Annotated in this window: 56 protein-coding genes (2 of these 56 cut by a window edge); 28 read left to right on the top strand and 28 right to left on the bottom strand. The window is 61.3% G+C overall.

Going from position 1 to position 57,187, the window contains the following annotated elements; translation table 11 throughout:
- The 6 genes from ACYP01_RS03660 to ACYP01_RS03635 form a co-directional block, all read right to left on the bottom strand.
- Positions 1–172, bottom strand: partial view of a peptidase associated/transthyretin-like domain-containing protein gene (locus ACYP01_RS03660; protein WP_459678697.1) — the beginning only. Its footprint begins 821 nt before the window's first position; the window shows 172 of its 993 coding nt (coding positions 1–172); it begins with the start codon at positions 170–172; the stop codon falls past the left edge of the window.
- Positions 173–238: 66 nt separating this feature from the next.
- Positions 239–1,165 carry a PaaI family thioesterase gene (locus ACYP01_RS03655; protein ID WP_459678695.1) on the bottom strand — a complete coding sequence of 309 codons (927 nt, stop codon included), beginning with the start codon at positions 1,163–1,165 and terminating at the stop codon, positions 239–241.
- Between the two features lie 44 nt (positions 1,166–1,209).
- On the bottom strand, positions 1,210–1,992 hold the full coding sequence (locus tag ACYP01_RS03650) for a pirin family protein (protein ID WP_003940511.1): 783 nt from the start codon (positions 1,990–1,992) through the stop codon (positions 1,210–1,212).
- Between the two features lie 115 nt (positions 1,993–2,107).
- On the bottom strand, positions 2,108–2,854 hold the full coding sequence (locus ACYP01_RS03645) for a pirin family protein (protein WP_003939960.1): 747 nt from the start codon (positions 2,852–2,854) through the stop codon (positions 2,108–2,110).
- Position 2,855: 1 nt separating this feature from the next.
- A complete protein-coding gene (locus tag ACYP01_RS03640; RefSeq protein WP_007731415.1) occupies positions 2,856–3,821 on the bottom strand; it encodes a pirin family protein in 966 nt (321 codons plus the stop codon).
- Positions 3,822–3,935: 114 nt separating this feature from the next.
- Positions 3,936–4,658 (bottom strand): IclR family transcriptional regulator, encoded by a 723-nt coding sequence (locus ACYP01_RS03635; protein ID WP_003939719.1) that lies wholly within the window; start codon positions 4,656–4,658, stop codon positions 3,936–3,938.
- Between the two features lie 138 nt (positions 4,659–4,796).
- Here ACYP01_RS03635 and ACYP01_RS03630 point away from each other — a divergent pair, with 138 nt between their 5' ends.
- From ACYP01_RS03630 to ACYP01_RS03605, 6 genes are all read left to right on the top strand, one after another.
- Positions 4,797–5,246 (top strand): nuclear transport factor 2 family protein, encoded by a 450-nt coding sequence (locus ACYP01_RS03630; RefSeq protein ID WP_007731417.1) that lies wholly within the window; start codon positions 4,797–4,799, stop codon positions 5,244–5,246.
- Between the two features lie 49 nt (positions 5,247–5,295).
- Positions 5,296–6,132 carry an SDR family NAD(P)-dependent oxidoreductase gene (locus tag ACYP01_RS03625; protein WP_459678691.1) on the top strand — a complete coding sequence of 279 codons (837 nt, stop codon included), beginning with the start codon at positions 5,296–5,298 and terminating at the stop codon, positions 6,130–6,132.
- Positions 6,125–6,907 carry an SDR family NAD(P)-dependent oxidoreductase gene (locus ACYP01_RS03620; protein WP_459678689.1) on the top strand — a complete coding sequence of 261 codons (783 nt, stop codon included), beginning with the start codon at positions 6,125–6,127 and terminating at the stop codon, positions 6,905–6,907. Before ACYP01_RS03625 ends, ACYP01_RS03620 begins: the two co-directional genes overlap by 8 nt.
- Complete coding sequence (locus ACYP01_RS03615; protein ID WP_459678687.1) at positions 6,904–8,361, top strand: FAD-dependent oxidoreductase; 1,458 nt, start codon at positions 6,904–6,906, stop codon at positions 8,359–8,361. Before ACYP01_RS03620 ends, ACYP01_RS03615 begins: the two co-directional genes overlap by 4 nt.
- A 76-nt stretch (positions 8,362–8,437) precedes the next feature.
- Positions 8,438–9,751 (top strand): MFS transporter, encoded by a 1,314-nt coding sequence (locus ACYP01_RS03610; protein ID WP_007731424.1) that lies wholly within the window; start codon positions 8,438–8,440, stop codon positions 9,749–9,751.
- Positions 9,752–9,777: 26 nt separating this feature from the next.
- Complete coding sequence (locus ACYP01_RS03605) at positions 9,778–10,266, top strand: nuclear transport factor 2 family protein (protein ID WP_030535188.1); 489 nt, start codon at positions 9,778–9,780, stop codon at positions 10,264–10,266.
- 68 nt (positions 10,267–10,334) lie between these two features.
- Here the strand turns inward: ACYP01_RS03605 and ACYP01_RS03600 are convergent, their stop codons facing one another.
- Complete coding sequence (locus ACYP01_RS03600) at positions 10,335–11,975, bottom strand: ABC-F family ATP-binding cassette domain-containing protein (RefSeq protein ID WP_387387772.1); 1,641 nt, start codon at positions 11,973–11,975, stop codon at positions 10,335–10,337.
- A 208-nt stretch (positions 11,976–12,183) separates the two neighbouring features.
- On the bottom strand, positions 12,184–12,741 hold the full coding sequence (locus tag ACYP01_RS03595; RefSeq protein ID WP_003940110.1) for a TetR/AcrR family transcriptional regulator: 558 nt from the start codon (positions 12,739–12,741) through the stop codon (positions 12,184–12,186).
- Between the two features lie 51 nt (positions 12,742–12,792).
- Here ACYP01_RS03595 and ACYP01_RS03590 point away from each other — a divergent pair, with 51 nt between their 5' ends.
- The 8 genes from ACYP01_RS03590 (at position 12,793) to ACYP01_RS03555 (ending at position 20,540) form a co-directional block, all read left to right on the top strand.
- A complete protein-coding gene (locus tag ACYP01_RS03590) occupies positions 12,793–13,752 on the top strand; it encodes a DMT family transporter (RefSeq protein ID WP_003940520.1) in 960 nt (319 codons plus the stop codon).
- Complete coding sequence (locus tag ACYP01_RS03585) at positions 13,749–15,344, top strand: amidohydrolase (protein WP_459678683.1); 1,596 nt, start codon at positions 13,749–13,751, stop codon at positions 15,342–15,344. Before ACYP01_RS03590 ends, ACYP01_RS03585 begins: the two co-directional genes overlap by 4 nt.
- Before the next feature lie 516 nt (positions 15,345–15,860).
- Positions 15,861–16,403: an alternate-type signal peptide domain-containing protein gene (locus ACYP01_RS03580; protein ID WP_007731432.1), complete on the top strand. Its 543-nt coding sequence runs from the start codon at positions 15,861–15,863 to the stop codon at positions 16,401–16,403.
- 3 nt (positions 16,404–16,406) lie between these two features.
- Positions 16,407–16,961 (top strand): hypothetical protein, encoded by a 555-nt coding sequence (locus ACYP01_RS03575; protein ID WP_007731434.1) that lies wholly within the window; start codon positions 16,407–16,409, stop codon positions 16,959–16,961.
- Positions 16,958–17,593, top strand: coding sequence for a signal peptidase I (locus tag ACYP01_RS03570; RefSeq protein ID WP_459678681.1), 636 nt, complete (start codon positions 16,958–16,960; stop codon positions 17,591–17,593). Before ACYP01_RS03575 ends, ACYP01_RS03570 begins: the two co-directional genes overlap by 4 nt.
- A complete protein-coding gene (locus ACYP01_RS03565; protein ID WP_459678679.1) occupies positions 17,586–18,182 on the top strand; it encodes a SipW-dependent-type signal peptide-containing protein in 597 nt (198 codons plus the stop codon). The genes ACYP01_RS03570 and ACYP01_RS03565 overlap by 8 nt, the downstream gene beginning before the upstream one ends.
- 82 nt (positions 18,183–18,264) lie before the next feature.
- On the top strand, positions 18,265–19,881 hold the full coding sequence (locus ACYP01_RS03560) for a signal peptidase I (protein WP_459678678.1): 1,617 nt from the start codon (positions 18,265–18,267) through the stop codon (positions 19,879–19,881).
- Between the two features lie 41 nt (positions 19,882–19,922).
- Positions 19,923–20,540, top strand: coding sequence for an alternate-type signal peptide domain-containing protein (locus tag ACYP01_RS03555; RefSeq protein WP_459678676.1), 618 nt, complete (start codon positions 19,923–19,925; stop codon positions 20,538–20,540).
- A gap of 98 nt (positions 20,541–20,638) precedes the next feature.
- Here the strand turns inward: ACYP01_RS03555 and ACYP01_RS03550 are convergent, their stop codons facing one another.
- The gene (locus ACYP01_RS03550) at positions 20,639–21,346 is read right to left on the bottom strand and encodes a hypothetical protein (protein WP_459678674.1); all 708 of its coding nucleotides are present in this window, start codon (positions 21,344–21,346) and stop codon (positions 20,639–20,641) included.
- A gap of 354 nt (positions 21,347–21,700) precedes the next feature.
- Here ACYP01_RS03550 and ACYP01_RS03545 point away from each other — a divergent pair, with 354 nt between their 5' ends.
- Positions 21,701–22,984 (top strand): hypothetical protein, encoded by a 1,284-nt coding sequence (locus ACYP01_RS03545; protein WP_459678672.1) that lies wholly within the window; start codon positions 21,701–21,703, stop codon positions 22,982–22,984.
- Positions 22,984–24,369 carry a lipase family protein gene (locus tag ACYP01_RS03540; RefSeq protein WP_447000803.1) on the top strand — a complete coding sequence of 462 codons (1,386 nt, stop codon included), beginning with the start codon at positions 22,984–22,986 and terminating at the stop codon, positions 24,367–24,369. The genes ACYP01_RS03545 and ACYP01_RS03540 overlap by 1 nt, the downstream gene beginning before the upstream one ends.
- A gap of 5 nt (positions 24,370–24,374) precedes the next feature.
- Here ACYP01_RS03540 and ACYP01_RS03535 read toward each other — a convergent pair whose 3' ends face one another.
- Together ACYP01_RS03535 and ACYP01_RS03530 are read right to left on the bottom strand one after the other, a co-directional pair.
- Entirely contained in the window at positions 24,375–24,743 is a 369-nt protein-coding gene (locus tag ACYP01_RS03535) for a limonene-1,2-epoxide hydrolase family protein (RefSeq protein WP_058226212.1), read from the bottom strand.
- The gene (locus tag ACYP01_RS03530) at positions 24,740–25,981 is read right to left on the bottom strand and encodes a cytochrome P450 (RefSeq protein ID WP_459678671.1); all 1,242 of its coding nucleotides are present in this window, start codon (positions 25,979–25,981) and stop codon (positions 24,740–24,742) included. The genes ACYP01_RS03535 and ACYP01_RS03530 overlap by 4 nt, the downstream gene beginning before the upstream one ends.
- A 185-nt stretch (positions 25,982–26,166) precedes the next feature.
- Between ACYP01_RS03530 and ACYP01_RS03525 the strand changes: the two genes are divergently transcribed.
- A complete protein-coding gene (locus tag ACYP01_RS03525; RefSeq protein ID WP_003940253.1) occupies positions 26,167–26,721 on the top strand; it encodes a TetR/AcrR family transcriptional regulator in 555 nt (184 codons plus the stop codon).
- Between the two features lie 10 nt (positions 26,722–26,731).
- On the opposite strand, the gene ACYP01_RS03520 is transcribed toward ACYP01_RS03525, so the two are convergent.
- Complete coding sequence (locus tag ACYP01_RS03520) at positions 26,732–27,685, bottom strand: TauD/TfdA dioxygenase family protein (protein WP_081305339.1); 954 nt, start codon at positions 27,683–27,685, stop codon at positions 26,732–26,734.
- 186 nt (positions 27,686–27,871) lie between these two features.
- On the opposite strand from ACYP01_RS03520, the gene ACYP01_RS03515 reads away from it, so the two are divergent.
- Complete coding sequence (locus tag ACYP01_RS03515; protein WP_003940386.1) at positions 27,872–29,317, top strand: aldehyde dehydrogenase; 1,446 nt, start codon at positions 27,872–27,874, stop codon at positions 29,315–29,317.
- A gap of 65 nt (positions 29,318–29,382) precedes the next feature.
- Here the strand turns inward: ACYP01_RS03515 and ACYP01_RS03510 are convergent, their stop codons facing one another.
- Entirely contained in the window at positions 29,383–30,540 is a 1,158-nt protein-coding gene (locus tag ACYP01_RS03510; RefSeq protein WP_054827919.1) for an acyl-CoA dehydrogenase family protein, read from the bottom strand.
- A gap of 200 nt (positions 30,541–30,740) precedes the next feature.
- Here ACYP01_RS03510 and ACYP01_RS03505 point away from each other — a divergent pair, with 200 nt between their 5' ends.
- From ACYP01_RS03505 to ACYP01_RS03485, 5 genes are all read left to right on the top strand, one after another.
- Entirely contained in the window at positions 30,741–31,889 is a 1,149-nt protein-coding gene (locus tag ACYP01_RS03505; RefSeq protein WP_180279585.1) for a TetR/AcrR family transcriptional regulator, read from the top strand.
- A gap of 111 nt (positions 31,890–32,000) precedes the next feature.
- Entirely contained in the window at positions 32,001–33,128 is a 1,128-nt protein-coding gene (locus tag ACYP01_RS03500) for an acyl-CoA dehydrogenase family protein (RefSeq protein ID WP_099697564.1), read from the top strand.
- Positions 33,125–34,195 (top strand): acyl-CoA dehydrogenase, encoded by a 1,071-nt coding sequence (locus ACYP01_RS03495; RefSeq protein ID WP_003940543.1) that lies wholly within the window; start codon positions 33,125–33,127, stop codon positions 34,193–34,195. Before ACYP01_RS03500 ends, ACYP01_RS03495 begins: the two co-directional genes overlap by 4 nt.
- Positions 34,192–34,959, top strand: a complete 768-nt coding sequence (locus tag ACYP01_RS03490; RefSeq protein ID WP_003940516.1) for an enoyl-CoA hydratase/isomerase family protein — start codon at positions 34,192–34,194, stop codon at positions 34,957–34,959. Before ACYP01_RS03495 ends, ACYP01_RS03490 begins: the two co-directional genes overlap by 4 nt.
- A gap of 28 nt (positions 34,960–34,987) precedes the next feature.
- Positions 34,988–35,635, top strand: coding sequence for a GntR family transcriptional regulator (locus ACYP01_RS03485; RefSeq protein ID WP_459678669.1), 648 nt, complete (start codon positions 34,988–34,990; stop codon positions 35,633–35,635).
- An 84-nt stretch (positions 35,636–35,719) separates the two neighbouring features.
- On the opposite strand, the gene ACYP01_RS03480 is transcribed toward ACYP01_RS03485, so the two are convergent.
- The 11 genes from ACYP01_RS03480 to ACYP01_RS03430 form a co-directional block, all read right to left on the bottom strand.
- The gene (locus ACYP01_RS03480) at positions 35,720–37,420 is read right to left on the bottom strand and encodes a class I adenylate-forming enzyme family protein (RefSeq protein ID WP_459678668.1); all 1,701 of its coding nucleotides are present in this window, start codon (positions 37,418–37,420) and stop codon (positions 35,720–35,722) included.
- A 1-nt stretch (position 37,421) separates the two neighbouring features.
- The gene (locus ACYP01_RS03475) at positions 37,422–38,588 is read right to left on the bottom strand and encodes a thiolase family protein (RefSeq protein ID WP_459678666.1); all 1,167 of its coding nucleotides are present in this window, start codon (positions 38,586–38,588) and stop codon (positions 37,422–37,424) included.
- A gap of 49 nt (positions 38,589–38,637) precedes the next feature.
- Entirely contained in the window at positions 38,638–39,795 is a 1,158-nt protein-coding gene (locus tag ACYP01_RS03470) for an acyl-CoA dehydrogenase family protein (protein ID WP_054825171.1), read from the bottom strand.
- Between the two features lie 24 nt (positions 39,796–39,819).
- Positions 39,820–40,200: a MaoC/PaaZ C-terminal domain-containing protein gene (locus tag ACYP01_RS03465; RefSeq protein WP_459678664.1), complete on the bottom strand. Its 381-nt coding sequence runs from the start codon at positions 40,198–40,200 to the stop codon at positions 39,820–39,822.
- Position 40,201: 1 nt separating this feature from the next.
- Positions 40,202–41,389: a lipid-transfer protein gene (locus ACYP01_RS03460; RefSeq protein WP_065455237.1), complete on the bottom strand. Its 1,188-nt coding sequence runs from the start codon at positions 41,387–41,389 to the stop codon at positions 40,202–40,204.
- Between the two features lie 30 nt (positions 41,390–41,419).
- Positions 41,420–42,223: an SDR family NAD(P)-dependent oxidoreductase gene (locus tag ACYP01_RS03455; protein ID WP_003940160.1), complete on the bottom strand. Its 804-nt coding sequence runs from the start codon at positions 42,221–42,223 to the stop codon at positions 41,420–41,422.
- A 19-nt stretch (positions 42,224–42,242) separates the two neighbouring features.
- On the bottom strand, positions 42,243–43,370 hold the full coding sequence (locus ACYP01_RS03450) for a CaiB/BaiF CoA transferase family protein (protein ID WP_099697573.1): 1,128 nt from the start codon (positions 43,368–43,370) through the stop codon (positions 42,243–42,245).
- A gap of 30 nt (positions 43,371–43,400) precedes the next feature.
- Positions 43,401–44,204, bottom strand: coding sequence for an SDR family NAD(P)-dependent oxidoreductase (locus ACYP01_RS03445; protein ID WP_003939967.1), 804 nt, complete (start codon positions 44,202–44,204; stop codon positions 43,401–43,403).
- Between the two features lie 37 nt (positions 44,205–44,241).
- Entirely contained in the window at positions 44,242–44,694 is a 453-nt protein-coding gene (locus tag ACYP01_RS03440; protein WP_003940513.1) for a MaoC family dehydratase N-terminal domain-containing protein, read from the bottom strand.
- 162 nt (positions 44,695–44,856) lie between these two features.
- The gene (locus ACYP01_RS03435) at positions 44,857–46,389 is read right to left on the bottom strand and encodes an acyl-CoA synthetase (RefSeq protein ID WP_459678663.1); all 1,533 of its coding nucleotides are present in this window, start codon (positions 46,387–46,389) and stop codon (positions 44,857–44,859) included.
- 35 nt (positions 46,390–46,424) lie between these two features.
- A complete protein-coding gene (locus ACYP01_RS03430; protein WP_378531829.1) occupies positions 46,425–47,591 on the bottom strand; it encodes a thiolase family protein in 1,167 nt (388 codons plus the stop codon).
- A 221-nt stretch (positions 47,592–47,812) separates the two neighbouring features.
- Here ACYP01_RS03430 and ACYP01_RS03425 point away from each other — a divergent pair, with 221 nt between their 5' ends.
- From ACYP01_RS03425 to ACYP01_RS03405, 5 genes are all read left to right on the top strand, one after another.
- A complete protein-coding gene (locus ACYP01_RS03425; protein WP_459678662.1) occupies positions 47,813–49,252 on the top strand; it encodes an MFS transporter in 1,440 nt (479 codons plus the stop codon).
- Positions 49,253–49,262: 10 nt separating this feature from the next.
- Positions 49,263–50,144 carry an acyl-CoA thioesterase gene (locus tag ACYP01_RS03420; RefSeq protein ID WP_459678661.1) on the top strand — a complete coding sequence of 294 codons (882 nt, stop codon included), beginning with the start codon at positions 49,263–49,265 and terminating at the stop codon, positions 50,142–50,144.
- A 42-nt stretch (positions 50,145–50,186) separates the two neighbouring features.
- Complete coding sequence (locus ACYP01_RS03415; RefSeq protein WP_459678660.1) at positions 50,187–51,881, top strand: class I adenylate-forming enzyme family protein; 1,695 nt, start codon at positions 50,187–50,189, stop codon at positions 51,879–51,881.
- 67 nt (positions 51,882–51,948) lie between these two features.
- Positions 51,949–52,986, top strand: a complete 1,038-nt coding sequence (locus tag ACYP01_RS03410) for a phosphatidylinositol-specific phospholipase C domain-containing protein (RefSeq protein WP_459678659.1) — start codon at positions 51,949–51,951, stop codon at positions 52,984–52,986.
- 75 nt (positions 52,987–53,061) lie between these two features.
- On the top strand, positions 53,062–53,838 hold the full coding sequence (locus ACYP01_RS03405) for a trans-aconitate 2-methyltransferase (protein WP_459678658.1): 777 nt from the start codon (positions 53,062–53,064) through the stop codon (positions 53,836–53,838).
- Between the two features lie 27 nt (positions 53,839–53,865).
- Here ACYP01_RS03405 and ACYP01_RS03400 read toward each other — a convergent pair whose 3' ends face one another.
- The 4 genes in view from ACYP01_RS03400 to ACYP01_RS03385 are tightly spaced (at most 2 nt apart) and all read right to left on the bottom strand, a layout consistent with a single transcriptional unit that may run on beyond the window.
- Positions 53,866–54,861: a glycine betaine ABC transporter substrate-binding protein gene (locus ACYP01_RS03400; RefSeq protein WP_003939988.1), complete on the bottom strand. Its 996-nt coding sequence runs from the start codon at positions 54,859–54,861 to the stop codon at positions 53,866–53,868.
- Positions 54,858–55,676, bottom strand: a complete 819-nt coding sequence (locus ACYP01_RS03395) for an ABC transporter permease (protein ID WP_003939758.1) — start codon at positions 55,674–55,676, stop codon at positions 54,858–54,860. The genes ACYP01_RS03400 and ACYP01_RS03395 overlap by 4 nt, the downstream gene beginning before the upstream one ends.
- Positions 55,677–55,678: 2 nt before the next feature.
- Complete coding sequence (locus ACYP01_RS03390) at positions 55,679–56,890, bottom strand: ATP-binding cassette domain-containing protein (RefSeq protein WP_007731456.1); 1,212 nt, start codon at positions 56,888–56,890, stop codon at positions 55,679–55,681.
- On the bottom strand, positions 56,887–57,187 hold the 3' end of the coding sequence (locus ACYP01_RS03385) for an ABC transporter permease (RefSeq protein WP_459678657.1). 347 nt of this gene lie beyond the right edge of the window; 301 of the gene's 648 nt are visible here — the last part of the coding sequence; its start codon lies beyond the right edge, outside the window — the gene reads right to left on this strand; its stop codon occupies positions 56,887–56,889. Before ACYP01_RS03385 ends, ACYP01_RS03390 begins: the two co-directional genes overlap by 4 nt.

The raw sequence follows: 57,187 nt of genomic DNA, 5'->3' as shown, positions 1-57,187 counted from the left end.
CGGAAGCGCCGGAAGTGGTTGTCGTCGACGCAGCCGCGGCCGAAGTCGTCGTGGCGGTGCCACTGTTACCGGAACAGGCTGCGATGAGCCCGCCGAGACTGATGGTTCCGCCGAGAGCGAGGGCCCGTCGACGGCTCACGCGCAGCCTGCTCGCTTCGATGTCTTTGTTCACGCCGCTGTACCTCCATTGTGTGGGCTGTTGTCTCAATGGTGGACGGGCGACCTGGTGCGGAACTGGTTATCCGCTGTGAACTTGCTGGGAGAGCATCTGAATGCTCGAAGTGGCCCGCACATAGACCTGTCCGCCGGCGTCGACGATGCGAGTTTCGATCAGCGCGAGCCTGCGCCCGGCACGAATCACGGAGGCCTCGGCGCGCAAGACCGGCCCGCCGATGTCGGGTGAGCGCAGGAAGTCGATCCTGTGGTCGAGGACGCGATAGTCCTGGTCGACGCTGGTCAGGGTCTGGGCAGACAGGCCAGTGATGGCGTCGACTGCCGAGATGAGGACACCGCCCTGAACGGCGCCCAACGGGTTGGCCATCCAGTCCACGGGTGCGAACTCGCCGACGACGGAACCCGGGGTCACGTCGACGACAGCAAGATCGAGGAGTCCGGCGAGTGGACCGCGTTCGAGTCTGCCGTCGCGGATTCCTTCGACGACGTCGGACCCGGACAACCCGCTCAGGTTGCTTGTCTTCTCCGGCGTCGGGACGGGCAGCGGCTCGCCCTCCACGTAGTCGTCGATTCCCACGACGGGGGGACGCGAGACCACCATGGCGCGACCGGCCATCACTGCCAGAAGGGTGCCGTTCTCGTCGCGAAGTTGCCCGGATGCGAGTCCGACGCCGTCGTCGAGATGCACGAGTGTTCCGGTGGCACCGACGTCCGCGACGTCGGGGATGTCGGCGCCCGCACTGACCGTGACCTGCGCGAGCACGGACTGATGGCCCGAGGTCAGTCCCGAGTACACCGCGCCACCCATGGCACCGTCGATCATGACGCCGATGGAACCGAGCACGGTCTTGCCACGGTGATCGTGGAATCGCTCGCCGACGGCCTGCGCGAAGGCCAGGTCCCCGGGCTCGACCGAAACGGCGCGCACACCCATCAATGTGTTGAGTGGGTCAAGCTTCTTGACGGGCGCGGCGGAGTTGTCGATGCTCATCCGTCGAGTATCTCCAGCGCGCCGAGTCCTGCCGAGACCGGGTCTCAACCACCGATACGTGAATGCATCTCCCAGACGAGGACTTCGGCCCCGGCGTCGGAGGTCAGCTGCTGGCCACCCGAATCGCTCAACCGGACAGCATCGCCCTCGTACAGTGTGCCGACGCCCTCCATCTCGGCAGTGCCCTGCGCGACGAAGACGTGCAGGAACCGTGCGCCCGGAAGATTCACGGAGGTGCCGGGCAGAATGCGTGCGACATGCATGGCGGCGTTCTTGTTGTTGATGCGAATCGCCGAATGATCCTTGTAGCGCTCCATTCCGGAGGCAACCGGGATCAGACCGCCGCGCAGCAGTTCGTCGTCGATCTCGAGCTGTTCGTAACCGGGGGTCAGTCCACCTTCGTCCGGTACCACCCACATCTGGATGAAATGCACGGGGTCGGAATGCTGTTCGCCGCCGATACGCCACGAATCGTTCTTCTCACTGTGCATGATTCCGGTACCGGCGCTCATACGCTGGGCGAGTCCCGGATAGATGACGCCGGTGTGGCCGATGGAATCCTGGTGCACGAGCGAACCGCGAAGCACCCAGGTCACGATTTCCATGTCCTTGTGCGGATGGGTGTCGAAACCGGTTCCCGCCAGTACGGTGTCGTCGTTGTTGACGAGCAGCAATCCGTGATGAGTGTTGTCCGGATCGTAGTGCTGTCCGAACGAGAACGAATGTTTCGAATCCAGCCAGGAGACGCGGGATTTCAAGCGATCGCCGGAGCGGTGCACATCGATGTGCGGTGTCGTCCGTGGGGCCTGTGCTCGACCAGATGCCATGGCTCCTCCTTCTGTACCACCGGGATCCACCACAATCGGGATCCGCCACTACCGGCATCCACCCTACGACGAACCTGCTGTGTAGTCCGAACATTGGGCGTACTCGGTGGTGTCGTCAGTTCGTCGACGCGTGCATCTCCCACACGAGTATCTCCGCATCGCCGATTCCCTCGACTCGTTGACCGCCAGTATCCTTGAGTCGCAACGAATCTCCCGGACCGAGCAATCCGACTCCCTCGACGTCGACAGTGCCCCCGGCGATGAAGCCGTGCACGTACGGCGCATCCGGGAGAGATACCGACCCACCGGTCTCGAGGCGAGCAACATGCAGTGCCGCATGTTTGTTGTGCAAGCTGATCGCGCTGTGATCGCGATGCGCGGGCATCCCCGACGCCAGGGTGATCAGGCCACCGCCGTCGAGTTCGGAGTTGATGTCGAGTTCCTGATAGCTCGGAGTCACTCCGGATTCGTCCGGGGGTATCCACATCTGGACGAGGTGAACGGGCTCGGTGACACGCGAGCCGTCGGCCCGGAAGCGATCGTTGCGCTCGGAGTGCAGGATTCCGGTACCGGCGCTCATTCTCTGCGCGAGTCCGCGATGGATGACCCCGGAGTGCCCAGCGGAATCCTGGTGAACCAGAGATCCGCTGAGCACCCACGTCACGATCTCGGTGTCGCGGTGCTGATGAGTGTCGAAACCGTAGTCGGCTTCGATGATGTCGTCGTTGTTCACCAACAGAAGTCCGTGCGCGTACGCGGCGTGATCGAAGTTTCCGGCGAAGGGGAAACTGTGACGCGCCGTGAGCCAGCCGTAGTTGAGATGCGCACGTTCGTCAGCTCGCTGGACAACTACCGACGACATGTCAGCTCAGCGTCTCGTGTGCCGCCGGGATGGATCCCAGGCGTCCGGCCTGGAAGTCCTCGAAGGCCTGCATGACCTCGGACTTGGTGTTCATGACGAACGGCCCGGCCATCGCGATGGGCTCACGAATCGGTTTGCCGCCGAGGATGAATACCTCGAGAGATTCGGTCCGTGAATCCTGGCGATCGGAAGCGGCGACGGTGATGGAGTCACCGCGTCCGAAGACAGCTGTCTGTCCGACACGAATGGGCCGACGCTCGGCCCCGACCGTGCCTTCGCCGGCGAGGACGTAGACGATCGCGTTGAACTCGGGGTTCCACGGAAGCGTCAGGCTCGCACCCGGGGCCACAGTCGTGTGGGAGAGCGCGATCGGTGTGTACGTCGAACCAGGTCCGGCGTGGCCGGCGATGTCTCCGGCGATGACGCGTACCAAGGCTCCGCCGTCCGGCGAGGAAAGCAGGGCCACCTTGTTACCGGTGATGTCCTGGTACCGCGGAGATGCCATCTTGTTGTCGCGAGGCAGGTTGACCCACAGTTGGACGCCGTGGAAAAGGCCGCCGCTGAGGACGAGGTGCTCCGGCGGAGTTTCGATGTGGAGGATGCCGCCACCCGCGGTCATCCACTGGGTGTCGCCGCCGCCGATAATGCCACCGCCACCGTTGGAGTCCTGGTGCTCCATGATGCCGTCGATCATGTAGGTCACGGTTTCGAAGCCGCGGTGCGGGTGCCACGGTGTGCCCTTGGGTTCTCCGGGTGCGTAGTTGACCTCGCCCATCTGGTCCATGTGGATGAAGGGATCGAGGGCGGAGAGGTCGATGCCGGCGAAGGCGCGGTGAACGGGAAAGCCTTCACCTTCGTATCCGACCGGTGCGGTGGTGATGCTCTTGACGGGGCGGTCGACTGCTGACTCTGCCGGCTCGTCGAGACGGGGCAGGGCCAAGATGTTCTCGACTGTCACAGCAGGCATGTCGTACTCCTTGTATCCGTGAAGCTGATGTCAGGTAGTTGATTGTTCAACTATCTCATTCGGAGTCAACAAAGTCGAGCCCCGGGTATTCCCGGGGCTCGACTGGTGTTCGGATCAGCGCAACATGCTGCCGAGGGTTTTTGCCGCTGCCATGACCTCGGCGCCCAGCGCTGCTTGGTCCTCGGAGTCGAAGACGGAAATTCCGAGGCTGGAGATGGCGTCGCGGCGTCGGCCGGGGATCACCGCCGAGATTCCCAGGACGGACGGGATGACCTCGCCGACGGTCACTGCGTAGCCGCGTGCGCGTGCCGCCGTCACTTCCTCTCGTTCCCCGCTCGTCGGCGGGAGTGAGGCAAGGATGGAAAGCCCGGCGGAGCCGCGGTCGATCGGATCGACCTGCCCTGGATGAAACGCGACGTGAACCTTGGCGCTGCGTGGTTCGACCACCATCAGCGCGCGCACTTCGGTATCGCTCTCGCGGACCACCAGGTGCGCTGTCGCCTCGGTGGCCTCGGCAAGTTCTTGAAGTATCGGGCGAGCGAGAGTGCGCAAATCCTGTTCCACCGGTTCGGCGAGGGTGACCAGGCCGGCGCCGAGAGTGACGCGCTTGAAGGAGTCCTTGCGGCACAGGTGATGAGCCTCGAGCGTGCGGATCAACCGATGTGCGACAGTCCGGTGGACTCCCACTCCGTCGGCAATGTCCGTGACTGACAAGCCGTGCGGATAGGACGTCAGGAGTTCCAGGATCTCGAGTCCGTGATGCAGCGTTTTCGACATGCTGGAGTCCACTTGAACTGCACTTTTGCGCGGTCGGTGTTCCTCGCTCAGCTCTGACATCAAATCCCTTTCTTGACGTTTGTGAGGTATGCCACCTACGCTTTGAACATATCGCACAGTGTGTGCGATTATCGCACACTTTACGGAGCTGCACAACCTTCGGGTGGATGCAGCACAGCGTGTTCGGAGAGAACCTTCATGAGCAACTACAGCGTCGTGGCAACGGAGGATGTTGCCGCAATCCACCAGCTGTACGGCCACCAGAGTCATTGCATAGACTCTGGGCGCCAGCAGGATTGGGCGCAGACATTCACCGATGGCGGTGAGTTTCATTCCCCCAGTTATCCGGAACCTGTGGTCGGTTTCGACGACCTTGCGGCTTTTGCTGCTCGCTTCTTCGCTGCGGCGGAAGCTGCCGACGAGGTGCATCGCCACGTTCTGACCAATCTCGTCGTCGAGGCGGTGGACGAGAGTGCTCTCACAGTGCACGGGTACCTGCAGATCGTTGCCACCGCTCGCGGCGGAGACTCGCGACTGGTGCGGATGACAACTGTCACAGATCACGTGGTTCGGGTCGGTGAGGAGTGGAAGATCGCCCGCCGCACCGTCTCCCGCGACGACGCGCCCCGAGCGTCCGAACAAGCTTGAAGTACCGAAATGTTTCTTGCACAACAATATTCAGTAGGAGAAGTACATCATGACCGAAAGCTCTGACCAGACGAACCCGGGCCGTACCGTTGTGACGCAGATGTCGGCGGTGTACCCGGAGTTGGCAGGCAAGGTCGCAGTGGTGACCGGCGCGGCTCAGGGTATGGGTGCGACGTTCGCCGAAGGACTGGCAACGCGCGGCGTACATGTCGTCGGCGCCGACATCAACGAAGAGCAGATGCTCGCCACGGCCGCACGAATCAACACGGACCTCGAATCGAATGCACTGGCGGACAAGGCGGGTCGCGTCGTCGGAGCTCGGGTCGACGTCACCAAGCCCGACGAGCATGAATTGCTTGCGCAGTTGGCGTTGAAGGAGTTCGGCCGGGTCGATTTCTGGATCAACAATGCGGGTATCTTCCCGTTTGCGCTGGCCGAGGAGATCACCCCGGAGCAGATCGGCGCAACGCTGAGTGTCAATGTCGAGGGAGTGCTCTACGGTGCTCAGGCGGCGGCACGTCACCTCGGTCCCGGCGGCGCCATCGTCAACATGTCTTCGGTGTCTGCGCTGCGTGTGCGGAAGGGGAGAGGCGCATACTGCACGTCGAAAGCTGCCGTTGCGCACCTCACGGAGTCTCTCGCAGTGGAGTTCGGCGACAAGGGTATTCGGGTCAACTCCATCGCACCCGGCTACATCGACACGGCGATGACGAAGTGGGTCCAGGAAGATCCGATCGCGCTCGCGAACGCACTCGACGCGGTACCACTGCATCGTCTGGGCTCGCCCGAAGAGGTCTTCGGCCCGCTGCTGTTCCTGCTCTCGGACAGCGCGCGTTACGTCACCGGGCACAGCATTGCGGTGGACGGTGGTTCGCGGCATGTCTGAGTCCACGACATATCCCGGCGTCGTTCTCGTTACCGGCGGTGCTGCCGGGATGGGGGCGCATCACGCGCGCACTCTCGCCGCGCGCGGTTCGCATGTCTGCATTGCCGATGTTTCGGATTCATCCGGCGTGGTCGACGACATCGTCGCCGCAGGCGGATCGGCATCCGCTCATCTTCTCGACGTCACCGATGCCGAGGCCTGGGACCGGGTTGTCGACGAAATTCGCACCACCCGTGGGGAACTCGGCGGACTGGTCAACAATGCCGGTATCTCGCGTCGGCTCGAATTCATGGACACGCCGAACGACATCTGGGAGCTGACCATGAAGATCAACCTCTTCGGCCCGTTCTACGGTATGAAGGCGGTGGCGCCGCTGATGCGCGAGAGTGGTGGCGGATCGATCGTCAACATCTCGTCCATCGCCGGTCAGATCGGATACTTCTCTCCGGCTTACTCGTCGAGCAAGTGGGGTCTGACCGGTCTGTCGAAGTCGGCCGCAGGTAACTTCGCGCAGTGGGGGATTCGCGTCAACTCGGTGCACCCGGGACTGGTCGGTACGGCGCTGCTCGGCGGCGCGAACGACTTCGTCGCCGCGTCACTGAAGTCGGTTCCCTTCGGACGCATGGGAACTCTCGACGAGATCACCGAAGCAGTGCTGTTCCTGCTCTCGAACAGTTCGACCTACACCACCGGTACGGAACTCACTGTCGACGGCGGGTTGGTGTCGAACGGTCTTTACCACCGCATCATCGCGGAGACTGGAGAACTTTCATGACCGAGCACTGGGACGTCGTTGTCATCGGTGGCGGCGGAGCAGGTCTCGCCGCTGCGGTGTCGGCAGCTGAAGAAGGCGCATCCGTTCTGCTGTTCGAATCCGAAACCGAACTCGGTGGATCCACCGCGCTGTCGGCCGGCATCTTCACGGCCGCCGGAACGAGCGTGCAGGCCGGCCTCGGAGTCGACGACTCGGCAGAGAAGTTCTTCCAGCACTACATGGACCTCAACCAGTGGATGCTCTCACCCGGATTGATTCGTGCGTTCTGCGAAAACGCCGGTCCGACACTGGAATGGCTCATCGGACTCGGCGTCGAGATTCCCGCGGCGATCTCGGGCAACGCTCACCAGCCGGGACTCGCCCAAGCCGGCGTCGAGGACGTCTGGCGCGGCCACGTGCCCAAGGATCAGGGATACGGACTGATTCAGGTGCTGGACAAGGCTCGTCGTAAGCACGGGATCGAGGTCATCTTCGGAACACGGGTGCAGAAGCTGATCGAGGAAGACGGTCGGGTTGTCGGCGTTGTCGCCGACGACATCGAGGTGCCTGCGGGCGCCGTCGTTGTTGCTTCCGGTGGATTCGCGCAAGATCCGGGTTTGGTGGAACGCCACTTCCCTGACGCGAACAAGGCCGGAGAGGCCTTGTTCGTCGTCGCAGCCGAGGGGAGCCGCGGAGACCATCTTCGTTTTGCCGAAGACCTCGGTGCTTCCCTGGCGGGCGACGGCTGGGGTCTGATGCTGCCCACCGTCTACTTCCAGCGATTCCACCACTGGCAGGCCGGCTTTCCGCCGAAGTCGCGGATCTACGTCAACCAGGACGGCCGTCGTTTCATGGACGAGGACAGCTCGTACGCGGTCTCGACCGGCATCATCGACCATCAGGGTGGATACGGTTGGATGATCTTCGACGAGAACGCTCGCGTGAATCTGGCTCCAGGATATGCGGATTGGAATCCCGAACGCATCGAGGAAGAAGTTGCCGCCGGTGGCACGGTTCGTGCGGACACGATCGAAGACCTCGCAGTGGCTACGGGTGTTCCGGTTGCGACTTTGACGCAAACCCTGCGTCGATGGAACGAGCAACTGCCCAGCGGCCACGACGACGACTTCCTCCGCCATCGCACGTTGCGGAACAAGGGCGCCGTCGGCAACCCGGATCCTATTGCGACAGCACCGTTCTATGCCGCGAAAATCCTTCCGGCAGAGCTCGTATGCACGCATGCGGGAATGGAGATCGACACCGATGCGGCCGTACTCGGGCGCACCGGAGTACCAATCGAGGGTCTGTACGCGGCCGGTGAGGCCGGCGCGGGAATCCTCGGACTGAGATACGTGGGCGGTGGCAATGCAGTTGCCAACGCTTTGACCATGGGCCGCGTAGCGGGACGTAATGCGGCGAACTACACCAGGACCAGCGCTGAGCGCGCACCGGTCCATTCCATCGCGCACTCCTGACGTCCGACGTCTGCGCGGCACCGAATCCAGTCAGTATCCAATCCAGGCAGGGAACAACATGTCAGAGAATGAGACCATGGCGAGAGCCGAATCCACCGAGGGCAGCAGCGTGGCAACCGAACGACAGTCGACGACGAAGGTAATTCGCGCGGCCATCGTCGGTACCGTCGTCGAGTACTACGACTTCGGTATCTACGGATACATGGCCACGACGATCGCCGCGCTGTTCTTCGTTTCCCATGACCCGAACGCAGCACTGCTCGGTACCTTTGCAGCATTCGCCGTGGCCTTCTTCCTACGCGTGCCAGGCGGCATCTTCTTCGGCCACATCGGCGACAAGTACGGCCGCAAGAACGCGCTGTCCTGGACCATCCTCCTGATGGTTCTGGCGACAGCCGGAATGGGCCTGCTGCCGACTTACGCCACGTTGGGTGTGTGGGCGACGTCCATCCTGGTTCTGGCTCGTTGCCTGCAGGGCTTCGCGGCCGGCGGTGAACTCGGCGGCGCCAACGCGTTCGTCTCCGAGTCCGCTCCCAAACGGTGGCGTGCGACGCAGACCTCGATGGTCAATACCGGCACCTACCTGGGTTCGCTGGCAGCTTCGCTCATGGCCCTCGGCCTGACGTCGGTGTTCTCGCAAGAGCAGATCCTCGAATGGGCTTGGCGTATCCCGTTCCTGCTCAGCCTGCTGATCGGTGGCATCGGTATCTGGATCCGCAGCCAGATGGAAGACACTCCTCAGTTCGAAGAACTGCAGGACAAGGGCGAGACCAAGAAGCTTCCCATCCGTGAGTTGCTCAGCACCTCCGGTGGCAGCGTCGTCAAGATCATCCTGCTGGGCGCACTCATCACCGGCGGTTACTACATCGCCTCGGTGTATGCCGCGACATACCTGCAGACCACCGGCGGTCATTCGTCGCGCGTTGCTTTCCTTTCCACTTCTCTTGCACTGGTTCTCGGCGTCATCACGTTGCCGATCTCGGGATACATGGCAGACAAGTACGGGCGTCGGCCGGTGCTGTTCGCCGGTAGTGCCGCCGCAGTGGTTCTCGGAATCCCGATGTTCATGATGATGGCCGGTTCTGGCATCTGGCAGGCGGTTGTCGGTCAGTCAGTGCTCTTCATCTGCGTTTCCGTTGTCAACGGTGCTTCGTACGTGACCTATGTCGAAATGCTGAAAGCATCTGTGCGGTACAGCGGTCTGGCATTGGGTAACAACGTCACCAACATGTTCCTCGGTGGCACCGCGCCTTTCATCGCCACCTATCTCATCAGCCTGACCGGTAACTCTCTCGCTCCGGCTGGATACTTCGTCTTCTGTGCGGTGATCACCCTCGTCACGGTCTTCTTCATCAAGGAGACCAAGGGTGTTGAACTGCAGGTTGATTGATCATCGGGTAGAACAGGAGCCTGACCGTGTCCCTCGCTGACAAGCAAGAAATCACCGAAGTTCTGTATCGCTACGCTCGGGCCGTCGATCGGAAGGATTTCGACAGCGTGGCCCTCTGCTACTTCGACGACGCGATAGACAACCACGGTGGTTACATCGGAACCGTCGACGGGCTGATCGAAGACATGAAGCTCAGACACAAGACGATCGACTCGTCGATTCACTGCATTTCCAACATACTGATCGACGTCAACGGCGATGTCGCTCAGTGCGAGTCGTACTGTTTGTGCTTTCTGCGGCAAGAGCGTTCCGGTACGGATACGGTGCAGACGCTTGCGACGATCAAATGCCGTTACGTCGACAGGTTCGAAAGGCGCCATGGTGAATGGCGAATCGCCGATCGGATTGTCGTGTTCGACGAATCCCGTGAAGACGTGATCGAGAACATCCTGTCCACGGACTGGGTGACGCAACGTCGATCCTTCGACGATCCGGTGTACACCAGGACGCCTTGACCAGTAGTGCAGACGAAGGCCTTCACACACGATGTGTGTGAAGGCCTTTCGCCTGTTCACTTCTCGTGTCAGCCCACTGCGTCCGGTGCGGCTACCTCGGTCAAACGGCCGTCCGAGAGCCTGAGCCAGCGTTCGACTTTGACCTCGGCCAGGAATCTCTCGTCGTGGCTGACCACCACGAACGCCCCCTGATATGCATTCAGGGCACTTTCGAGTTGAGCAACGCTCACCAAGTCGAGGTTGTTGGTCGGCTCGTCGAGAAGAAGCAGCTGCGGGGCCGGATCGGCGAAGAGAACGCACGCCAATGTAGCCCGCAGTCGTTCACCGCCCGAGAGTGCAGCGACGGGAAGATGAGCACCCGCACCCCGAAAGAGGAAGCGCGCCAAGATGTTCATGCGTTCCGGTGCCGGTAGGCCTGGAGCAGACAAGGCAAAGTTCTCTGCGACGGTGCGTGCGGGGTCGAGTAGGTCGAGCCTCTGCGACAGGTATGCCACTCGACCGTCGGCTCGCGTGATCTCACCGGAAGTCGGCGCCACATCCCCGTTGACGATGCGTAGCAACGTCGACTTTCCGACGCCGTTCGGCCCGGTCAACGCGATACGCTCCGGTCCTCGAATGGCCAGGTCGATTCCGGAGTCGGCGAAGATCGCATGATCACCGAACGCGAATTGCATTCGCTCACCGAGGAACACCGTCCGGCCGGCGGGTACATGTGTGCCAGGCAATTCGAGAGAAATCGTCTGGTCGTCTCGAAGAGCGCGGCCCGCTTTGTCGAGTCGGTCCTTCGCCGCGTCGACCCGGGCGAGGTGCGTCTCGTTGGCCTTGCCTGCCGACTCCTGAGCATTGCGCTTCATGGTCCCCGCAAAGATCTTGGGCAAGCCCGCGTTCCCGAGATTGCGGGCAGCGTTACTTGCGCGTCGCGAAGCACGTTCTCGGGCCTGCTGCAGTTCGCGCTTCTCGCGCTTGACCTCTTGCTCGGCGTTGCGGATGTTCTTCTCCGCCACTTCGCGAGCCGAGCGTGCCGCGGCTTCGTAGTCGGTGAAATTGCCACCGTAGAAGCTGATCTCGCCGCTGTGAAGTTCGGCGATGCGGTCCATGCGGTCGAGTAGTCCTCGATCGTGACTGACCACCAACAGACAACCACTCCAGTCGTCGAGAACGTCGTAAAGCCTGCGGCGCGCGTCCAGGTCGAGGTTGTTGGTGGGTTCGTCGAGGAGAAGGACATCGGGGCGTCGCAGGAGTTGCGCCGCCAGTCCGAGCGAGACGACCTGCCCGCCGCTCAGAGTGTCGAGGCGACGATCGAACGTCATGTCGGCCAAACCGAGTCGACCGAGTTGGGCTCGCGTTCGTTCCTCGATATCCCAGTCGGACCCGATTGTCGTGAAGTGTTCTTCTCGTGTGTCCCCGGATTCGACTGCGTCCAACGCAGCGAGCGTCGGGGCGATGCCCAAGACCTCGGCAATGGTCAGATCGCCCGTCAGTGGCAGGTCCTGCGGAAGGTATCCGAGAACGCCGTCGACGGACACACTGCCGGCGCGCGGCCGCAACTGGCCGGCGATCAATCTGAGCAGAGTGCTTTTCCCGACGCCGTTCTGGGCCACCAGCCCGGTTCGGCCGCCGGGCACGGTGAATGACAATTCGTCGAAGACCGGAGTGTCGTCCGGCCAGGCAAAAGACAGATTCGAGCAAACGATGTAGGTATCGGACATGAATAGACCTCAGGTGTTGTGCGGGCGCGGCAACGCTGCTCCGCAAGGAGTCGGGTAAGTGAACGACAACATGGCCACGACGGCAGCGCTCCGAGGCGTCTGCCGGTGGCCGTCATGCCCGGTTTTATCCGGAGATGTCGAGTTCACCAACCATGTCTGATCCTTTTTGGTCTGTGTTGTTTCATCCGACGATAACAGGAGCCGGTATCTACATACGAGCAATACCGGCGCAGAGAAGTTCGACCAGTCGTCGATACACCCGATCCGGGTCGGTGCCGGCCGGTTGTCCCTCTACCGATTCGAGGATGCAGAAGCCGTGCAGCGCACTGCGAAGAGACCACGCCGCCTGCTCCGAATCATCCGGGCTCAGACCGTATCCCGCGATCACCTTGTTGATGACGTCGACCACCTCGCCGACGGCGGAGACCAGATCGGGATGCGGAGCAGTGGGGTAGCGGTCGGTGATGGCGTAGAGCCCGGGGTGTACTCGGACGAACGCACGCCATGCGTCCGCGAGCGCCATGACGGCGTCGTCGCGCGAGAGACCGACCGCGGCGGCACGCAGTTGTTCGGCGAGAAGGTTGCGTGCGAGGAGGCTGAGTTGATGGTGGACGTCGTCGACCCCGTCGACGTGTTTGTACAGCGCTGACTGCCGGACGTCGAGGGTCTCGGCGAGTTGACTCAGTACCAGAGCGTCGGCGCCTTTGCTGTCGACCAGATCGGCTGCGGCAGCGATCACGCGTTCACGGGTAACCGGAGTTCTCATGCACGCATCTTCCCTGTATGACAGGCTTCGCGTCGGTGATACATTATCACCATGAGTGATGAAGTATCGCCACGCGAGCTGTCCGGCGATCAACTACGCCGTCGTGACCTGCGCGTAGTCGTCACCGGTGCATGCATCCTCGGGTTGACCTCGGTGCTCTACGAACTCTCAGGAGTGTCTCCGTCGACGGGTGCATTCTTTCGGTGTCTCTATGCGCTCATCCCTCTCGGCATGCTCGTGCTCGTTCAGCGTCGTCGGTCACCCCGGCCTTCGATCTCGGCGCCCTGGATCGTGAAGTCTCTACTTGCCGGCGCGTTCCTCGGAATCGATCTGGTGCTCTGGCACGAGTCGATTCATTCGATCGGGGCAGGTCTTTCGACTGTGATCCTGAATTTGCAGGTGCTGTTCGTCGCAATCCTCGGCTACGTTGTCCTGCGCCAACGGATCGGCCGGGAACTGGTCGCCAGCCTTCCGTTGCTCTTCGTCGGAGTTGCTCTGGTAGCCGGGACGAGCACAACACTCACCGGGTCGAATCCTGCTGTCGGAGTGTCGTTTGCCGTGATCGCCGCAGGCGCGTACGCGGTCTACATCTTCCTCATGGGTCTGGCTACTCGGGCGGCGGGCAGAACGGCGTTGCCGATGTTCGTCTCGACGGGAGCCACTGCCCTCACGGCAGGTGCATACGGCCTCGTGAGTGGAACTTTGGATCTGACACCGTCACTCGTAGCTCAAGGTTGGCTTGTGCTGCTCGCGTTGGTATCTCAGGTGATCGGGTGGCTGCTGGTAGCCAGCGCCAGTCAGCGTCTGCCTGCCAGTGCAGTCGCCGCCAGCCTCGTGTTGCAATCGGCGTCAGCACTGTTGTTCGGCGCGGTGATGCTTGCGCAGACCCCAACTCTCGTCCAACTTGCAGGTGCCGGAATGATTTTGGCCGGAGTGGTTGTGGCGACGCGGATACCCGCGAAGAAATCCTCGACGACTGTTGTCGGAAAACGAATGGAGACGAGTGTATGACCACGGCGGCTGACCACATCTACATCAACGGCGACATCAGGGCCATGGACGGTGCGGTCGGCGACAACGCGACCGCTTTGGCAGTCAAGGACGGCAGATTTGTCGCCCTCGGAACCGACGCCGAGATCGCGGCGCTGACCGATTCCGAAACCTCCGTTGTCGATCTCGCCGGAGCGGTGGTTGTTCCGGGGTTCATCGAGACGCACCTCCATCCGATGATGTGGGGTTTGATGCTCAGTGGGGTCGACGCAACGACGAATACGTGCCCGACCATCGAGAAGTTGATCACGGCGTTGGCCGCGCGGGCCGCGATCACACCAGTTGGCGAGCCCATCGAAGCGTGGGGCTTCGACGACAGCCTCGTGGCGGAAGATCGAGGCCTGACCGTAGCTGATCTGGACAAAGCTTCCACCGAGCATCCGATCCTGGTGCGGCACTTGTCTGCTCACGGAATCTATGTCAACTCGGTCGCACTGGAGAAGGCCGGAATCGATGCCACCACGGTCGATCCGGAAGGTGGTGTCATCGTTCGGGACAGCGACGGTGTACCCACCGGTGAACTGTGCGAGGTTCCGGCAATGTCTCTGGTGCACGGACTTGTTCCGGATATGAACCCGGATGCGTCCAAGATCGCGATGCTGCGGGCGCAGGAAGTCATGGCGTCGGTGGGCGTGACGAGTTTCCACGACATGTACGTCACGGCCGAGATGTACGAGGCGTACCGGCAACTCGACGCCGATGGTGACTTGAGGCTGCGTGCGCGCCTCTATCTCGGCCACGGGGTTCACGATCAGTTGGGTGAACTCGCCGATCCGACCGAGCGAGTTCGTGTGGGCGGCGTCAAACTCATTTCGGACGGGTCGATTCAGTTGCACACCGCTGCGCTGACCGAGCCGTACCACGATCTGGGCGGATGCCGCTGCGGCGGAATGGCAATCCCGGCAGGCGCGCTCGGGGCACTCGTCGAGGAACATCACGCTGCCGGCCGGCAAGTTGCGATTCATACGAACGGTGATCAGGCCATCGATTTTGCATTGGACGCAATTGCAGCGGCACGGACAGCGCACCCGGACATCGAAGTTTCGCATCGACTCGAGCACGTTCAGACGTTGCGGGAAGATCAGATCGCGCGGATGGTCGAACTCGGGGTGGTGGCGTCGATCTTCGTGAACCACGTCTACTACTGGGGTGACCGGCACCGCGATCGTTTTCTCGGACCGGGTCGCGGCGAGCGGATCAGCCCCGTGGCGTCGGTCGTGGCGGCGGGGCTTGCCTACGCGCTGCATTGCGACTGCCCTGTCACTCCAGTGAACCCGCTCTTCACGATGAACACCGCCGTACATCGTGTTACGCGAGAAGGTCACGTTCTGGGTGCGGAGCAACGGGTTTCCGCGTCCGAGGCGCTGGCCGGTTACACAAGCGCAGCCGCTCGTCTCACCGGTGAGTCATCGGACAAAGGTCGGATAGCGGTGGGACTTTTGGCGGATTTTGTTGTGCTCGACGGAGATCCGCTGCGCAGCGATTCGACAGACTTGAATGAACTGTCGGTCCTGCGCACGGTTGTCGGAGGTGAGACCGTCTTCGAGGTGTAGGGCCTCCGCCTTAGTTTGTTGCTCGATTGTCGCTGCTTTCAAAGCGGAGGCAACCGAACGATCCCCAAAACAAACCAAAAGTTTGTAGAACTTGTTTCAGGTGAATTTCCGACTGTATGGACCATCCGGACGAAGGTTACTTCAGCAAACGGGTTGCAACAAAGTGCTGCGTCTTTTAAATGATCCAGGTGAGAGGCGATTCTGTAGTCAAGTTCAGGTTTCAACAAGCTTCTGGACATTCGACCAGCTTTTCGCCAAAAATTCCTGATACGTGTGGTAAAAATCTAAACGACGCAAGCGGACGTCGACAGCACGAGAGAGGAATGACCCGTTCGCGAGAACGGCTCGCAATCTTTCCGCAACACGCTCTCGCTCTGCACTTACCGCTACGACCCCTCACTGACCACGGATGAACGAAACCCTCTGCCCGTACCAGGGCGCACATGACTGGATCCGACCAGCTTTCTCACCCTGCAAGCTCCCCGCCACGGGGACCAGACGAAAAGAGTGTTCTCCATGAACAAGGCAACCAAGGGCGCAGTCGCGGCCGGTGCAGCAGCACTTCTCCTCGCCGGTGGCGCGGGAACCATGGCGGCGTGGAACGCAAACGCACCGATGACCGGCGGAACGATCACCGCAGGTCATCTGACTCTCAGCGCTGATCCCTCTGCTCTGCCGAGTTGGACCGTCACCAATGGGGCAACAACGGAAACCAATGTCGACATCGCGAGCTATCGCGTTTCTCCCGGTGACAAGATCACCTACACAGGCAAGGTAAAGGTCGGTATCGACGGTAAGAATCTCAAGGCTCAAGTGGTTGCCGACACGACCACGATTACCGGCTCGTTGGCTACTGCCCTGACAACCACGACCTCAACCACCCTCGCGGGGCAGCCGCTCACTCAGCTGACTGAAGCCAACGACGGCACGACAGTTGACGTTGTGGTGACCTTCGACTTCCCTAAGGGCACAGTGTTGCCTGACAACACAGCCAACAACGCCAGCCAGGACCAGACGGCAAGCTTGGCGAACTTCAACGTCAAGCTTGAACAGGTCTAAGGCTTGCGTAAGCACTACCGTTGGTGGGCAACTGCCGCCGCGCTGGTCATCGGACTGATCTTCGTATCGGTGCAACAGACCAGCGCGCGGTGGACGGCCGCTGAAACACTGTCCGGTGGCACGATCCAGTCCGGGATCCTCGACCTGACGGTGGGCAGTGCCGGGAGCGGCCAGAGCAGTTACGACTTCACTGCTCTGGGCGCCACCGGTATGTTCCCCAACGCATATGCACAGGCTCCGTTGACAGTTCACAACTCCGGTAGCGTTCCACTCAATTACCGGATCCAGAACGTCACGCAGTCTTCCGCTGATGTTCCGCTCGCGTTGGTAGTGACGCCAGTGACTACCGAAGCCGGTTGCCCTGCCCAGGGCGCAGCTGCCGGCACCGCGATCTACGACGGTCCCATGGTCGGCGCTCAGGTACCGACAGCTTCGGGATGGCGCACGGTTGCTGCCGGCAGTACCGAAATCTTGTGCCTGCGTGGCACTGTCGGTCCTGACGTCGCATCGGGTGTTTCCACGAGCGTGCATTTCTCGTTCGAAGCGGAGTCGGTATGACGCACGCAGTGAAGGGTTCTGATCAGAGAACCGGGGCCTGGTGGTGGATCCGCAACATCGTCTCGTGGGTTCTGCTGCTGGGTATTCTGGCGATTCTGTTGTCGACGGTCGTTGTTCCACGTTTGACGGGGTCGACGCCCTTCACTGTGTTGACGGGTTCGATGCAACCCACCTATCCACCCGGCACCCTCATCGTGGTGAAACCGCAGGACGCTGCCCGATTGCAGGCAGGCGATGCGATCACCTACCAGATCGAGTCCGGGAAGCCCGACGTGGTTACGCACCGCATCATCATGGTGCGACTCAACTCCGCCGGTGATCTCACCTTCGTCACGCAAGGCGATGCAAATCCGATAGCAGATCAGAATCCCGTTGTACCGGAGCAGATTCGCGGCAAGGTGTGGTACAGCGTGCCGTATATCGGATACGTGTACAACGCCATCACGGGGCAGATGCGCTCGGTGATGCTGACGGTTGTCGTCGGCGCACTGTCGATCTATGCCGTGTTCATGTTCGTCGGATCGGTCCGTGACCGTACCCGGCGACGATCTGCGTCTGCAGACCCCCAACCTTCCGAACCGAGTGCGTCGGCGCCTCGAGTTGAGCAGCAAGAAAGGCACAGCCATGTCTAAGCACGAGGAGCAGAAGGCGCCCGCCTCGCTCGGTACACGTCTGGTTCGGGGCGCAACCAGTGGCCGCGCACGCGCGATCATGTCGGTGGGAATTGTTCTGGGCCTCGGTGCCGTTGGCACTCTTGCTGCGTGGACTGACAACGCTACAGCGACTTCCGGCGTATTCAGCACCGGTTCGATCGAGATGAAGCTCAACGGTGACCCGGGAGATCCGACTGCTTACGGCTTCACCGCGTTGACCAAGACGGGCATGATGCCCGGCGACAGTGTCACGGCAACTCTGCCTGTACAGAACACTGGCGCGACACAGTTCAAATACACCATGGCAGCAACCGCAACAGGCGAGGCCGCGCTTGCCCCGTTTATGAAGGTGACTGTTCTCGATCAGAGTTGCACAACCCCGATTGCCGGCCCGGTCGGCTTGTCGACGACTGCCGCGACTCCGATCATCACAACAGGACGTCAGTTGGCTGCGAATACAGGTTCTGAGACGCTGTGCTTCAAGGTTGCGCTCGATACGGGAGTGCTTTCGGCACAACAGAACAAGTCGATCAATGTTTCATTCCAGTTCGCGGCGACGACAGCCTGAGGTGACCATGTCTGATCACACAACTCCCGGCAGTTCGAGATCGGCACGTGCCGGTCGCGAACTCGCGCTGACAATAGGGGCGGTGGCTGGACTCATCTGTGTTCTCGCCGCCGCGGCATCGATGCTGTTCGGCATCAAGCCGCTCGTCTTTCGTTCGGGTTCGATGTCTCCCGAAATCACCACTGGCTCCTTGGCATTGGCCCGAACCGTGCCCGCCACCGACCTCTCAGTGGGCGACGTCGTAAGCGTCGTCAACGGACAGGGCACGCGCATCACACACCGCGTGTACGAACTTGACCAGCAGGCTGGTAACTCCGTCACGGTGACTCTCAAGGGTGACGCAAATGCCAAGCCAGACGTGGAGCCCTACTTCATCACCGAAGCCGACCGCATTTTCTTCAGCGTCGGGGGCCTGGGCTACGCAATTGCTTGGCTCTCCAGCCCACTCGCGATCTTCCTCGGCGGAGCGTTGGTCGGCGGATTGGTGATCATTGCCTTCCGGCCCAACTCTCGCCGCAAGGATTCGGATGACGGTCCGAGTGGAGGAGTTGGCAGTGTGGACACGGAAGCCGCTGCAACGATGGAGTTTCCGATGGTTTCTTCGAGCAGCGGGACAGGCGGACATCGCTCGGCGTTCTCGCTCCGAAAGCTTGCGGTTCTCGGTGTTTCGGCATTTGCACTGATCGGTGTTACGCAGGTGAGCGGCACCGCAGCGGCTTTCACAGACACTGCCGTCGCAACGAGTGGTGCCATTACCGTGAGCGGGAAGATCAATCCCGCAACGAGCAGCGTCAGTTGCACGACAAACGGCATAGGTGGCTCTCAATCGTCCACTGTTAAGTGGAGTCACATAGGTCCCCAATATCGCTACGAGGCGCGGTACTACAACGGAAACTCGTTGATGAAAACATGGGGATACGATCCCGGTGTCGGTGCCGCAGTAGGAACCCAGGTCTCATCCACTATCTACTACACAGATGCTGGTTACAGCGTTTTCAACTCATACACGTACACGCTTCGCATCTACACGATCAACCGAATCACGGGCGAATCGTCAACGGACTGGCGAGGGTGGAACCTACGCCAACCTGCGTCTCAGACAAGCATCTATTGCCAAGGTGAGGCAGGCTCGATCGCCGGCGCGGCTGTCGCTGAAACTGAGCAGCTTGCTCGCGGAGTTGCTCCGACAACCGCGACGGCTGCCGAGACCACCATGTCCAGTACACCGACAACGACAGGCACGTCGACGACGGCTCCCACTACGGCTGACGTGACAACCACGACCGTTCCCACCACAACAACGGAGACCTCGGCCAGCACTACGACTCAGTCGACAACTCCGACAACGACAACGGATGCAACGACGACAACGGATGCAACCACGACAACCAGCACGACCACGAAGGAAGCGCCGGTGGCATTGGGTGCGGCGCAGACATCGCTGACCGGCTACAGCGCAGCGTTGATGCAGGACGGTGCCAGCGTCGCAGTGGTGGTCACCGACAGTTCGGGTACGGCGGTGTCGAGCACACCGGTGAGCGCCACGGCGACCGTGATGTGGCAGTCTGACGCAGACGACCTGTGGATCGTGGACGGCGCCAACGTTTATCGAGTCAATGCCGCAACGGGTGTCTCGGAGAAGAACCCCTCCGGCGAAGCTCCCGCAGAGATCGCTGCCTGGATCGACGGGCAGAAGTGATGAATATAGAAGAGACGGAATTCGGGAACGGGAGAGTTCGAATGAATGATCGCATCGTTCCCACAAGTCGATGGAATACGCGACGTACCAAAATGATCGGCGCATCGCTGGTCATGCTCGGAGGGGCGGCATTCCTGACTGGCTGTGCTGATACGGGCTCGTTGGGTTCGTCCGGCGGCGGTAAGCCCACCACGACCACGTCCGTTCCGGCCACAACTACGCCTGTGGTGACTACTCCGGTCGAATCCGGTTCGTTGGCGCTGAAAACTGTCACCGCACCTACCTGGACGGATCAGAACGGTTCGATCGATCTGTCGACGATGGTTGTCGTGCCGGGCGACGTTCTGACCTACCACGCCAGTTTCGCGTTGGAGATCAAGGGAACTGGAATGAAGGCAAAGCTGTCGACCAGTGATCTGGGTGTCTCCGGCGGAGCTGCGCTTGTTGCCCAGCTGAAGCCGGTCACCGAAGTCAAGCTCGACGGGGTGCCAGTGCCTGTCGGTTCCGACGGAACTGTGGTCAGTACGGCGAAGGACGGCAAGATAGTCGACGTGGCAATACGTTTCACCTTCGACAAGGATTCCGCGACAGCGTTGTCGATGGATCAGTCGTTGAACTTGGCGCGATTCGACGTGAATCTGGTGCAGATTCCCGCATGATGTCGGTGCGGACAACACGAGCGCTGTAGCTGTTCAGAAGTGAGGCCGGGTAGCAAATCTGCTATCCGGCCTCACTTTGTGAATTGTTGTAGGGGAGGTTATCCGATGAATGTGACCGGCTTGCCGAGCGATCCGACATCAAGCGATCCGGAGCTGGTAGATCCGGTCTTCACTGATCCGGTGTCGAGTGAACCGAAGCTCGCCGACCCCAAATTCAGGGAACCGAAATCGAGTGATCCGGTTCCGCCGGGCGTGACGGGTGTATCGGTGGAATCGAGTGTGAGGTCCACACTCCAGTTCGGCGTAATACTGCCGTTCTGCGAAGAATTCCCTGCCTCGACGGGCATTCCGATCACGAAGGCAACCTTGGCACTTTGGCCCGGTGCGAGGCGGACCGAGTTCAACTGGGTCCCTGGTGTGGCGGCATTGCCGGTGACGGTGAGCGGATTGCCGGTGACGCCGTTTACGTCGACACGAAGGAAGGCTTCCATGCCGTCGCTGATTTCGTAGTCTCCGACGTAGAAGTGTGCCTCACCTGCGCGGTCCGATGCGTTTCGGACGTAGAATGTGGTTGTGTTGGTCCCACCCGGGATGAGTATGTCTGTGCTCCAGACGATTTTGGAAGTATCTCCCCAGGTCGAGTTGTCTGCGGAGTACTCGATGATTCCACTCTCACCGTCCGCTGCGTGAGCGAGCGACGGCATCAGTGCTCCGCCCACCAGTGCAAGTACGAGGGCCGTGAGTATCCCTATGACTGTGCTCCATAGCGCGCCAGGCTTTCGAGATGAGTAACTGGTAGTTTTCATAACCCGAATTCTAGTCGGACAAACGTCCAAGGGTGAGGAGTTGTGAGAGTTAACTGTCTGTTGTGCAACCATTTTCGGAAGTTTGATCAATAATCTGCGAGGGAGCTGAAAATGAACTGTAATCGGAGTGGATGCGACACGTAGATTGGGGCGCGGATAGCTGGACGATCGCTTGTCGAGTGGGTTTCGATGCCGACTATTCGGGGTAAAAGATTCTCATCTGCAATGGCTTCAGTCGCTGCAGAGATGTTGATTCGAAATTTGGATTTTCTCCCAGATTCAGTTATCTTACTGCAAAGTAGGTAGGATTCGGCAATCGATCGGGGCGGTGCCGACCTGAGTACAGGGATCGATATGCGGATGAACCTGGGGGCAGGTGTTCGGCGACGTCGTTGGGCGCGCGACGTATTCGCAGCCGCGACGGCATGTGCGCTGGCGATGTCCGCGTTGCTCTCGGTACAGATTTCAGCGTCGGCGTCCGAGCTGGACGAGTACGTGAATTTGCCTTTGGTGAATCGGAATGCCGAACACGGTCCGGGCGGTGTCCATCCCGCGTTGCCGACTGATCTCGGCACCTTGCAAGCCCTTGTGGAAGAAGCCCGCGCCAGTGGTCGCAGTCCGGAATCCTATGCGGCCTTGCTGTTTCAGTATCGATTGGTCGCTGCCACGGAAGCCGCCGGAATCGATCTCTCATCGTGGAATCCGCGCGCCGGAGTGTCGGCTAATCGCACGAACCTGGTGAAGTCGTACCGCTACTACGAGGATCTGCAACTCGGTCACCCGGAATTGCAGTGGGCGGGCATGGGTGGACAGGTTGGTGCGGACTTCGGCGGGGGACTGATCGACTTCGAACTGATGGCGGACATGTACTCGTTTCCGAATCTGCAATATGTTTCCAATTCGATAGTTTCTCAGGTCACGGATCAGGTTGGCGTGCAAGCGCTGAACCAATTGCCGGCAGGGCTGCGCGCACTCGCCGCGGTGGGCAGGAACGTCACAGCGGACGACTTGGATTATGTGCTGGGGATGATCCTGGTGATGCAGAAGAACATCTTCTCGGATCTGATGCCGATGCATCAGGCATACGTGGATGAAGGACTTCCCGCGCTGGAGGAAATGCAGAGTGCCGGATTGTTCGGTCAGGATGTCATGGACGCCTGGCGTGATGTAGCTTCCGGCGATTCGAATCGGATTGCACGTGGGAACGTAGCACTGCTCCAACGTGAGCAAGGGGTGATCATCCGCGACCAGTGGGATACCGTGCGCGCCTACAAAGGTGATGTGGGAGAGGCGATCACTTACACATCGACTGTCGCCGGTTCACCTTCGGTCGCCGGCGTCGTACCGCCTCGCTCGTTTCGGTCTCTCGAGTTCGCGACAACACTGGCGGACGGACGCACCGCGACAGTGACACTGCCCCTACCGGATTGGAACTGGTCGGTGTACGAGGACCGGTGGGACTACATCACCTCGCAGCTCTTGCCGAAGTACCGAGCGATGGTCGAAGAAGATTGGCCACGGCTCGTAGCCACATTGAGTGTTCCCTACAAAATTCAATTGGAGAGTCACCGCCCGATGGTGACCCTCCCACAAACGCTCGAATCGGCCCTCTCCAGTTTGAAAGTGACGGTTCAGTGATGTCGGGTGCCAGATTTCGAAGGTTTGCCCCGCTGGTAGCGCTGACCGTTGCGCTGGTTCTGCCTGCGACTGCTGGGGCCGAGGCCCCAGACAGTGGTGTTCCAGACGACGCGCAAGCTCCGGTATCCCAGGAGTTTCGGACCGATACTCCAACTCTGGGAGAGATTTTCAACGGGTTCACGGTCGGTGCGCTCGGGTCGGGAGAGTTCGCATCGGAAGACGAGATCTTCACTGCACTCACCGCGGAGGATCCTTTCTACGACGAGCCGGTGTTGACCGGCGCCGAGCGTCCCGGTGACCTCCTGAAGTCGAAGAAGGTGGATGTACTGTTCACCGGATACAAACCGGGACAGCTCGACGCCTACAAGATCATGTATGTCACAACCGGAATCGACGGTTCGACGCCGGTAGTGAGCACTGGAATCATGATGATCCCGATCGACGGAACGCCGGCGTCGGAGAAGAAGATCATCAGCTATCAGGAGGCCAACGACAGCGTCGGCGGCTACTGTCATCCGAGTTCACACTGGACCGGCGGCGATCCGCTGGACGGCGCCTCCTGGTCGGCCTTGGGTCCGCTGGCGCTGATGTTCGGAAAAGGTTATGCCGTAGTAATTTCCGACGTCGGGAACAACGGAGACCGTGATCCCCACGGGGTCTTCGCGGGTAAGTTCGCGGGGCACGCGCAGTTGGATGCTGTGCGCGCAGCATTTCAGCTGCAGGATTCCGAGCTGAATCCGGATGCGGAGATTGCGTTGTTCGGAATCGCTGGTGGTGGAGTCGGTTCGGCATTCGCCGCCGAATCTGCGCAGTCCTACGCGCCGGAACTCGATATCGTCTCGACAGTCCTCGAGGGCATGGTGATCAAGCCCCGAACATTCATGGAGACAACAGATTCCTCGGTCGGCGCAGGCTTCGGATTTGCGACGCTCCTCGGTCTCGAACCGTGGTATCCCGAGATGAAGTTGAACGACAAGCTCAATCCCGTGGGCCGAGCGATTGCCGACGTGTACCGGGATGAGTGCCAGATGCCGGCGTACTTCACGCTTCCGTTCGTACCGCTGGCGAGCCTTTTCGAGCCGGGGATCGATCCGATCACAGAACCCAGTTTCCAGCGCGCGTACGACGACAACGTACTGGGCCACGGTGCTCCGGCGTCGAAGGTATTGATAACTTCGTGCGCAAAGGACGACTCCCCGATGTCACTTGTACCGGCAGCTGATGCGCGAGAACTGGCGGACACGTACAGGAGTCGAGGGACGGACGTGAGCTACCAGCCCACCGACTGCAGTATGGACCGCGCATTCACGGATCCATACGGTTGGGGAACTGATCTGTTCGGAATGCAGACGATCGACTGGATAGCGCACAACTTCGACAACTGAGCGAGTCACCCGGCCAGCAGTTTGTTGATCGGTGCAAAATCGAAATAGTCACGCCATGCAACAATTTTCGAGTCCACGATCTCGAAGATCCCCATAACCGGCAGGACTACGTGTTTGTCGCCGAGGTCGAATCGGTCGGTCCGTTCGTTGAGTACAGTCGCACCGTTGGCAGACTGGTGATGAATCGTGAATTCGATCCCACCGAAGGCCGAAATGAAGCCTTCCAGGAAATTCAGGATCTCGGTGCGCCCGACGATCGGGGCCATCGGAATATTATGGTAGACAGCATCTTCACTGAAGTACGACGCGATTTTCTCGGCACTGCCCATCTTCCACTCGGCGCAGAAAGCAGTGACAAGTTCTTCAGGGCTCATGGTGTGACCTCTCGGTGTGGTGAGACGTTCAGGTGCAAACTCTGATGGCGGCGTACGAACATGCTGGGGGCCCAACGGGGTGGGGATTCGGAATCGATTGTGAAGTGCGCACTGTTTTCGAGAAGGACTGCGATCGCGATCTTTGCTTCCAGACGAGCCAGCGCGGCCCCGACACAGAAATGTGCTCCTTTACCGAAGGCGAAATGCGCTCGGGGATTGACCCTGTCGAGGTTCATCACCTGTGGTTCGGTGAATGACTCAGGATCGCGGTTCGCCGAGCCCCACAGCAGTATGAGGTGACTGCCGGCAGGTAGCGCCACGTCGCCGAGTGTTGTGTCCGCGTTGACATGTCGGTGATGTCCGCGAAAGGGTGACTCGAGCCTGAGCGTTTCTTCCAGGAACGCACCCACGAGTAGAGGGTCCTCGCGCAGCTGCGTCTGCATCTCAGGGCGCTCGGCGAGCAACCGTGCAGAGTTGGCGATCAGTCCGGCGGTCGATTCGCCACCCGCACCGACGAGTTGCACCAACATCAGCACGGCCACGTCTTCGCTGAGTTCGCCTGCGTCACAGCAACGGACGAGGTCTCCGAGTAGATCATCCACCGGGTGAGCCCGTGCCTCACGAAACTTGCTGTAGAGGTACCCGGTGAGTTCGGCCGCCGAGGTGACGACGCCTGTCAAACGCTCCGACGTCACGATGCCGCTGAGAAGTTCGGTGCTGTCGTACGACCACGCCAGCAATTGGGGGACGTCGTGTGCCGGCAGGCCGATCAGCGTGGCAACCATCTGTAGCGGCAGCGTGTCCGCTACCGACGTGACCCATTCGATCCGTCGACCGTCGAAGCCGTTGTCCCACAACTGCTGCGTGTACTCGGTCATCACCGGCTCGAGTGCTCGTATACGTTTGGCGACCAGTGTCGGCAAGACAAGTTTGCGCTGGTGTTGATGGTCGGGCTCGTCGGCAGTCGCGAGAACGTGAACAGCTTGGCCGCCGCCGTTCATGTCGAAGGTCACGGCCGAACCGTCCGGTGTACGAACCAGCACGCCGGTGAGGTTGTTGGAGAAGTCGTCGGTACGGGAAACGGCTTCGGTGACCAATTCCCACGTGGACACCAGATAGAAGTCGGTATCAGGAATGCGGTACACGGGGTGCCGGCGCCGGAGTACGTCGTATAGCGGGTACGGGTCGTCGATGTTCGACGGCAGGAAAGGGTTGATGTCGAGCGTCGATAGTGTCACGAAGGGAAGATTTCACGGCCAGGAAGGAGAAGTCAACAGGTGGAAAAGGCCTCTGAACTGGTATTTTGTGAAAATCTCACGCCCGTTGGGCCTTCAAGGCTTCTCCCTGGTCAGAGGGTCACCGCCTTCCGCACCGCAGAGATTTCTGATTAAATCTGTCTCAGAGTGAGACGAGGTGACGGACAGTGACCGGTGCAAACGAGCGTCGCGCCGCCGACTGGCTGGCCGGCGGTAACCGCAGTGAACTCGCAACCGAGCGCATCTTCGCGGCTGCGGCGGAGCTGATTCGAGAACAGGGATTCGATCGGTTCAATGCCGACGACGTCGCTGCCCGCGCAGGCTGTTCGAGGGCAACGCTCTACCGCTACGTAGGTGGCAAGTCCGCGATCCGCGAGGGGTTGTTGTCACGAGGCGCGGCATCCGTGGCGAGCCAGGTCGCGACTGCCGTCGAATCACTGCACGGCGACGAGCGCATCGTGGAGTCGATCCTCGTCGCCGTCGACGCGATCAGATCCGACGCTGCCATGAGCCACGGCCTTGCGGCGGCGCGGGCCAACGGAATCGACGAGTATCTCGTGTCCTCGCCGTTGCTGCCGCGTACTGCGCTGGAACTTGCGGGCTTGGATCCTGAAGGTCAAGAGTCGCAGTGGGTGGTTCGGATCGTGTTGATGCTCTTGGCATGGCCTCTCGCAGACAGGGCCGCCGAACGACGGATGGTCGAGTCGTTCGTCAGCTCCTGAGGCTCCCGCGTCAGCGAGTGCCTACGGGCCTGTCGCCGACGATCGAGATTCGATCCATCACTCTGCGAGCGGGAAAGTAGTCGCTGGCCGCATAGTGCTGACAAGTTCGGTTGTCCCAGAACGCAATCGTATCCGTCCGCCATTTGAGTCGTACTTGGAATTCGGGGCGATGCACGTGTCGGTAGAGCAGGGTGAGTAGCTCGTTGGACTCGGCTTCGGGCACCCCGACGATCCTCTGAGTGAAGCTGAGATTGACGAAGAGTACCTTCCGCCCGGTCTCGGGGATCACCCGCACCACCGGATGTCGAACGGCAGGGAACTGTGGGCGTAACTTCGCCACTGTTGACGGATCCATGTGCTTGCCGAACGAATTGATCCAATCGTGCTCGGCAACAAGGTTATCGATACGTTCTTTGATGCCCTCCGGGAGTAGTTCGTATGCCGCTCCGGTATCGGCCCACAAGGTATCGCCGCCGACTGACGGAACCTCGACTGCACGCAAGACCGCTGCGAACGAGGGGAATTCGTGCCAGCTGACGTCGTTGTGCCAGTTGTTCTCCACACCGCCGGTCATCGCGTCTTTGGCGAGAGTGACAATGTCGGCTTCACTCTGGCCTGGTTGGGTGTACTTGAAAAACGGATGTTGCTCCAGTGAGCCCCATCGGCTCGCGAAATCTCGGTGTTCGCTGCGTTCGATAGTTTGATCGCGGAAGAAGAGTACTTTCCATTCGAGTAGTGCCCGGCGAAGTTCCGACATCGTCTCGTCCGAGAGTTGGCCGCTCAGGCTGATTCCCGAGATTTCCGCACCGATGGTAGGCGTCGTCGGAGTGAGTGTGAAACGCGTGTACGGCAATACGTCGAATCCCTCGGCGGTGCGTGAGGCCACGAGTGGCCCGTAAGCAGCGAGTGGATCGGTTGCTACCGGGTAGATCTGTCCGCTCACGAATGCCGTCATGTCCGTCATCCTTACTCGTTCGGGTGGGGGTCTTCCGCTACGGTAAGGCTCAATCCTTAACTGTGTCAAGGGTTGGCAAGACGCTTGTTTGCGTTATTGCAAATTAACTTTATGATCTGAATCAGATGGTCGAAGGAAGATTCACATGATCAGTGTCCTGATCGGTTGAACACTAAACCTGAGGAGTGGGCGAGCATGGAAGCACGTGTCGAGTACACGGAACTATTCATCGGCGGCGAATGGGTGACACCGTCCGGTAGCGGCGTCATCGAGGTGATATCGCCGCATACGGAGAGCGTGATCGGTTCGGTTCCAGCCGCGTCGACGGCAGATGTCGACCGCGCAGTGGAGATCGCGAGGGCGGCATTCGATTCCGGAGTGTGGGCGCAGACGCCCCTCACTGACCGCATTGCGGTGGTCACCCGGATCAAGGACGCGATCCTCGCCAGGAGTGAGGAATTCGCAGCGCTGATCTCGCGGCAGAACGGTGCTCCGGCCAGTTCGGCGATGCGCACGCAGGTGTTGGGAGCCGTTGCGGCATACGGCACGGCGTGTGCCGTTGCGGCGCAGTTTCCGTTCGAAGAGTCGCGTGCGGGCGTCGGCGGCCCGATGTTGATCCGTCACGAACCGGTGGGTGTCGTCGCAGCAATCGTTCCGTGGAATGTGCCGCAGTTGGTGATCGCTGCGAAACTTGCTCCGGCACTTCTGAGCGGATGTGCGGTGATCTTGAAACCGGCTCCGGAGACGCCGCTCGATTCGAACTTGCTGGCCGAAATATGTTCACAGGCAGGACTTCCGAAGGGAGTGCTCAGCGTCTTGCCTGCCGACCGGGACGTGAGCGCTCATCTCGTGTCCCACCCCGGAATCGACAAGGTGGCCTTCACCGGGTCGGTGGTAGCAGGTAAGGCGATCATGGCTGCTGCAGCCGCGAATCTCACACGAGTGACACTCGAACTCGGTGGCAAGTCGGCTGCGATAGTTCTCGAAGACGCAGATATCGATCAGGCGCTGCCCAACATCGTGGCGGGATCCTTTGCCAACAGTGGTCAAGCTTGCGTCGCGTTGACGCGTATTCTGTTGCCGGTCAGTAGGTATGACGAGATTGCGGAGAAGTTTGCGGCTGCGGTCGCGGTGATGAAAGTTGGTGATCCGACCGATCCGGCGACTGTGATCGGACCGATGACCAGTGCGGCGCAGCAGCAACGAGTGCTCGACTACATCGGAATCGGTGAGGCCGAGGGTGCGAAGATCTTGACGGGAGGGTCTGTGCCGGAGGGGCTTTCGACAGGCTGGTACGTCGAACCCACGGTCTTCGGCAACGTCGACAACTCCATGCGGATTGCTCGCGAGGAAATCTTCGGGCCGGTCGTCTGCCTGATTGCGTTCGAGGACGAAGCTCACGCGATCGCGATTGCCAACGATTCCGACCTCGGACTCTCGGGAGCGGTCTGGACTGCGGACACTGCGCGCGGCATCGAGGTGGCACGGCAGATCCGGACCGGTACCTTCTCGGTGAACTGCCAACGATTCGACGTCGTTGGTCCCTTCGGCGGTTACAAGAATTCCGGTGTGGGGCGCGAATTCGGCCCTGAAGGTCTGGCGGCGTACCTCGAAGCCAAGAGCATCTTCCTCCCCGCCTGACCCGGCGAAGTCGCAAAAGATTCAGCCCCACTTCGATTGTCGAGGTGGGGCCGAATCAGCTCGTGTCAAATGCCGATGTCCTTGGCGATGATCGTCTTCATCACTTCACTCGAGCCCGCATAGATTCGGTTGACCCGTGTGTCCGCATACAGGCGAGAGATCGGGTACTCACGCATGTAGCCGTATCCACCGTGTAGTTGCAGACATTTGTCGATGACGCGGCCGGCCATCTCGGTGCAGAAGAGCTTGATCCTCGCGGCGTCCGCGACGGTCAACTCACGGATCTCGTCGAGATCGAGTGCGCGGTCGACCGCAGCTTGCGCGGCCGCGACTTCTGCCGAGCATTCGGCCAATACGAATTTCGTGTTCTGGAACTGAGCCACGGGGGCACCGAAGACCTCGCGCTCTTTGACGTATTCGGTCGTGAACTCGATTGCTGCGCTGGCATTCGCGTAGGACCCCACGGCGGCGCCGAGTCGTTCCCGGACGAGATTTCGGGTGAGGTAGCCGAAACCAGCACCCTCCTCGCCGAGGAGGTTCTCGATAGGCACGCGGACGTCGGTGAACGAGAGTTCGGCGGTGTCCTGCGCTCTCAGTCCCAACTTCTCGAGCTTGCGACCGACGCCGAAGCCGTCCGACGTGGTGTCGACACAGAGAATCGACAGACCGGCGCGGCGGTTCACTTCGCTCGGCGGACTGGTGCGAGCGACCACGAGAATCAGGTCAGCCTGTACTCCGCCGGTAATGAACGTCTTGGATCCGTTGAGGACGTAGTGGCTGCCGTCGCCGGACAGTCGCGCCGTTGTTTTGATCCCGGCAAGGTCTGAACCGGCGCCAGGCTCGGTCATCGCGATGGCGGTCATCAGTTCGCCGGAGAGGAAACCGGGAAGCCATCGCGCTTTCTGTTCGTCGTTGCCGTACTCCACCAGATAAGGCAGGACCAGGCACGTATGGACGACGTCGGCGCCGAACGTGACCCCTGCCCGTGCGGTCTCCTCGCGGATCACGGCCTGATACTTGAAGCTCGCCTCGCCGCCGCCGCCGTACTCCTCGGGCAGTTCGATTCCGAATATTCCGAGGTCACCCAACTGTCTATACAGTGATCGAGGAACCATGCCGGCTTCCTCCCATTCTGGAAAGTGTGGGACGACCTCACGGGCGATGAACGTCCGAATCATGTGACGGAACGTATCGTGATCGCTGTTGTAGACGGTTCGTTGCACGCGATTCTCCTTGGGCTCGGTACCCTGAAGTCAGGTATCCGGTTCTGCGGTGAGGTAAGGTTCTCTAACCAGATGTTGAGAGAAAATTGCGGAATGAGCTGTTGTTTTACAGCAATAAGTGAATAATAACTCATAGGTACGCGTTTGACGATGCAACCCAGGTTGTTCGAGTTCCGGTTGTCGCGAAGGAGAGAGTCACGATGGTCGTACGTAGGCCCCACGACCGTAAGCAGCAAATTCTTGCTGCTGCAGGCGAACTTTTCCGTGAGCACGGGTATCACAATGTGTCCGTTGCGCAGGTCGCTGCGGCAGTCGGAATCACGGCCCCGGCCCTCTATCGGCACTTCAAGAACAAGCCGGATCTGCTTTACGCAGCGGTCAACGCAGGTATCGAATCTCTCTACGATCGAGTCGCCGGGTCCGAGGATCTGAAATCGCTGATCGCGGAGCTTGCGGCGTCGGTGTCTCGTCGTCGAGGGCTCTCTCTCCTGTGGCAACGCGAAGCTCGCTACCTACCCGACGAGCAACGGGAGGAAATGCGCGCGACGCTCAAGAGCGCTGCCGCACGCGATGCTGCGCTGATCAGAACGGAACGTCCCGAGCTCGACGAAGAAGACAGCTATCTGCTCGCCTGGGCTCTCATTGCCGTCTTCAACAGCGTGTCCTCGCATCGGGTGTCACTACCGAGACGTCAGATGGAACTGCTGCTGGCAGAGTTGGCGGAGCGGGCGGTGCATACGGAACTCGGTCACTCCGAGGTGAAGATGGAGACGCCGACCGGTCACGTTCCGGTGGCGATGCCGAGACGTGAACTCTTGTTGATCGAAGCCATTCGTCTGTTCGATGAGCGTGGGTATCAGGCGGTCAACACCGAGGACATCGGTGAGGCTGCCGGAACCACGGGCCCCAATGTGTACAACCACTTCGATGCCAAGATCGACCTACTGATCGCGGCGGTCTCGAGAGGCGGCGAGCGGCGCCGGATCGGTGTCGCGCAGGCGCTCGCTGCGGCAACCGGGCCGGAGGACGCGTTGTCCGGATTGCTTGCGGCACATATTGATTTCGCGATCAACGAGCGTCATCTGATCGGGTTGTTGATCAGTGAACTCGACCAATTGCCGGACAAGTTCCGCCGCACGTGTGAACAGAATCAGCGTGAGTACGTCGCGTTGTGGGTCAAGATGCTCGACGACGTTCGTCCGGGACTGGAACCCGCGACGGCCAGAATCACCGTCAATGCTGCTCTGACGGTTGTGGAGAACGCCGTGCGTATCGGCCGACTACGTCGTCGTGACGACCTGCCTGAGCGCCTGTTCGAGATCGGCTCCGCCGTCTTGCTGGCCAGTTAGCCGCGCAATCAGCCGGGTACTGTTGGCAGACAGCCATATTCAAGATGGTATACATTTTTGCATACGTTCCTCAAGAACCTAGTCGATGAATTCAACTGATCGGAGACGTCCATGCGTTTCGACGCAACAGAGCTGACGATCGAGGAACTCGAACTTCAGGCAGAAGTACGGGAATACCTCGACAAGCGGCTCACCCCCGGTAGCTATCCACTTGGACTCGGGATGTCGGGGGCGGTGGATCCGGTGTTCTCGCGAGATCTCGGTAGCCGTGGGTGGCTCGGCATGTCGCTGCCGAAGGAATACGGTGGGGGCGGACGGTCAGCAGTGGATCGATTGGTCGTCGTGGAAGAACTTCTCGCGCGGGGAGCACCGGTCGGGTATCACTGGATCGGGGACAGACAGTCGGGTCCGAGCATCGCCGCCAACGGCACGGAAGAACAGAAGCGGTACTTCCTTCCCGGTATCGCGAGCGGTGAGTTCTCGTTCTCGATCGGGATGAGTGAGCCCGACTCGGGGTCGGACCTGGCATCAGTGCGCACTCGCGCCGAACGTGTCGATGGTGGCTGGAAAGTCAACGGCACCAAGATCTGGACCACCGGCGCCTTCCACGCCACACACATACTCGCCCTGCTTCGAACCTCGGCAGACAAGCACAACGGACTCACTCAGCTGATCGTCGATCGCGACAGCGAGGGCCTGACCGTCTCACCCATTCCGTTCATCGACGGTAGTGAGGACTTCTGCGAGGTGTCGTTCCAGGATGTTTTCGTGCCGGATTCGCGTCGCCTCGGAGACGTCGGAGCGGGCTGGGGACAAAACACCGGCGAACTCGCACTCGAGCGAGGTGGCGTCGACCGCTGGATGTCGCTGATGCCGGTCCTCGAGAACTGGGCGGCCAACCAAGCAGCGCAAGGAGGTCCAGCTGCCCTCGTCGATCTGGGCTCGATTACCGCACGCTGCTGGGCTTTTCGCGGGATGTCGCTGTCCATCGCACGGATGGTCGACGCCGGTCGCTCGCCGGTCACAGAGGCCGCGCTGATCAAGGAGATGGCTACACGCTTCGAACAGGACTGTGTTGCGACCGTCGCGCGGCACCTCGGCCGGGCGCCAGACCTTGCATCCGACGATCCGTACGAATCACTGCTTGCCCGGGCCGTGCTGGTGGCGCCGTCGTGGTCGATTCGCGGCGGCACCAACGAAATTCTCCGCACCGTGATCATGAAAGGATTGAACCGATGAATTCGGGGTCAGAGATCAACGCGCACACATTCGACGCCGACCTCGAAGCGATGGTCGAGCAATTTTTCGCCGAGAAGTCCGGCACCGAGGTGGTAGCGGAGGCCGAGAGCGACGGTCTGCCAACCGGATTATGGTACGCGGCAGTGGAACTGGGGCTGCCGCTGGTCGGTCTTCCCGAATCTGCAGGTGGTTCCGGTGGCTCGCTCCTCGACGCCGTTACTGTGCAGCGCGCTGCCGCGAGGCACGCTGCGCCGTTGCCCCTCGCCGAGACGTACCTTGCCGGCAGACTGGCAGCAGCGGCTGGGCTACCGGTGCCCTCCGGAATCGCAACCGTCGCGCCGAGATCGCAGCGCGACGATGCGCGTCGGACCAGCAACGGCCTGGTATCGGGAACCTTTCACGATGTGCCGTGGGGGAGCGCCGCGTCAGTGCTGGCGGCAGTTCTCGGTAATCGAGTTGTACTCCTGAACATCTCTGACGCCGAGATCGGTTCCGGGACGGACTTTGCGGGGCAACCGCGTCAGAGCCTGACGTTCTCCGAAGCGCGGACCGTCGACGGTGACAACCCGGTCGATCCCCGGATTCTCGGTAGACTCGGCGCCTTCCTGCGATCGGTGCAGATGGCGGGAGCCATGGAGGCGGTATCGACGCTGACCCGGCGCTACGTGTCGGAGCGGGTGCAGTTCGGCAGGCCCATCGCGCAATTCCAAGCCGTCCAGCAGCACATCGTCACCCTCGCTCAGATGGCATCGATGTCCACGCTGGCCGTGGATCGCACTGCGTATGCGCTCACCAGTCGCGACGCCGACTTCGAAGTGTGTGCAACCAAATTGGTGGTTTCGCAAAATGCGCTCGCGAGCGTGCGCGCCGCCCACCAGGCGCACGGTGCGATCGGCATGACCCGCGAATACCGCTTGCAACAACTCACCCGTCGACTGCATGCCTGGAGATCGGAGTTCGGGGACGAGATCGCGCTTGCGAAGCAACTCGGAACGGCCGTCGCGGCAATGCCTTCCCTGCCCCGCTTGATCACCGACCCTCAACCGACCTTGGAGCTGAAATCATGACCGACGCCGTGTACCTGGAAATCGACGGACACGTAGGAACCATCGAGTTCTCACGTCCGCCCGCCAATTACTTCGATCAGGCACTCCTGCAGCAGATCGCCGATGCGGCAGACGATCTCGTCAACGGTGGAGATATTCGAGCGATCGTTCTCGCATCGGCAGGCAAACACTTCTGCGCCGGCGCGAACTTCGGTGAGGGCGGACTGGGGCCCGATCGTGCCGACACGGTACGCACGATCTACACAGAGGCATTGCGGTTGTTCGAGATTCCGGTTCCCGTGATTGCGGCAGTGCAGGGATCCGCGGTGGGTGGTGGGCTCGGCCTCGCCTGCGCGGCGGACTTTCGCGTTGCCGGGCCCTCGACGCGTTTGCACGCGAACTTCGCTGCGTTGGGGTTTCATCAGGGATTCGGGCTCAGCGTCACCTTGCCCCGAATCGTCTCGGCACAATGCGCAGCCGATCTGCTGTACACGGCGCGGCGGCTGACCGGCACACAGGCGCACGAACTCGGCTTGGTGGACCGTCTGGCCGAGGATGCGAACATTCGGCAGGAGGCGCTCGCGTACGCACACGAAATTGCCTCGAGCGCACCGTTGGCCGTCCGCTCCATGAAGGCGACGTTGCGCGCAGGGCTGCGGGACGAGGTCGCCACTGTGCTCGAGCGAGAGTTGGCGGAGCAGGTTGTTCTGTGGGGGACCGAAGATTGCGTCGCCGGCATCGAGGCCAACCTCGCACGAGTGCAACCGCAGTTCAAAGCGAGGTGAGGTCGACGCGACCACTATCGTGTCCACCGTGAAGGAACCAACCGGTGCACAACGCTGCCTGCAACAGATCCGGCAGATGATCGTCTCGGGCGAGCTGTTGCCTGGACAGAAGGTTCACCAAAGCGAGCTCGCCGAGCGGTTGAACGTGAGCAGAATTCCGGTCCGCGAGGCACTTTCGACCCTGCAGGCAGAGGGGGTCCTCGAACACAAGTCCAACACCGGGTACACCGTCGCCAGATTCAGCAGTGAAGATCTTTCAGAGCTCTACCTGATGCGACGTCTGCTCGAAACGGAGATCCTGGCGTCGATCGATCTCGGTGGCGTCGACGTCGCCGAGTTGGAAGGAATCCAGGAGCGGGTCGACCAGGCCGAACCGAGCGAGGAGGGACCCGAGTTTCAGGAAGCCAACCGTCAGTTCCACTTCCGCCTGTTCTCGTATTCGCCCCTGAAGCGCGTGCTGCAGGAAGTGGATCGGCTCTGGTATATGTCGGACTTCTACCGCGCCCTGTACATTCACGAACCGTCGTCGAGGCGGCAGGTTTCCGAGGACCACGGCAGGATTCTCCAGGCCGTCCGGGATCAGGATTCGGCCGAACTGATTCGCGCCAGCGACGAACACCGATCTGCTACCGAAGCTCTGGTAGTGAGAAGGCTCGGCCGTGGCCAACCTCGCTGAACCCTGACGAAAGAGCGAACAGTTGCGCGGTATCCGTAGAACTCTCGGATACCGCGCAACTGTAGTCGTGTGAGGGACGAACGCTCAGGGCGCCAGACTGTCACGAAGTTCGTTCTTACGGATCTTCCCCGTCTGGGTCGACGGCAACTCGTCGAGTACGTATACGTCACGTATCTTCTGGTACGGAGCAACCTGCGTGGCAACGTGCTCCATGATCTCGGTGGCAATCTGCTCGACCCGATCGACTGACTCCGAGTCGACCACGACGAAGGCCACCGGAATCTCCCCGGCCAGTTGGTCGGGGGCGCCGACTACAGCCGCCTGCAATACGTCGGGGTGCGAGCACACCAACTCTTCGAGTGGCTGCGGGTAGACGTTGTACCCCTTGTAGATGATCAAGTCCTTGGAGCGCCCACCGATGAACAGGTTGCCCTGCTCGTCACGCCAACCCATGTCTCCGGTATGAAGCCAACCGCCGATGAACTGGCCGGCGCTGAGTTCCGGTTCGTTGTGATATCCGTCGGCGATCTGCGGACCTCGGGCCCAGATCTGACCGGTCTCGCCCGCTGCCAGTACAGCTTCGGTGACTTCGTCGCGGATCTGAATCTCGGTGTCGGGGAAGGGGAGGCCGACGCTCCCCAACGGGGTGGGGCGTTCTTCGCACGGTGAACCCATCGTCAGACCCATTGTTGCTTCGCTGAGCCCGTAGCCTTCGGTGACGAGTGCGTTCGGAAAGACCCCTCGCAGTGTACGGATCGCCGTCGTGTCGAGTGGGGCTGCTCCGGATCCGAGAATCCGAACCGAACCCAGATCGTGCTCACGCAGGGTTCGTGCGCGTAGCAACGCGTAGTACATGGTGGGAGACCCGCCGATGTACGTCACTCGATACCTGTCGACGTCGGCGAGAAATCGGTCCGGATCGAAGCGCGTCCCGAGTACCACCGTGCCACCGAGCAAGGTGGTGAAGTTGTGACTGACCAGACCGAGTCCGTGAAACAGCGGCGCGATCGAGATCGACGCGCCCTCACCCGGAACGATGGAGTAACGCGTCAACGCGCCGTCGATCGGCCGAACGAGAAGTGCCCCGTCGACTAGTTCGGTTCGATGACCGGAGCGCCAACAGGCGGATTGGAGCACGTTGGCCACGAGATTCCGGTGCAGCACTCGTACGGCCTTGGACTTTCCGGTTGTGCCGCCGGTCAATTGCAGGTGAGCAACAAGTTCGGGATCCACCCGGTAGTCGGCCAGCGGTTTCGACGAGGCGAGGTCTGTGATGGAGGTGAGACCTTCGCAATGGCCGGACTGCGCGCCGGCTCCCGGAACCAGTACCAGGATGCGAGGCGGTGTGGACAGTGCGTTGACCTCGATTGCCGTTGCAGCACAAGATGGATGGGTGAAGACGACCTTGGCGTCGACGTCGTCTAGTTGGCGCTTCAATTCGGCCACGGGCTGGGCCGGATTTATCGGAGCCACTGCTGCTCCGGCGCACAGTGCGCTGTAGTACGCGACAATGAACCAGATCGAGTTCGGCATGTGCAGTCCCACGGCGTCACCGGGCTGGACACCGCGCTCCCGCAGGCCCTGCGCTACGCGCAGCGCTTGATCACGCAATTGCGAGTAGGTCAGTGACGTGTCGCCGTCGACGAGCGCGAGGCGGTCCGGGTACGAGCGGGCCGCTCCGGCCAGGATCGCATCGGCACCACAGTCGGGATATTCCAAGCTGCGGGGCAGCCCGAGTGGCCAACTCGAACTCATGTCAGGGCTCTGGATCTCTGTAGCCGTCATCTCAGATCAGCTCGAGAATCGTGGCATTGGCCATTCCGCCGCCTTCGCACATGGACTGCAATCCGTAGCGGATGCCGTTCTCTCGCATGTGATGTACCAGAGTGGTCATCAGACGTGCGCCGGAACCGCCGATCGGATGACCCAGTGCCATCGCGCCACCGTTTGGGTTCATGCGTTCGTAATCGGCGCCGGTCTCACGGAGCCACGCGAGCGACACCGAGGCAAAAGCCTCGTTGATCTCGAATGCGCCGATGTCACCGATCGAGAGACCGGACTTTGCAAGAGCTTTCGCCGTAGCCGGAATCGGACCCTCGAGCATGGTGACCGGATCCGTACCGGTGACCACCGCGGTGTGAATACGCGCGATGGGTGTCCAACCCTGAGACCTCGCGAACTCGCTGGAGGTCACGAGCAGCGCGCCGGAACCGTCGGAGATCTGCGACGAATTACCAGCGGTAATCGAACCATCCTCGGAAAAAGCAGGTTTGAGCGATCCGAGTTTTTCGAGGGTGCCACCGCGGCGCACACCCTCGTCCTTCTCGAAGACACTGCTGCGGCCGTCGGCGTCGGTCACCGTCACAGCAGTGATCTGATCCTTGAAGCGACCTTCGTCGACGGCGGCGGCGGCGCGCTCGTGCGAATCCAGCGCATGCTGATCCAGTTCGGCTCGCGAGATGCCGTACTTTTCGGCAATCATCTGGGCGCCCACGCCCTGGTTGAATCGGATACCGTTGTAGCGCTCCCAGACAAGCGGCCCGTGCGGCTCACCGAAACGTGCGTCCGCACGCGCGGAGCCCATCGGTACAGCGCTCATCATCTCGACGCCGCCCGCGATCGCGACGTCGTACTGGCCGGAGATCACGCCGGCAGCCGCCTGGTGAACTGCCTGCTGAGACGACCCGCACTGGCGATCGACGGTAACCCCGGGCACATGTTCGGGCCAACCGGCCGCCAGGACCGAAGACCGGGCGATGCAACCGGACTGCATCCCGAGCGTGCCGACGCAGCCCCAGATCACGTCGTCCACGAGCGCCGGATCGAGATCTACTCGATCGGCCAAGGCCTCGAGAACATGTGCAGACAGTGAGACTGCATGCATTCGGGAAAGTGCACCGTTTCGTTTACCGACTGCGGTCCGGACGGCGTCGACGATGACTGCGTCACGCATGGGAACTCCTTCGATCGTTCGTGTGACTGGGAAGATCTGGCTCTGGTCTCTACAGACCCATGTCCTTGGCGATGATCGTCTTCATGACTTCGCTTGTACCGCCGTAGATGCGGCTCACACGAGTGTCCGCGTACAGGCGTGCGATCGGGTACTCGAGCATGTAGCCGTAGCCGCCGTGCAATTGCAGGCACTTGTCGATCACGCGCGCGGCGACCTCGGTACCGAACAGCTTGATGCGCGCCGCGTCGGCGGCAGTGAGTTCGCCTGAATCGTCGAGTTCGATGCCGCGATCGGCGAGTGCTTGCGCGGCCTCGACCTCGGCAGAGCACTCGGCGAGAACGAACTTGGTGTTCTGGAACGCTGCGACGGGCTTGCCGAACACCTGGCGTTCCTGGACGTATGCCTTCGCGAATTCGATTGCAGCACGGGCAGATGCCACGCCACGACTGCCGATCGAGAGGCGCTCACGCGGCAGGTTCTGCCCCAGGTACGAGAACCCCTTGTCCTGCTCGCCGAGGAGATCGGCAACCGGAACCTTGACGTCGGTGAATGAAAGCTCGCTGGTGTCACTGGCGCGCAGGCCGAGTTTCTCGAGTTTGCGACCGTATTCGAAGCCGGGTGCGTCGGTGGGAACCACCATCAAGCTCAGGCCGAAGCGGCGGTCGTCCTCTGCAGGCGCGGACGTGCGTGCAACCACCACGCACAGTTCGGAATTGACCGCTCCCGTGATGAATGTCTTCGCCCCGTTCAGCACGTAGTGCGTGCCGTCTTCGGAGAGCTTGGCAGTGGTACGGATGCCGGCCAGATCGGAACCGGTGCCGGGTTCGGTCATGGCGATGCACAGCGTCTTCTCGCCGGTGGCGATCGACGGGAGCCAGCGCTGCTTCTGTTCTTCGTTCGCCAGACGCAAGAGGTACGGCAGGACGATGCCTGTACTGACCGTGTAGTGGCCGAAGCTCACCGCCGCGCGCGAGGTTTCCTCGTCCATCACCGCTTGGAACTTGTAGCTGATCGTGCCGGTTCCGCCGTACTCCTCGGGGATGTCGAAACCCATGACACCGAGATCGCCGAGCTTGTTGAACAACTCTCGTGGGACGCGGTTGTCACGTTCCCAGTCTGCGTAGAACGGAGTGACCTCCTTGGCGATGAACGTGCGGATCGTTTCGCGGAAGTCCTCGTGCTCTTGGGTGAAGAGGTTGCGCTTCATCTCGTTCTGCTTTCTCGTGGAGGGTTAGTTGACCGCGACGACTGCGGAACCGCGCAGTGTCACGGTGCCGTCGGGCAGCGTCATGGTGAGATCGAGGTGACCGAGGCCGTCTTCGACCTTGACGACCGTGCCGGTGCACTGCGGCGTCGAGTTCACCGGGGTGATCGCGGAAAACCGGACAGAGAAGGAACGGATGCGCTCCTGCTCGTAGTTATCGGTGAGAAGTCGTCCGAGGTACGCCATGGACAACATGCCGTGGGCGAAGACGTCGGGAATACCAACTGCCGCACAGGCATCCATGTCGATATGGACGGGATTGTGGTCACCCGAAGCCCCGGCGTACAGAGCCAGTGTGGTGCGAGTGATCTTCGGGACCGTCAGGTCCAGGGCGTCTCCGGTATCCATCTCAGCTCACCTTTTCGTAGAGGGTGACGACTCCGGCACCGCCGAGGCCGAGGTTGTGCTGCAGAGCGAGGGTTGCACCGTCCACCTGACGTGGACCGGCGTCGCCGCGAAGCTGCCATACCAACTCCGTGCATTGGGCGAGACCGGTGGCACCGAGTGGGTGGCCCTTGGACAGAAGGCCGCCGGACGGGTTGACCACCACTCGTCCGCCGTAGGTGTTGTCGCCGCTGAGGATGAACTGCTCTGCGCCGCCCTCTTCCACGAGTCCGAGAGCCTCGTAGCAGAGCACCTCGTTCACCGTGAAGCAGTCGTGAAGCTCGACGACCTTGATATCGCGGGGGTCGACGCCCGAGGCCTCGTAGACGTTGTGAGCCGCCGAAGCGGTGACGTCGTAGCCGACGGCCTTGATCATGCTTCCTTCGTTGAAAGTGCTGGGTAGATCGGACGTCATCGACTGCGCCTTGATCGCGACGTCTGTGCGAAGTCCGTTGGCGCGGGCGAACTCTTCGGAGCAAATGATCGCTGCTGCGGCGCCACATGTGGGTGGGCACGCCTGGTATCGAGTGACCGGGCCGAAGAGTGTCGGCGCTGCCATCACTTCTTCTTCGGTGAGTTGTGTGCGGAACACCGAGTACGGGTTGTCGGCCGAGTGCTTGCGTGCCTTGACCTGGACCTTGGCGAAGGTTTCGGCCCTCATGCCGAACTTCTCCATGTATTCAATACCCGCCACACCGAAGTACTGCGCAGCCCGCGGAACTGATGTGTCGATCCCGGCGGCAGCCTCGAGGACCTCGTCGAAGCGGCCGAGCGGACGCGGGCGATCAGTCCAGGCGCCTTTGAGGGCTCCGGGCTGCATCTGCTCGAAGCCAAGCGCCAGAGCACATTCCACTGCGCCACTTTCGACTGCCTGACGGGCCAGCCAGAGTGCAGTCGAACCGGTGGCGCAGTTGTTGTTGACATTGATCACCGGGATGCCGGTCTCGCCGAGGTTGTACAGCGCTCGCTGGCCGCTCGTGGAATCGCCGTACACATACCCGACATAGGCCTGCTGAACCTTCGAGTACTCGAGGCCCGCATCCTTCAACGCCGCTGTGGCCGCTCTTGCGCCCATGACGTCGTAGTCGTCACTCTTACCTGGTTTGGTGAACGGGATCATGCCGACCCCGGCTACAAATGCTCTGCGGCTCATAGTTTCTCCGAATGATCGAGGGGAGCGGTGTCAGACTCGTCCGCCGTCGACAACCAGGCACTGGCTGTTGACGTAGTCGGACTCCGGTGTGCAGAGCAGGTAAACGGCGCCTGCGGCTTCAACCGGAGTTGCTCCACGGCCGAAGGGGATGGTGGTTGCCATGGCTGCCATGCGGTCGGGATTGACTCCGACACGGATGTCGCGGCCGTCGATCGTGATCTTGGTGTCGGAATCGGCAGTCACCTCGGTCATTCGGGTGACGACGAAGCCGAAGGCGACAGCGTTGACGTTGACCTTGTAACGGCCCCACTCCTTGGCCAGCGTTTTGGTGAGACCGACGACGGCGGCTTTTGCACTGCCGTAATTGGATTGTCCTGCATTGCCGAAGACACCCGAGGTGGACGAAACGTTGACGACCTTGCGGTGGTAGCCGGTGGGATTGGCTTTGACGAACGGCTGAGCGGCACGCAGGATCCGGAACGGTGCCTTGAGGTTGACGTCGAGGATGGTGTCCCACTGCTCGTCGGTCATCTTCTGGATCACACTGTCCCAGGTGTAACCGGCGTTGTTGACGATGACGTCGAGTCCACCGAACGATTCGACAGCAGTGTCCACGAAGCGTTCTGCAAATCCGTCCTCGGCAACGGAGCCGATGCACGAGACGGCCTGTCCGCCTGCGGCCTTGATGTCATGTTCAGTCTGAGCGGCGGGCTCGGGATCGAGGTCGTTGACCACTACCGAGGCGCCTTCGGAGGCGAGCTTGAGAGCGATTTCGCGGCCGATGCCGCGGCCCGAGCCCGAGACGATGGCAACCTTGCCGTCGAGTGTTCCCATGATGCGATCCTTTTCGGTTTCAGCGTGTGGCGGTGACTACGCCGATTTCGGCGAGCACTTCGTCGGTGTGTTGACCGATGACGGGTGCGGGACGCGGGTCATCGGCCGGTGTATCGGAGTAGCGAGGAGCTGGATTCGGTTGGATGTGCCCGTCGCCGAACTTGCCGAACGTGGCACGGAAGGCGTTGTGCGGGTGTGCCGCTGCTTCGTTGAAATTCAACACCGGGGAGACGCAGGCACCCTGCATGTCGAATGCAGAGTCCCATTCGTCGCGGGTACGGGTCGCGAACAATTCGGCGAGTCGGTCAGCCATTGCCGGCCACGCATCTCTGTTGTGCTGTTGTGCGAACAGTGGATCCTCGGTCAGACCGAGCACTCTCATGGTTGCGGCGTAGAACTGTGGCTCCACGCAACCCACAGCCATGAATCCGCCGTCGGCGCAACGATAGTTCCGGTAGAAGGGAGCGCCGCCGTCGAACATGTTCGATGCCCGCTCGTCAACCCAGCGATCACGCGCGAGTAGCCCGTGGATCAAGGCCAACTGGAGGGCGGTGCCGTCGGTCATCGCCGCGTCGACCACTTGTCCGCGGCCGTCGATTCGTGCTCGCAGCATGGCGGTCGTGATACCGAGTGCCAGCAGCATTCCGCCACCGCCCATGTCTCCGACCAGATTGAGCGGAACCGGAGGGACATCCCCGGGGGCTCCCATGGCCCCGAGTGCGCCGGTAAGAGCGATGTAGTTGAGATCGTGGCCTGGTTCATGCGCCAGCGGCCCATCCTGGCCCCACCCGGTCATCCGGCCGTACACGAGCTTCGGGTTCCTGGCCAGGCAGGTGTCCGGGCCGAGCCCCAGACGCTCGGTGACTCCCGGCCGGAAGCCCTCGATGACCGCGTCGGCGGTGTCGATGATCTTCAAGACGGTGTCGACGTCGTGCGGATCCTTGAGATCGAGGGCTACCGAACGCCGGTTGCGATGCAGCACAGGATGTCCGGACTGGTTTCCGGCCTCGGTGCTACGGTCGATCCGGATCACGTCGGCGCCTTGATCGGCAAGTAGCATTCCGCAGAACGGGCCGGGACCGATACCGCCGAGTTCGACGATGCGAAGGCCCGCGAGCGGACCGCTTGGACTGGCGTCAGTCGTCATGGAAATAGGCATCTTTCGCTGGTAGGGAGACTAGCGCGAGCCGGCATCGACGGTCAGGCACTGTCCGCTGACGTAGTCGGTGTCCTGCGTGCAGAGCACGTACACAGCGCCGGCAGCTTCTGTGGGAGTACCTGGGCGTCCGAGCGGGTTGGACGTCTTGACTCGTTCCATGACAGCGGCGCTGACACCGGCCTTGATCTTGCGGCCACCGATTTCGACAAACGAATCGTCGCCGGCAACCGCTTCGGTCATGCGAGTCAGGATGAACCCGTAGGCAACCGCGTTGACGTTGACCTTGTAGCGACCCCACTCTTTGGCGAGAGTCTTTGTCAGTCCGACGATTCCGGCCTTTGCAGCTGCGTAGTTGGACTGTCCGGGGTTTCCGTAGAGACCGGCCACCGAGGAGATGTTGACGACCTTGCGGTGGTAGTCGGTGGGGTTGGCCTTGATGTACGGCTGGGCGGCTCGAAGGATGCGGAAAGGCGCCTTCAAATGGACGTCGAGAATGGTGTCCCACTGCTCGTCGGTCATCTTCTGGATGACGGTGTCCCAGGTGTATCCGGCGTTGTTGACGATGATGTCGAGTCCGTCGAACGCATCGATCGCGGTGCCGACAAAACGTTCTGCGAAATCGTCGTCCGTCACGGATCCGACGCAAGCGATTGCGTGTCCGCCGGCGGCCTTGATGTCTTCGACCGTTTCGTGGGCTGGTTCGGGATCGAGGTCGTTGACCACTACGGATGCGCCTTCGGAAGCAAGGCGGAGTGCGATGTCGCGGCCGATTCCGCGGCCGGAACCGGAGACGATGGCGACCTTGCCGTCGAGAGTGCCCATGTTCAATGTCCTTGCAGTCTAGGTTGAATGAGTGTTTTCAAGCTCGGGGATCACGGATGACCGTGGTGGAGCGGAGGGTTGCTATCGCTTCTCCCTCACGTGTCACCTCGGTGGTGCGAACCAGGAACTGCAGTGCACCACCCTTTTTCGCGTAGCAATCCGTGACCGCAGTGGAGAAATGGAGGGTGTCGCCTGCATAAGCGGTCTGGAGATAGGTGAACTCCTGCTCGCCGTGCAGGATCGTCCGTATGTCGATTCCGAGATCTGCGTAGAACGTGGACGGATTCGGCCGCTCCATGTCGAGGCAGAACAAGAACGTCGGCGGGACGGGAATGTCGCGGTGTCCGGCCTGCTCGGCGGCGTTCCGGTCGGTGTAGATCGGGTCGTCCTGACCGGTGGCGCGCGCGAAGAAGGCGAGCCGTCCGCGCTCGACCTCCACCGAGTGTTCGGGAATGCGGGTGCCGATGACTCCGGCGTCGAGGCTGGTCATGACAAACTCCTCGGAATCTGGGCGAAAGTGTCCGCCAGCTGATGAATGAGTTTCGAATCGCGGTTAGCGCATATTCACTTTGACCGAGATAGGTGCAGTTGTCAAGGAATTTGAAAACTCCCTGCAAGTGATGGTCGGTTCCGCGCCCGGCTCGGAGATTGGCTACTCCGGCACTGCGGCCGATGCACGCAGATCGCGTTTGAGTACCTTGCCGGCACCGTTGACCGGCAACGCGTCGACGAACTGGAAGGTGCGAGGAACTTTGTACCCGGCGATGAGGGTCTTCACATGCGCGCGCAGTGCGTCGGCGTCGACGGTCGATTCCGCTCGAAGAACTACTACGGCATGCACGCGTTCGCCCCACCGGGAATCGGGTAGTCCGATGACAGAGCATGCTGCCACGGATTCGTGTCGAGCCAAGGCGTTTTCGACCTCGGTGGAGTAGACGTTCTCGCCGCCGGTGACGATCATGTCCTTGATGCGATCGACGATGAACAGGTAACCACGCTCGTCGAGGTATCCCGCATCGCCCGTGTGCATCCATCCGTCGCGTAGTACCTCGGCGGTCTCGGTCGGTTTGTTCCAGTATCCGAGCATGATGTGACTGCCGAACGTGACGATTTCGCCAATCTCTCCCGGAGGCAGTTCCGTTCCGGCCGGATCGACGATCCGGACTTCGCAGTGCGGGAGAATGCGACCGGCGCTTCGGAGCAACTCGCCGCCTTCCAGGTGGTCGGCGGGGCTGAGAACACTGATGTGGGCGGTTTCCGTCATCCCGTAGCCCTGCGCGAAGGCGCTGTTGGGGAACATGTGCATGACTTGACCCAGGAGCGTCGGAGAAATGGGGGATGCACCGTATCTCAGGACCCGAACACTGGTCAGATCGTAGGAAGTCGTGTCCTCGTGCGAGATCAACATCTGAAGCATCGTCGGGACCAGGCCGACAGTCGTCGGCCGATGGCGGTCGACTGCTTCGAGAAATACGCCCGGACTGAATCTCGACAGGAAGACCTGAGTCCCGCCCATCAACGACTGCGCCAACCATCCGACTATCCCCGCGATGTGGAACAGAGGGTTGACCGCGAGGTTCACTCCGCCGCTGACGGCGACATTTCCCGCGGCGAGCGTGCCCAAAGCCGAAGTGATCAGAGATTGATGGCTGACCATCACACCCTTCGGCACGCCCGTCGTGCCGCCGGTGTAGAGAAGAAGCGCCAAGGTCTCGCCACCGACGCGTAGATCGGCAACGGGAGTCGATTCCGAGATCACCAGTTCGTAGTCGAGCATTCCTTCGGGAACCTGTCCTTCGCCGCAGTAGATCACGGTTGCCAGACTTGGGCACGATTCGCGAAGTGCGATCGCGATGGAAGCGAAGTTGTCGTCTACCAGTAGGAAGGTCGAGCCGGAATCCTCGAGCGCGTACGTGATTTCCGCTGGGCTCCAACGAGTATTGACGGGACTGGCCACTGCTCCCGACCACCAACAGGCGATCAGCGCCTCGTGGTACCAGTCCGAATTCAATGCCAGAATCGCGACGCGATCGCCGGGTTGCAAACCCATCGCCTGCATTCCACCCGCCAGCTTCGCGATTCGCTCGACCGATTCCCGGCAGCTTCGGACTCGATCGCCGAACACCGTCATCGGGGTTTCCGGGGCCTGCCGCAATGATCGGTGAACGAATTGAGTCAGTTGCATGTGCTTCCTCCAAGGGTCCGGGCGCGTGGCCTGATTCAGATCAGTTCCAGGATCATGGCATTGGCCTGACCGCCAGCCTCGCACATCGCCTGCAATCCGTACCGAATACCGTTGTCGCGCATGTGGTGTACGAGAGTCGTCGTCAAGCGTGCGCCGGAACCGCCGAGGGGATGGCCAAGTGCCATCGCTCCGCCGAGGGGATTGAGCTTGGTGTAGTCGGCTCCGGTCGATTGCAGCCAAGCCAGAGTGACCGATGCGAATGCCTCGTTGATCTCGAATGCCCCGATGTCGGACAGTGACAGTCCCGAACGCTCGAGCGCCTTGGCGGTGGCCGGAATGGGGCCGGTAGCCATGGTAATCGGGTCGACGCCTGCCAACGCCACGGTGTGGACTCGGGCGATCGGCTTCCACCCTCTGCGTGCCGCCAATGCGCTACTGGTGACCAGCAGCGCAGCGGCGCCGTCGGAGATCTGTGACGAGTTTGCAGCGGTGATACGTCCGTCGTCCTTGAACGGGGTGGGGAGCGCGCCCAATCGCTCGAGAGTCGACCCGCGCCGGACGCCCTCGTCGGTGTCGACGACGGACACGGTGCCGTCCTCGGACGTCGTCTTGACCGGGCTGATCTGATTCTCGAAGGCGCCCGAGTCGATGGCCGCGGCGGCTCGCTCGTGAGAGTCGAGTGCATGCTGATCCAGTTGGGTTCGGGTCAGCCCGAAGTTCTCGGCGATCATTTCTGCGCCCACACCCTGGTTGAACTCCACTCCGTTGTATCGCCGGCGGACCAGCGGGCCGAACGGCTTGCCGAATTGGGTGGCGCTGCGTGCGGAGCCGATGGGGACGCGGCTCATGCTTTCGACGCCACCGGCGACGGCGATGTCGTAGTGGCCACTGATGATTCCGGCCGCGGCGAAATGCAAGGACTGCTGCGAGGATCCGCATGCCCGGTCCACGGTCACACCGGTGACCGATTCTGGCCAGCCCGCGGCGAGCACGGCGTATCGGCCGACGCCGCCGGCTTGCTCACCGACCTGGCTGACGCAGCCCCACAAGACGTCATCGACTGTGCTCGGGTCGAGATCGTTGCGTTCGCTCAGGGCGCGAAGGACATGCGCGGACAGGTCGACCGGGTGGACCCCGGACAGCCCTCCGTTCCGCTTTCCGATCGGTGTGCGAACTGCGTCGACGATGACAGCGTCGTTCATGGCGTGCTCCTTCGTTAGTGACTTTGAGGTCGGTGTCTTCGTGTGCGATGGGAGTAAGTGAATATGCGCTAACTATGGAATCGACAGCGACCAGATTCGATACTTGGTGTTCCGTCAAGTTATGACAAATTCACATTATCTGCCGAATTGCTTGCTGGGAAGCTGTTTTAGTGGTTGAATTCTGCTCAGTTCACGATGTGATGCCCATCACCGTCTCGGTCATGTCGGGCGTCGATGGCGAAGCCGTGGCGAATCTTCCCTTACCAGTTCAAGGAGATTTAGTGGTACTCGAACAGCAGGTGAACCGGCCTCGGGCCAAGTTCGGAGAAGCAGGCGAATCCAGGACAGTGGCCTGGGGGATGACCAGCGTGCTGGTCGCCATGTACGTCATCAACTTTGCCGACAAAGCAGTTCTCGGCATCATCGCTCAGCCCTTGGCCAAGGAGTTGGGACTCTCCGCTTCCGACATCGGTCTGACCGGTAGTGCCTTTTTTCTGATGCTCTCGCTCGGTGGCTTGTTCTCGGGCGCCCTCGACAAGTGGCTCGGACTGCGCTGGGCGCTCGTCCTGCTGGTGGTCCTGTGGTCCGTGGCGATGTTGCCCCTCATTCTCTCGGCCAGCTTCGTGACCCTGCTGGTGAGTCGGATGATTCTCGGCTTCGCCGAAGGGCCGAACTCGCCCCTGCTGTTCTCCGCCGCGTACTCCTGGCATGCGCCGGCGCGGCGCGGGCTGCCAGGAGCAGTTCTGACTTGCTCGGCATCGATCGCGAAGATTGCGATCGCGCCCATTCTCGCGTACGTCGCGGTCACCTGGGGCTGGCGCTCTGCGCTGGTCGCATTGGCGATCGCGGGGGTCTTGTGGGCTGCGCTGTGGCTGGCGGTGTGGAAGGAGGGTCCGTACGGACGAACTGGCAACTCGGGTAAGGCCGATGATGCCGACTCGAGCCCTGACGGCTCGGATCGCGAAACGGCATCGGCGCCCGTGACTGACGCTGAGCCGGCTGTGCCTTGGTTGCACATCTTCCGCACCCGCACCTTCATCGGCGGTGTTCTGCTCATTGCAGCCGCCTATGCACTGGCAGCGGTAGTCCTCACCTGGTTGCCGTCGTACTTCGAACTGGGCCTCGGTTATTCGCGCCTCCAGGCTGGATCGATGTTCTCCATCCCCAGCCTCATCGGCCTTGCGATCATGTTGAGCAGCACGTGGCTCAGCGACAGGCTCATCACCAAAGGCGTCAGCATGCGGGCTGCTCGGGTGGTCTTTCCTGCGGTCGGCATGCTGATCGGCGGTACGATGTTGGTCTTCCTGCCGTTCGTCAGTACGCCTGTCACGGCTGTGTTCATGGTGTCCTTGGGCTACGCGATATGCACTCCGGTACTACCGCTTCTCAATGCCTGTGTGAGCGAATTGTGCCCGCCGAAGCAAATTTCCGGGGTACTCGGGGTGTTCTTGTCGCTCATGGCATTCGGTGGTTTCATCGCGCCGTACATGATGGGACGCATCGTCGACGCGGCCGGCGACGGTGGCGACGGCTACGCAACCGCCTTCCAGATCCTCGGTGGGGTTGCGCTCGTCGTGGCCGTTGTCGGCATCGTCATCATCGATCCTGCCCGTGACAAGAACTTGGTGCGCCCCAACGCTCCCGTTGTTGCTGCCCGATAGGCCGATCGCGATGACCTTCGTACTCGATCATCATGTATCGCCTGACTTCGAGAGCCTACTCACTTTGGAAGAATTGAGCAGCAACGAGTTTCGCGGCTACTGCCATGCCGGGCATCCGAGGAGGGCGTTCGGCGGGCAGGTGGCAGCTCAGGCGCTGACCGCCGCGGGCAGTACCGTTCCAGCAGAGAATCTTGCGCACTCGCTGCACGGTTATTTCCTCAGCGCGGGCGATCCCACCAAACCGATCGTCTACGAGGTGGAGCGACTCCGAGACGGGCGATCGTATCGCTCCCGTCGAGTCACTGCGAGACAAGATGGCGAACCGATCTTCACGTTGTCGGCCTCCTTCAAACTGCCCGAAGGCGGCGCGGATCGGCAGTTGGAGATGCCCGAAGTGCTGCCACCCGAGGAACTTCCGGATCCGTACGAGCACTGGGCGCAAGAGCGGCCTGAGGAGTACCACGCCGCGACAACAGTGCGAGTGATGTCCCTGCGCTTCGTTCCGCAGGATCGGATATCGGACCACCGTGCAGTACAGGGACTTTCAGAGCAGACGGTGTGGCTCAAACCCGCTCAGGCCTTGCCCGACAATCCGTTGCTTCACGTCTGCGCCCTCACGTACGGCTCCGACATGACATTGGCGTCGACAGCGTCATTGGACATCCAACCGCATCGCTCGATGCTCAAGGGTCAATCCAGGGCGATCGTGACTTCCCTCGATCACGCTGTGTGGTTCCATCGACCCTTCCGTGCTGACGACTGGATGCTCTTCTCTCAGAGCAGCCCATCGTCCTGTGACGGTCGGGGGCTGTCGAGTGGGCACTTCTGGAGTAGGCAAGGAGATTTGATAGCCACTGTCGTTCAAGAGTCGCTGGTCCGCCGGATCGACTAGAAGATTCATTCCATCCATACCGAACAGCTGGAGGTTCTACTCATGACGCTCGCCTGGCCGACCGATATGCCTCGATGCCTCGACTATCCGACGGTGGGGATCGACGCAGTTCTGGCAGGAGCTGCTCGCGCCTACCCTGACCGAATTGCGCTGCAAGACGGCGATCTTGCACTCACCTTCGCCGAGTTACACGACCAAGCACGACGAGCGGCCGGGGGATTGCGTGCACTGGGAGTACAACCGGGAGACGTCGTGGCGCTCCATATGCAGAACAACCTGTGGTATGTCGTGGTGTACTACGGGGTGCTGTGCGCGGGTGCTGCTGTGGCGCCGGTCAATCCGACTCTCCCGCCCGCCGGTCTCCACGATCAGTTGGATGATGTGAAGGCGCGGATGGTCATCTCGCATCCCGAATCCGTCGGCATCGTTCTGGCGGCGGATACACAGTGTGTCGATGAAGTGGTGTGTGTATCCACGACACCCTCAGCGCCGGCGACTGAAACGGCTCTGCCGGAGCGAGTCCTTGCATTCGACGATTTACTGCAAGCGCAACCGTTGGCGTCGTACCGCGTGGATCCGGAACTCGTCGCTCATCTGCAGCTGACCGGTGGTACGACCGGACGCTCCAAAGCTGTTCGCGTACTGAATCGTAACCTCGTTTCGAATGTGATCCAGATGGCGTCCTGGCGATCCGGGCTACTCACCGAACTCGACGAACTCGGTGGGCTTCGAATGCAGTCGGCCGCGGATCGCGGTCCGCATGCGCTGGTCCCGGGCGAAGGCGTCAACATCGCAGTGGCACCACTCTTTCACGGTCTGGGCTTGGTCGGACAGAACGTCAGCACACTGCTCGGTTCGACCGTTGTCTTCACCGGGCGCTTCGATCCGGACCGGATGTTGGCGGACATCGAGCGCCTCGGCGTCACGCACATCACCGGCTCGCCCGCGATGTACTACGCGTTGTTGGCGAGCAGCAAGATCGGAGCGCACGATTTGTCCTCCGTGCGTGCGATCAATTCCGGTGCAGCCCCGTTCGACACGACCTCGCTGCGGAGCCTGCAATCGATTTTCGGCAACGCTTGGGTCACAGAGGGATACGGGTTGAGCGAAGCGACGATGGGCCTGACCGGTGCGCCTTTGAACAGTCTTGTCGCGACGCCGCCGGACAGCGTCGGCGTCGCGATATTCGACACCGAACTCGAGATCCGAGACGAGAATTCGGCGGTCCTCGGGCCCGGCGAGGTCGGTGAGGTCTGGGCTCGCGGGCCGCAGATCACCGACGGGTACCAGAATCAGCCGGAACTGACTGCGGTTCAGTTCCGCGGTGGTTGGCTCGCGACCGGCGACATGGGGCGACTGGACGAGGCGGGGCACCTTTTCCTGGTGGGGCGGTCGAAGGACATGATCATCTACAAGGGCTACAACGTCTATCCGCAGCCGCTCGAAGAGATTCTGTGTTCGCACCCTGCTGTTGCGCAGGCGGCCGTCGTCGGTGAGAAGGCGCCAGTGGTTGGTGAACGTGTGACTGCCTTCGTTCAGTTGAACCACGACTTTGCGTCCAAGTCTGCGTCGGACCCGCAATTGCTCGAACGGGAGTTGACGGACTACGTGGCTGCGAAGGTGGCCCCGTATCAGAAGGTGCGTTCGATCAGGTTCGTCGAGCGGCTACCCGTCACCGCAACGGGAAAGATACAGAAGAACGAGCTGCGGAAAAGTCTCGCCGCCGACGCAATCTAGGACGATCGTCCAGTTAACTCTGACGATTCCATCCTGCCGTGGGGTGATTTCTGCGAGAGTGTCGAACATGCGAGCAATCCTGGTAGCCGGTATGAGTGCGTTCGTGGCGGTCGTCTCGGCGCCCTCTGCCGGCGCCGAAACGACTACGAACCAAGTGCGCTCGTTTTCCGAGACCACGTCAGTCGGGGTCCACAATTCCTACGAGAAGGCGACGTTTCCGTACTTCGCCGACGCTTTGGATTCCGGGGCGTCGTTGCTCGAGCTGGACCTGTGGACCAACGGGGGCGGTCCGGACTGGCGTGTGTCGCACATGAATCCGGTGGTGAGCGACAGCAACTGCGTCGGCGCTCAGGACGCATCCGGGTTGCGAAGCGGTCTACGAGATCAGGGATTCCGTGGATGCCTGGCAGATATGCGGGCGTGGCACGAGGCCAATCCCGAGCATCCGCCGGTGATGATCAAGTTGGAAATCAAGGACGGGTTCACTGCCGGGTACGGACGTGGGCCCGCGGATCTCGACGCCCTGATTCTCGGGACTCTCGGAGACGCGGTTTTCACGCCGGCCGATTTGATGGGGGAGTCCTACTCCACCCCGGATGCCGCCGTCACCGAGCGTGGATGGCCGAGCACCTCCGAAATGACCGGGAAATTTCTGTTCGAGCTGATACCGGGAACGATCGAGGAGGGAAACCCTCTCGATACGGAATGGACGGACCGGCAGTATGCGACGCACCTGCGAGATCTGTCCTCCGCCGGGCTCGTCGAACTCGGCGCCGCCTTTCCCGCTGTTCACCGTGCATCACCGGGAGACCCACGTCTCGACCGCTATACCGACCCGGGGATCCGTCCGTGGTTCGTGATTTTCGACGGTGACGCTCTCGACTACACCGCCGGAGCCGTGGATCCGAGTTGGTACCACGAGCGCGGCTACCTGCTCGTCATGACCGACGCGCACAAGGTCGCTCCGCAGATCGACGGAACCCATGCCACCGAAACCGAGGCGAGCGAGCGTCTCGACCTGTTGGCCGGGCAGCACGCAAGTTACATCACCGCGGACTGGTCGAGGTTGCCGAACGTACTGTCCACCGTGGTGCCGCGTCGGTGATTTTCGAATGGCCGGATGGTGAAGAGCGAGATCTGACGGGCGGCAATTCTCAGGAACAGGGTGCAGGATGGGTTCATGCGCACTGTCACGTGGAATCCCGAAGTCTACGGCCGCTATTCGGGTGAGCGGTCACGCCCGTTCGTGGACCTGGTGTCACGGGTGGCCACCGAAGACCCGACGCGGGTAGCCGACCTCGGCTGCGGATCAGGGACCCTGACCGCGATGCTCGGGGAAAGATGGCCGGATGCCTCGGTTTCCGGATTCGACTCGTCTCCCGAAATGGTTGCGCAGGCCCCGACAGACCTACCGGGAAACGTCACCGTCGAGTTGGGGGACATCATGTCCTTCGACGCCACCGGTTGCGACGTGGTCGTCAGTAACGCTGCATTGCAGTGGGTTCCGAGCCATCGCGAGCTGATCGACCAGTGGGCGGACACCCTGGAATCCGGATCGTGGCTGGCGTGGCAGGTGCCGGGTAACTTCGATGCTCCGTCCCATGCGCTCATGCGAGATCTCGCGGAATCAGCGGAATGGAGTGAGCGACTGGGTGGCGTCCTACGCGGCCCGGAAGGCGTCGACAGTCCAGTTCAGTACGCGCAGCGTCTCCAAGAACACGGATTCGACGTCGACGCCTGGGAGACGACGTACGTACACGTGCTGGCAGGTGCCGACCCGGTGCTCGGATGGGTACGGGGGACGGGGTTACGACCCGTGCTCGACGTTCTCGGCGAAGCTGACGCTCCGGAGTTCGAGCGTCAGTATTCCGATCTGCTGAGGGAGGCCTACCCCGCAACAGCCGCCGGAACGCTCTTTCCGTTCCGGCGGGTGTTCTGCGTCGGACGCAAACGGTAACTACTCGGCTGGGTTGCGGTCAGCCGATCACTGCGCCGTGACAAAGCCTTCCGAGACCAGCCAGTCGCGGGCCACGTCCGCCGGCTCCTTGCCGTCGACGTCGACCTGCCGGTTGAGCTCGGTCATCACCTCGTTGGTCAGTCGCTCCGAGATCGGTGCCATGACTTCTGCTACCTGCGGATGTGCTTCCGCGAAGTCCTTTTTCATCACCAGTGCCGGATTGTATTTCGGGAAGAACTGGAGATCGTCGTCGAGCAGAACGAGATCGAGTGCGATGATGCGACCGTCGGTGGTGAACACCTCGCCGAACTTGCACTGATCGCCATCGGCTGTCGCCTGGTAGATGATGCCGGTCTGCAGGATCTGGCGTTGGGCACGAGAGGCGTCGAAACCGTATTTCGCTGCCAGGCCGGGATATCCGTCCTGGCGGACGTTGAACTCGGTCTCGACGCATGTCACCGCAGCTCCGGGATCGGATTCGACCAACTTCGCGTAGTCGGAAACGGTCTTGACACCGGTCTTCTCAGCGGTCTCCTTGCTCATCGCCAATGCATACGTATTGTTCATCGGCGCCGGATCGGTCCACACCATGTCGTTCGCAGCAAGGTCCGCATCGCGGACGGCCTCGAACTGCGCCTGCGAATCGGGAAGCGGTGTCTCGTTGCCGAGGTAGTTGATCCAGCCGGTTCCGGTGTATTCGTACGCAAGATCGATCTGGCCGTTCAACTGTGCGTCACGGGTGCTGTTCGAGCCCTGGATGTTCGTGAGGTCTCGAACATCCGCGCCCGCAGCGGCCATCGCGAATTCGATGACGTACCCGAGCACGATCTGCTCGGTGAAGTCCTTCGAGCCGACGGTCATCTTCACACCCTCGAGCTCCGGAACCGGCTCGATGCTGCCGGGGCCGACGGCCAGGGGCAGTGCGCCACCGGACTCGAGACCACACGAAGCGACAAGTGTGAGGCCGATCGTGGCAACCGCGAGTTTCCAGCCCCACGTTCTGGTGATCGAAGTCTTGGTCATCGCAATCCCTTGGGCCCGAGATAAGTTTCGGCGAGCGCGCCGAGCCAGTCGATCAGCAAGGCCAGCGACACCGCCAGTACGGCACCGACCACGAGGGTGACGTTGTCGCGGAGCTTGTATCCGGTGTCGATCAGAATGCCGAGTCCGCCGGCACTGACCAGGAAGCACAGCGTCGCGGTACCGACGGCCAGAACGAGCGAAGTGCGCAGTCCTGCAAGGATGTACGGGACGGCCATCGGGAACTCGAGTTGACGTAGGACCGTGAGCGAAGACATTCCCTGCCCGCGCCCCGCATCGATCAAGGTCTTGTCCACTTGCTGGTAGCCGAGGATGGTGTTGCGCAGCACCGGAAGCAACGAATAGAACGCAATGGGAAACACGCCGATCCAGAAGCCGGTCGTTCTTGTCGCGAGATAGAACAGCACGAGCAGGCCGATGGCAGGCGCTGCGGCTCCGATATTGGCTATTCCCACGAAGAACGGTGCCAGGCGGGTGAATTTCGGCCTGGTCAGCAGGGTTCCGAGTGGAACCGCGATGGCGACGACGATGATGACCACGGCGGCGGTGATCAGTACGTGCTGCCAGGTCAGAGTGACGATGTTGTCGAGGTTGATGCTCGCCTTCTGCGTCGCGTTGAGATCTCGGCTGAATGCCCAGATCAACACGCCCGCAACCAGGATCAGGACGATGACCGGCTGCACATACAGTCGCATCCGTTCCGCACGGCGCGTGGCGGCGTTCTCGGCCGCACCCAGATCGGGGGCGTCCGGTTCCATCTCAGGCGCGGAGACGCGCTCCTCTGTCGTGGCAGTCATGTTCAACCCTCGACGTTCTCGGTGTCTGGCTCTTCGTCGTGGTCGTGCGCATGCTCCTCGCGCATTTCGGAAAGATGGCTGACCAGTGTGTCGATGGTGATGAGACCGACGTACTCGCCACGCCGTCCGGTGACCACGGTGGACGCATTGCTTTCTGCGAGAAGAGCTTCCAAAGCATCCTGCAGGGTGGACTGGATGGACACGGCTTCGCCGATCTCGTTACCGACACCTCGAAGAGTCGACGCATGGGCGAGGTGGCCGGGCGAGACCCAGCGAAGCGGCCGTCCGCGCTGATCGAGAATCAGGGCCCACTTCCACTTACGCGCTGCGAGTGCGGTTCTCAAATCATCGACCGAATCGGTTTCGCGGGCGGTGAGGCACTGCTTGAGTTTGATCTGGCGCACGCGAGTCAGGGTCAGCTGCTTGAGAGAGGCGTCCGCCCCGACAAATCCGGCGACCATGTCGTTTGCGGGATTAGCGAGAATCGCTTCCGGGGTGTCGTACTGCATGATGCTGGACTGATTGCCCAGCACGGCAATACGGTCACCGAGTTTGACTGCCTCGTTGAAATCGTGGGTGACGAAGACGATGGTCTTACCCAACTCCGACTGCAGACGCATCAGTTCGTCCTGGAGCAGGCCGCGGGTGATCGGATCGACGGCACCGAAAGGTTCGTCCATCAACAGCACCGGGGGATCGGCAGCCAGCGCCCGCGCCACGCCCACACGCTGTTGCTGCCCACCGGACAATTGGCGAGGGTAGCGGTCGCGATAGGTATCGGGATCGAGGCCTACGAGGTCGAGCATCTCGTCGGTGCGCGCTGCGATACGTTTCTTGTCCCAACCGATCAGACCCGGGACGGTCGCGACGTTCTTCGCAATCGTGAAGTGCGGGAACAAGCCTGCCTGCTGGATCGAGTACCCGATGCCACGGCGGAGCTTGTCCGGGTCGATCGACAGCGCGTCCTTGCCGTCGATGGTGATCTTTCCGGAGGTAGGTTCGATCAGGCGGTTGATCATGCGCATCGTCGTTGTTTTGCCGCAACCCGAAGGTCCGACGAAGACCACGATCTCACCGGCCGGAACAGTCAGCGAAACATTGTCCACCGCTGCAGCTTTCTGGCCCGGGTACCGCTTGGTGACGGACTCCAGGACGATCTCGACCCCGGATACCTTCTGATCTGTGGATACGTCAGACGGAATGGTTTCAGTCATTGCAGCCCCTTCGAAGTAGTGAGACGACCGATGACGACGTAGATTCCGTCGAGAATCAGAGCGAGAATGACGATCAGTACGGTGCCGACCAGCGCTTGCGGAACAGCATTCGGGCTACCGACACGCGAGAGTCCGGAGAAGATCAGGTTTCCCAGACCAGGACCTTTGGCGTACGCCGCGATGGCGAGGATGCCCATGAGCATCTGTGTACTGACCCGCATGCCGGTGAGGATCGACGGCCACGCGATCGGTAGCTCGATTCGACTCAGTACGTGAAGGCGATTCATCCCCACACCG

The organism is Rhodococcus sp. no. 34 (genome assembly GCF_054589475.1).
This window is presented reverse-complemented; position numbering and strand designations above follow the sequence as displayed.

Coding starts and splice junctions, on each gene's coding strand:
- ACYP01_RS03470 (WP_054825171.1), bottom strand. CDS start 39,795: ATGAAGCGCAACCTCTTCACCCAAGAGCACGAGGACTTCCGCGAAACG.
- ACYP01_RS03650 (WP_003940511.1), bottom strand. CDS start 1,992: ATGGCATCTGGTCGAGCACAGGCCCCACGGACGACACCGCACATCGAT.
- ACYP01_RS03445 (WP_003939967.1), bottom strand. CDS start 44,204: ATGGGCACTCTCGACGGCAAGGTCGCCATCGTCTCCGGTTCCGGCCGC.
- ACYP01_RS03555 (WP_459678676.1), top strand. CDS start 19,923: ATGAATGATCGCATCGTTCCCACAAGTCGATGGAATACGCGACGTACC.
- ACYP01_RS03565 (WP_459678679.1), top strand. CDS start 17,586: ATGTCTAAGCACGAGGAGCAGAAGGCGCCCGCCTCGCTCGGTACACGT.
- ACYP01_RS03645 (WP_003939960.1), bottom strand. CDS start 2,854: ATGTCGTCGGTAGTTGTCCAGCGAGCTGACGAACGTGCGCATCTCAAC.
- ACYP01_RS03515 (WP_003940386.1), top strand. CDS start 27,872: ATGGAAGCACGTGTCGAGTACACGGAACTATTCATCGGCGGCGAATGG.
- ACYP01_RS03450 (WP_099697573.1), bottom strand. CDS start 43,370: ATGACGACTGACGCCAGTCCAAGCGGTCCGCTCGCGGGCCTTCGCATC.
- ACYP01_RS03595 (WP_003940110.1), bottom strand. CDS start 12,741: ATGAGAACTCCGGTTACCCGTGAACGCGTGATCGCTGCCGCAGCCGAT.
- ACYP01_RS03590 (WP_003940520.1), top strand. CDS start 12,793: ATGAGTGATGAAGTATCGCCACGCGAGCTGTCCGGCGATCAACTACGC.
- ACYP01_RS03500 (WP_099697564.1), top strand. CDS start 32,001: ATGCGTTTCGACGCAACAGAGCTGACGATCGAGGAACTCGAACTTCAG.
- ACYP01_RS03630 (WP_007731417.1), top strand. CDS start 4,797: ATGAGCAACTACAGCGTCGTGGCAACGGAGGATGTTGCCGCAATCCAC.
- ACYP01_RS03460 (WP_065455237.1), bottom strand. CDS start 41,389: ATGAGCCGCAGAGCATTTGTAGCCGGGGTCGGCATGATCCCGTTCACC.
- ACYP01_RS03505 (WP_180279585.1), top strand. CDS start 30,741: ATGGTCGTACGTAGGCCCCACGACCGTAAGCAGCAAATTCTTGCTGCT.
- ACYP01_RS03570 (WP_459678681.1), top strand. CDS start 16,958: ATGACGCACGCAGTGAAGGGTTCTGATCAGAGAACCGGGGCCTGGTGG.
- ACYP01_RS03390 (WP_007731456.1), bottom strand. CDS start 56,890: ATGACTGAAACCATTCCGTCTGACGTATCCACAGATCAGAAGGTATCC.
- ACYP01_RS03420 (WP_459678661.1), top strand. CDS start 49,263: ATGACCTTCGTACTCGATCATCATGTATCGCCTGACTTCGAGAGCCTA.
- ACYP01_RS03430 (WP_378531829.1), bottom strand. CDS start 47,591: ATGAACGACGCTGTCATCGTCGACGCAGTTCGCACACCGATCGGAAAG.
- ACYP01_RS03490 (WP_003940516.1), top strand. CDS start 34,192: ATGACCGACGCCGTGTACCTGGAAATCGACGGACACGTAGGAACCATC.
- ACYP01_RS03425 (WP_459678662.1), top strand. CDS start 47,813: ATGTCGGGCGTCGATGGCGAAGCCGTGGCGAATCTTCCCTTACCAGTT.
- ACYP01_RS03455 (WP_003940160.1), bottom strand. CDS start 42,223: ATGGGAACACTCGACGGCAAGGTTGCCATCGTCTCGGGCTCGGGCCGC.
- ACYP01_RS03435 (WP_459678663.1), bottom strand. CDS start 46,389: ATGCAACTGACTCAATTCGTTCACCGATCATTGCGGCAGGCCCCGGAA.
- ACYP01_RS03600 (WP_387387772.1), bottom strand. CDS start 11,975: ATGTCCGATACCTACATCGTTTGCTCGAATCTGTCTTTTGCCTGGCCG.
- ACYP01_RS03540 (WP_447000803.1), top strand. CDS start 22,984: ATGTCGGGTGCCAGATTTCGAAGGTTTGCCCCGCTGGTAGCGCTGACC.
- ACYP01_RS03410 (WP_459678659.1), top strand. CDS start 51,949: ATGCGAGCAATCCTGGTAGCCGGTATGAGTGCGTTCGTGGCGGTCGTC.
- ACYP01_RS03535 (WP_058226212.1), bottom strand. CDS start 24,743: ATGAGCCCTGAAGAACTTGTCACTGCTTTCTGCGCCGAGTGGAAGATG.
- ACYP01_RS03405 (WP_459678658.1), top strand. CDS start 53,062: ATGCGCACTGTCACGTGGAATCCCGAAGTCTACGGCCGCTATTCGGGT.
- ACYP01_RS03625 (WP_459678691.1), top strand. CDS start 5,296: ATGACCGAAAGCTCTGACCAGACGAACCCGGGCCGTACCGTTGTGACG.
- ACYP01_RS03580 (WP_007731432.1), top strand. CDS start 15,861: ATGAACAAGGCAACCAAGGGCGCAGTCGCGGCCGGTGCAGCAGCACTT.
- ACYP01_RS03545 (WP_459678672.1), top strand. CDS start 21,701: ATGCGGATGAACCTGGGGGCAGGTGTTCGGCGACGTCGTTGGGCGCGC.
- ACYP01_RS03610 (WP_007731424.1), top strand. CDS start 8,438: ATGGCGAGAGCCGAATCCACCGAGGGCAGCAGCGTGGCAACCGAACGA.
- ACYP01_RS03615 (WP_459678687.1), top strand. CDS start 6,904: ATGACCGAGCACTGGGACGTCGTTGTCATCGGTGGCGGCGGAGCAGGT.
- ACYP01_RS03585 (WP_459678683.1), top strand. CDS start 13,749: ATGACCACGGCGGCTGACCACATCTACATCAACGGCGACATCAGGGCC.
- ACYP01_RS03520 (WP_081305339.1), bottom strand. CDS start 27,685: ATGACGGACATGACGGCATTCGTGAGCGGACAGATCTACCCGGTAGCA.
- ACYP01_RS03480 (WP_459678668.1), bottom strand. CDS start 37,420: ATGACGGCTACAGAGATCCAGAGCCCTGACATGAGTTCGAGTTGGCCA.
- ACYP01_RS03550 (WP_459678674.1), bottom strand. CDS start 21,346: ATGAAAACTACCAGTTACTCATCTCGAAAGCCTGGCGCGCTATGGAGC.
- ACYP01_RS03465 (WP_459678664.1), bottom strand. CDS start 40,200: ATGGATACCGGAGACGCCCTGGACCTGACGGTCCCGAAGATCACTCGC.
- ACYP01_RS03440 (WP_003940513.1), bottom strand. CDS start 44,694: ATGACCAGCCTCGACGCCGGAGTCATCGGCACCCGCATTCCCGAACAC.
- ACYP01_RS03415 (WP_459678660.1), top strand. CDS start 50,187: ATGACGCTCGCCTGGCCGACCGATATGCCTCGATGCCTCGACTATCCG.
- ACYP01_RS03620 (WP_459678689.1), top strand. CDS start 6,125: ATGTCTGAGTCCACGACATATCCCGGCGTCGTTCTCGTTACCGGCGGT.
- ACYP01_RS03475 (WP_459678666.1), bottom strand. CDS start 38,588: ATGCGTGACGCAGTCATCGTCGACGCCGTCCGGACCGCAGTCGGTAAA.
- ACYP01_RS03635 (WP_003939719.1), bottom strand. CDS start 4,658: ATGTCAGAGCTGAGCGAGGAACACCGACCGCGCAAAAGTGCAGTTCAA.
- ACYP01_RS03640 (WP_007731415.1), bottom strand. CDS start 3,821: ATGCCTGCTGTGACAGTCGAGAACATCTTGGCCCTGCCCCGTCTCGAC.
- ACYP01_RS03655 (WP_459678695.1), bottom strand. CDS start 1,165: ATGAGCATCGACAACTCCGCCGCGCCCGTCAAGAAGCTTGACCCACTC.
- ACYP01_RS03395 (WP_003939758.1), bottom strand. CDS start 55,676: ATGACTGCCACGACAGAGGAGCGCGTCTCCGCGCCTGAGATGGAACCG.
- ACYP01_RS03400 (WP_003939988.1), bottom strand. CDS start 54,861: ATGACCAAGACTTCGATCACCAGAACGTGGGGCTGGAAACTCGCGGTT.
- ACYP01_RS03495 (WP_003940543.1), top strand. CDS start 33,125: ATGAATTCGGGGTCAGAGATCAACGCGCACACATTCGACGCCGACCTC.